Origin of the sequence: Streptomyces panaciradicis (genome assembly GCF_023516615.1) — a bacterium.
GTDB lineage: Bacteria > Actinomycetota > Actinomycetes > Streptomycetales > Streptomycetaceae > Streptomyces > Streptomyces panaciradicis.
The window spans coordinates 1-55,285 of the sequence record NZ_JAMGBF010000037.1 but is presented as its reverse complement, the minus strand read 5'-3'; the positions used below and the strand labels follow the sequence as shown (position 1 = coordinate 55,285).

At 69.1% G+C, this 55,285-nt stretch carries 54 protein-coding genes, 1 tRNA gene and 2 pseudogenes (1 of these 57 cut by a window edge); 27 read left to right on the top strand and 30 right to left on the bottom strand.

Translation table 11 applies throughout. The annotated features are described in order from the left end of the window. Nucleotides 1-314: the 5' portion of a winged helix-turn-helix transcriptional regulator gene (locus M8J74_RS15405; RefSeq protein ID WP_249836935.1), read on the bottom strand. It extends 214 nt beyond the left edge of the window; only the first 314 of its 528 coding nucleotides appear in the window; the start codon lies at nt 312-314; its stop codon lies beyond the left edge, outside the window. Nucleotides 315-382: 68 nt separating this feature from the next. Between M8J74_RS15405 and M8J74_RS15400 the strand changes: the two genes are divergently transcribed. Then, nucleotides 383-1,801 (top strand): MFS transporter, encoded by a 1,419-nt coding sequence (locus M8J74_RS15400; RefSeq protein ID WP_249836934.1) that lies wholly within the window; start codon nt 383-385, stop codon nt 1,799-1,801. A 32-nt stretch (nt 1,802-1,833) separates the two neighbouring features. On the opposite strand, the gene M8J74_RS15395 is transcribed toward M8J74_RS15400, so the two are convergent. Beyond that, nucleotides 1,834-2,619, bottom strand: a complete 786-nt coding sequence (locus M8J74_RS15395) for a class E sortase (protein WP_249836933.1) — start codon at nt 2,617-2,619, stop codon at nt 1,834-1,836. A 251-nt stretch (nt 2,620-2,870) separates the two neighbouring features. Here M8J74_RS15395 and M8J74_RS15390 point away from each other — a divergent pair, with 251 nt between their 5' ends. The 10 genes from M8J74_RS15390 (at nt 2,871) to M8J74_RS15340 (ending at nt 17,564) form a co-directional block, all read left to right on the top strand. After that, nucleotides 2,871-4,343 (top strand): glycoside hydrolase, encoded by a 1,473-nt coding sequence (locus M8J74_RS15390; protein ID WP_058925087.1) that lies wholly within the window; start codon nt 2,871-2,873, stop codon nt 4,341-4,343. Nucleotides 4,344-4,393: 50 nt separating this feature from the next. Next, nucleotides 4,394-5,581: an MFS transporter gene (locus M8J74_RS15385; protein WP_249836932.1), complete on the top strand. Its 1,188-nt coding sequence runs from the start codon at nt 4,394-4,396 to the stop codon at nt 5,579-5,581. A gap of 178 nt (nt 5,582-5,759) precedes the next feature. Further along, a complete protein-coding gene (locus tag M8J74_RS15380) occupies nt 5,760-6,770 on the top strand; it encodes a hypothetical protein (RefSeq protein ID WP_249836931.1) in 1,011 nt (336 codons plus the stop codon). Between the two features lie 545 nt (nt 6,771-7,315). Beyond that, entirely contained in the window at nt 7,316-7,708 is a 393-nt protein-coding gene (locus M8J74_RS15375; protein ID WP_249836999.1) for a very short patch repair endonuclease, read from the top strand. Nucleotides 7,709-7,989: 281 nt separating this feature from the next. Next, the gene (locus tag M8J74_RS15370) at nt 7,990-10,548 is read left to right on the top strand and encodes a Z1 domain-containing protein (RefSeq protein ID WP_249836930.1); all 2,559 of its coding nucleotides are present in this window, start codon (nt 7,990-7,992) and stop codon (nt 10,546-10,548) included. Next, on the top strand, nt 10,545-11,570 hold the full coding sequence (locus M8J74_RS15365; protein ID WP_249836929.1) for a PD-(D/E)XK motif protein: 1,026 nt from the start codon (nt 10,545-10,547) through the stop codon (nt 11,568-11,570). Before M8J74_RS15370 ends, M8J74_RS15365 begins: the two co-directional genes overlap by 4 nt. After that, nucleotides 11,567-13,540: a hypothetical protein gene (locus tag M8J74_RS15360; RefSeq protein ID WP_249836928.1), complete on the top strand. Its 1,974-nt coding sequence runs from the start codon at nt 11,567-11,569 to the stop codon at nt 13,538-13,540. Before M8J74_RS15365 ends, M8J74_RS15360 begins: the two co-directional genes overlap by 4 nt. Before the next feature lie 38 nt (nt 13,541-13,578). After that, nucleotides 13,579-14,433 carry a hypothetical protein gene (locus M8J74_RS15355; protein WP_249836927.1) on the top strand — a complete coding sequence of 285 codons (855 nt, stop codon included), beginning with the start codon at nt 13,579-13,581 and terminating at the stop codon, nt 14,431-14,433. Further along, nucleotides 14,433-16,205 carry a DNA cytosine methyltransferase gene (locus M8J74_RS44830; protein WP_308406051.1) on the top strand — a complete coding sequence of 591 codons (1,773 nt, stop codon included), beginning with the start codon at nt 14,433-14,435 and terminating at the stop codon, nt 16,203-16,205. The genes M8J74_RS15355 and M8J74_RS44830 overlap by 1 nt, the downstream gene beginning before the upstream one ends. 9 nt (nt 16,206-16,214) lie before the next feature. Then, nucleotides 16,215-17,564, top strand: coding sequence for a DNA cytosine methyltransferase (locus M8J74_RS15340; RefSeq protein WP_249836926.1), 1,350 nt, complete (start codon nt 16,215-16,217; stop codon nt 17,562-17,564). Between the two features lie 259 nt (nt 17,565-17,823). Here the strand turns inward: M8J74_RS15340 and M8J74_RS15335 are convergent, their stop codons facing one another. After that, nucleotides 17,824-18,456, bottom strand: a complete 633-nt coding sequence (locus M8J74_RS15335; protein ID WP_249836925.1) for an ATP-binding protein — start codon at nt 18,454-18,456, stop codon at nt 17,824-17,826. 220 nt (nt 18,457-18,676) lie between these two features. On the opposite strand from M8J74_RS15335, the gene M8J74_RS15330 reads away from it, so the two are divergent. The 4 genes from M8J74_RS15330 (at nt 18,677) to M8J74_RS15315 (ending at nt 20,906) form a co-directional block, all read left to right on the top strand. Further along, on the top strand, nt 18,677-19,522 hold the full coding sequence (locus M8J74_RS15330) for a helix-turn-helix domain-containing protein (RefSeq protein WP_249836924.1): 846 nt from the start codon (nt 18,677-18,679) through the stop codon (nt 19,520-19,522). Further along, nucleotides 19,523-19,741, top strand: coding sequence for a DUF397 domain-containing protein (locus M8J74_RS15325; protein WP_249836923.1), 219 nt, complete (start codon nt 19,523-19,525; stop codon nt 19,739-19,741). Nucleotides 19,742-19,899: 158 nt separating this feature from the next. After that, nucleotides 19,900-20,247 carry a DUF1330 domain-containing protein gene (locus M8J74_RS15320; protein ID WP_249836922.1) on the top strand — a complete coding sequence of 116 codons (348 nt, stop codon included), beginning with the start codon at nt 19,900-19,902 and terminating at the stop codon, nt 20,245-20,247. A gap of 155 nt (nt 20,248-20,402) precedes the next feature. Further along, nucleotides 20,403-20,906 carry a GNAT family N-acetyltransferase gene (locus M8J74_RS15315; protein WP_249836921.1) on the top strand — a complete coding sequence of 168 codons (504 nt, stop codon included), beginning with the start codon at nt 20,403-20,405 and terminating at the stop codon, nt 20,904-20,906. A 2-nt stretch (nt 20,907-20,908) separates the two neighbouring features. Here M8J74_RS15315 and M8J74_RS44515 read toward each other — a convergent pair. Continuing rightward, nucleotides 20,909-21,190, bottom strand: a pseudogene (locus tag M8J74_RS44515) (MarR family winged helix-turn-helix transcriptional regulator); the annotation flags it as partial. Between M8J74_RS44515 and M8J74_RS15310 the strand changes: the two are divergent. Beyond that, a pseudogene (locus M8J74_RS15310) lies at nt 21,137-21,859 on the top strand (alpha/beta fold hydrolase); the annotation flags it as partial. The pseudogenes M8J74_RS44515 and M8J74_RS15310 sit on opposite strands and share 54 nt — an antisense overlap. A 12-nt stretch (nt 21,860-21,871) precedes the next feature. Here M8J74_RS15310 and M8J74_RS15305 read toward each other — a convergent pair. After that, entirely contained in the window at nt 21,872-22,327 is a 456-nt protein-coding gene (locus M8J74_RS15305; protein ID WP_249836997.1) for a DUF2267 domain-containing protein, read from the bottom strand. 128 nt (nt 22,328-22,455) lie between these two features. Next, nucleotides 22,456-22,887, bottom strand: coding sequence for an Hsp20/alpha crystallin family protein (locus M8J74_RS15300; RefSeq protein ID WP_249836996.1), 432 nt, complete (start codon nt 22,885-22,887; stop codon nt 22,456-22,458). Between the two features lie 164 nt (nt 22,888-23,051). Here M8J74_RS15300 and M8J74_RS15295 point away from each other — a divergent pair, with 164 nt between their 5' ends. Then, nucleotides 23,052-23,354, top strand: a complete 303-nt coding sequence (locus M8J74_RS15295; protein WP_249836920.1) for a hypothetical protein — start codon at nt 23,052-23,054, stop codon at nt 23,352-23,354. A gap of 110 nt (nt 23,355-23,464) precedes the next feature. On the opposite strand, the gene M8J74_RS15290 is transcribed toward M8J74_RS15295, so the two are convergent. Then, nucleotides 23,465-24,964: an MFS transporter gene (locus tag M8J74_RS15290; RefSeq protein ID WP_249836919.1), complete on the bottom strand. Its 1,500-nt coding sequence runs from the start codon at nt 24,962-24,964 to the stop codon at nt 23,465-23,467. A 78-nt stretch (nt 24,965-25,042) separates the two neighbouring features. Further along, nucleotides 25,043-26,488 (bottom strand): DUF445 domain-containing protein, encoded by a 1,446-nt coding sequence (locus M8J74_RS15285; protein WP_249836918.1) that lies wholly within the window; start codon nt 26,486-26,488, stop codon nt 25,043-25,045. 231 nt (nt 26,489-26,719) lie between these two features. On the opposite strand from M8J74_RS15285, the gene M8J74_RS15280 reads away from it, so the two are divergent. Next, nucleotides 26,720-28,051, top strand: coding sequence for an SGNH/GDSL hydrolase family protein (locus M8J74_RS15280; protein WP_249836917.1), 1,332 nt, complete (start codon nt 26,720-26,722; stop codon nt 28,049-28,051). Nucleotides 28,052-28,072: 21 nt separating this feature from the next. Here M8J74_RS15280 and M8J74_RS15275 read toward each other — a convergent pair whose 3' ends face one another. From M8J74_RS15275 to M8J74_RS15260, 4 genes are read right to left on the bottom strand one after another with little or no spacing between them, the layout of a single operon-like run. Next, nucleotides 28,073-28,897: a DUF1707 SHOCT-like domain-containing protein gene (locus M8J74_RS15275; protein ID WP_249836916.1), complete on the bottom strand. Its 825-nt coding sequence runs from the start codon at nt 28,895-28,897 to the stop codon at nt 28,073-28,075. A gap of 33 nt (nt 28,898-28,930) precedes the next feature. Beyond that, the gene (locus M8J74_RS15270; RefSeq protein ID WP_249836915.1) at nt 28,931-29,920 is read right to left on the bottom strand and encodes an ABC transporter ATP-binding protein; all 990 of its coding nucleotides are present in this window, start codon (nt 29,918-29,920) and stop codon (nt 28,931-28,933) included. Between the two features lie 35 nt (nt 29,921-29,955). After that, nucleotides 29,956-30,825 (bottom strand): ABC transporter permease, encoded by an 870-nt coding sequence (locus tag M8J74_RS15265; protein WP_372500188.1) that lies wholly within the window; start codon nt 30,823-30,825, stop codon nt 29,956-29,958. Continuing rightward, on the bottom strand, nt 30,818-31,618 hold the full coding sequence (locus M8J74_RS15260; protein WP_249836914.1) for an ABC transporter permease: 801 nt from the start codon (nt 31,616-31,618) through the stop codon (nt 30,818-30,820). Before M8J74_RS15260 ends, M8J74_RS15265 begins: the two co-directional genes overlap by 8 nt. 272 nt (nt 31,619-31,890) lie before the next feature. On the opposite strand from M8J74_RS15260, the gene M8J74_RS15255 reads away from it, so the two are divergent. After that, nucleotides 31,891-34,320, top strand: a complete 2,430-nt coding sequence (locus M8J74_RS15255) for a transglycosylase domain-containing protein (RefSeq protein ID WP_249836913.1) — start codon at nt 31,891-31,893, stop codon at nt 34,318-34,320. A gap of 70 nt (nt 34,321-34,390) precedes the next feature. Here M8J74_RS15255 and M8J74_RS15250 read toward each other — a convergent pair whose 3' ends face one another. Beyond that, on the bottom strand, nt 34,391-34,693 hold the full coding sequence (locus tag M8J74_RS15250; protein WP_234490819.1) for a GroES family chaperonin: 303 nt from the start codon (nt 34,691-34,693) through the stop codon (nt 34,391-34,393). Nucleotides 34,694-34,770: 77 nt separating this feature from the next. Then, nucleotides 34,771-35,100 carry a DUF3618 domain-containing protein gene (locus tag M8J74_RS15245; protein WP_249836912.1) on the bottom strand — a complete coding sequence of 110 codons (330 nt, stop codon included), beginning with the start codon at nt 35,098-35,100 and terminating at the stop codon, nt 34,771-34,773. 100 nt (nt 35,101-35,200) lie between these two features. Here M8J74_RS15245 and bcp point away from each other — a divergent pair, with 100 nt between their 5' ends. Further along, the gene (gene bcp, locus M8J74_RS15240; protein ID WP_058925061.1) at nt 35,201-35,668 is read left to right on the top strand and encodes a thioredoxin-dependent thiol peroxidase; all 468 of its coding nucleotides are present in this window, start codon (nt 35,201-35,203) and stop codon (nt 35,666-35,668) included. A 93-nt stretch (nt 35,669-35,761) separates the two neighbouring features. Beyond that, a tRNA-Leu gene (locus M8J74_RS15235) sits at nt 35,762-35,846 on the top strand. A 56-nt stretch (nt 35,847-35,902) separates the two neighbouring features. On the opposite strand, the gene rdgB is transcribed toward M8J74_RS15235, so the two are convergent. The 4 genes from rdgB to M8J74_RS15215 all read right to left on the bottom strand — a co-directional run bounded on the left by rdgB (nt 35,903) and on the right by M8J74_RS15215 (nt 38,200). Next, a complete protein-coding gene (gene rdgB, locus M8J74_RS15230; RefSeq protein ID WP_249836911.1) occupies nt 35,903-36,505 on the bottom strand; it encodes an RdgB/HAM1 family non-canonical purine NTP pyrophosphatase in 603 nt (200 codons plus the stop codon). Nucleotides 36,506-36,539: 34 nt separating this feature from the next. After that, on the bottom strand, nt 36,540-36,974 hold the full coding sequence (locus tag M8J74_RS15225) for a hypothetical protein (RefSeq protein WP_249836910.1): 435 nt from the start codon (nt 36,972-36,974) through the stop codon (nt 36,540-36,542). A 144-nt stretch (nt 36,975-37,118) separates the two neighbouring features. Next, nucleotides 37,119-37,856 (bottom strand): ribonuclease PH, encoded by a 738-nt coding sequence (gene rph / locus M8J74_RS15220; RefSeq protein ID WP_249836909.1) that lies wholly within the window; start codon nt 37,854-37,856, stop codon nt 37,119-37,121. A 110-nt stretch (nt 37,857-37,966) separates the two neighbouring features. Continuing rightward, on the bottom strand, nt 37,967-38,200 hold the full coding sequence (locus M8J74_RS15215; protein ID WP_058925056.1) for a PTS sugar transporter subunit IIB: 234 nt from the start codon (nt 38,198-38,200) through the stop codon (nt 37,967-37,969). Nucleotides 38,201-38,328: 128 nt separating this feature from the next. Between M8J74_RS15215 and M8J74_RS15210 the strand changes: the two genes are divergently transcribed. Together M8J74_RS15210 and M8J74_RS15205 are read left to right on the top strand one after the other, a co-directional pair. After that, entirely contained in the window at nt 38,329-39,621 is a 1,293-nt protein-coding gene (locus tag M8J74_RS15210; RefSeq protein WP_249836908.1) for a PTS transporter subunit EIIC, read from the top strand. Between the two features lie 113 nt (nt 39,622-39,734). Next, nucleotides 39,735-40,985: a PTS transporter subunit EIIC gene (locus M8J74_RS15205; protein ID WP_249836907.1), complete on the top strand. Its 1,251-nt coding sequence runs from the start codon at nt 39,735-39,737 to the stop codon at nt 40,983-40,985. A 66-nt stretch (nt 40,986-41,051) separates the two neighbouring features. Here the strand turns inward: M8J74_RS15205 and M8J74_RS15200 are convergent, their stop codons facing one another. Beyond that, the gene (locus M8J74_RS15200) at nt 41,052-41,804 is read right to left on the bottom strand and encodes an MBL fold metallo-hydrolase (protein WP_249836906.1); all 753 of its coding nucleotides are present in this window, start codon (nt 41,802-41,804) and stop codon (nt 41,052-41,054) included. A 231-nt stretch (nt 41,805-42,035) separates the two neighbouring features. Here M8J74_RS15200 and M8J74_RS15195 point away from each other — a divergent pair, with 231 nt between their 5' ends. Continuing rightward, the gene (locus M8J74_RS15195; RefSeq protein ID WP_249836905.1) at nt 42,036-42,488 is read left to right on the top strand and encodes a type II toxin-antitoxin system PemK/MazF family toxin; all 453 of its coding nucleotides are present in this window, start codon (nt 42,036-42,038) and stop codon (nt 42,486-42,488) included. Nucleotides 42,489-42,495: 7 nt separating this feature from the next. Here the strand turns inward: M8J74_RS15195 and M8J74_RS15190 are convergent, their stop codons facing one another. From M8J74_RS15190 to clpS, 7 genes are all read right to left on the bottom strand, one after another. Then, entirely contained in the window at nt 42,496-43,446 is a 951-nt protein-coding gene (locus M8J74_RS15190) for a PLP-dependent cysteine synthase family protein (protein WP_249836904.1), read from the bottom strand. A gap of 5 nt (nt 43,447-43,451) precedes the next feature. Beyond that, nucleotides 43,452-43,730: a MoaD/ThiS family protein gene (locus M8J74_RS15185; protein ID WP_058925050.1), complete on the bottom strand. Its 279-nt coding sequence runs from the start codon at nt 43,728-43,730 to the stop codon at nt 43,452-43,454. Between the two features lie 112 nt (nt 43,731-43,842). After that, complete coding sequence (locus tag M8J74_RS45015; RefSeq protein WP_343234011.1) at nt 43,843-43,944, bottom strand: putative leader peptide; 102 nt, start codon at nt 43,942-43,944, stop codon at nt 43,843-43,845. A 144-nt stretch (nt 43,945-44,088) separates the two neighbouring features. Continuing rightward, on the bottom strand, nt 44,089-44,511 hold the full coding sequence (locus M8J74_RS15180; RefSeq protein ID WP_249836903.1) for a M67 family metallopeptidase: 423 nt from the start codon (nt 44,509-44,511) through the stop codon (nt 44,089-44,091). 74 nt (nt 44,512-44,585) lie between these two features. Next, nucleotides 44,586-46,016, bottom strand: a complete 1,431-nt coding sequence (locus tag M8J74_RS15175; protein WP_058925048.1) for an amino acid permease — start codon at nt 46,014-46,016, stop codon at nt 44,586-44,588. A 345-nt stretch (nt 46,017-46,361) separates the two neighbouring features. Then, nucleotides 46,362-46,964 (bottom strand): DUF2017 domain-containing protein, encoded by a 603-nt coding sequence (locus tag M8J74_RS15170; protein WP_249836902.1) that lies wholly within the window; start codon nt 46,962-46,964, stop codon nt 46,362-46,364. A gap of 41 nt (nt 46,965-47,005) precedes the next feature. Further along, nucleotides 47,006-47,323 carry an ATP-dependent Clp protease adapter ClpS gene (clpS, locus tag M8J74_RS15165; protein ID WP_249836901.1) on the bottom strand — a complete coding sequence of 106 codons (318 nt, stop codon included), beginning with the start codon at nt 47,321-47,323 and terminating at the stop codon, nt 47,006-47,008. 57 nt (nt 47,324-47,380) lie between these two features. Between clpS and M8J74_RS15160 the strand changes: the two genes are divergently transcribed. Then, complete coding sequence (locus M8J74_RS15160) at nt 47,381-48,730, top strand: nicotinate phosphoribosyltransferase (protein ID WP_249836900.1); 1,350 nt, start codon at nt 47,381-47,383, stop codon at nt 48,728-48,730. Nucleotides 48,731-48,874: 144 nt separating this feature from the next. Continuing rightward, the gene (locus M8J74_RS15155) at nt 48,875-49,465 is read left to right on the top strand and encodes an isochorismatase family protein (RefSeq protein ID WP_058925044.1); all 591 of its coding nucleotides are present in this window, start codon (nt 48,875-48,877) and stop codon (nt 49,463-49,465) included. Between the two features lie 793 nt (nt 49,466-50,258). Here M8J74_RS15155 and M8J74_RS15150 read toward each other — a convergent pair. Next, nucleotides 50,259-50,603, bottom strand: a complete 345-nt coding sequence (locus M8J74_RS15150) for a hypothetical protein (RefSeq protein WP_249836899.1) — start codon at nt 50,601-50,603, stop codon at nt 50,259-50,261. Nucleotides 50,604-50,737: 134 nt separating this feature from the next. Further along, complete coding sequence (locus M8J74_RS15145; RefSeq protein ID WP_249836898.1) at nt 50,738-53,092, bottom strand: immune inhibitor A domain-containing protein; 2,355 nt, start codon at nt 53,090-53,092, stop codon at nt 50,738-50,740. Between the two features lie 334 nt (nt 53,093-53,426). On the opposite strand from M8J74_RS15145, the gene M8J74_RS15140 reads away from it, so the two are divergent. Then, nucleotides 53,427-53,687: a hypothetical protein gene (locus tag M8J74_RS15140; protein WP_249836897.1), complete on the top strand. Its 261-nt coding sequence runs from the start codon at nt 53,427-53,429 to the stop codon at nt 53,685-53,687. Between the two features lie 20 nt (nt 53,688-53,707). On the opposite strand, the gene M8J74_RS15135 is transcribed toward M8J74_RS15140, so the two are convergent. Both M8J74_RS15135 and M8J74_RS15130 read right to left on the bottom strand, forming a co-directional pair. Continuing rightward, nucleotides 53,708-54,418 carry an RDD family protein gene (locus tag M8J74_RS15135; RefSeq protein ID WP_249836896.1) on the bottom strand — a complete coding sequence of 237 codons (711 nt, stop codon included), beginning with the start codon at nt 54,416-54,418 and terminating at the stop codon, nt 53,708-53,710. Between the two features lie 89 nt (nt 54,419-54,507). Then, a partial coding sequence (locus tag M8J74_RS15130; protein ID WP_249836895.1) for an RDD family protein occupies nt 54,508-55,285 on the bottom strand: 778 nt, incomplete at its 5' end.

The window sequence follows — 55,285 nt, the reverse complement described above, 5'->3', positions numbered from 1 at the left end:
AAGTGCTCGCGGCCCCAGCGGCCGAGGGAGCGCAGCGTCGGCCACAGGGCGATGCCGCGCTCGGTGATGACGTACTCGTCGCGCGGGGGTGACTGCTGGTAGCGGCGCTTCTCCAGGATTCCCTCGGCCGTCAGCGTCTGGAGGCGGGCGGCGAGGACCGCGCGGGGGATGCCGAGGTGGACGAGGAAGTCGTTGTAGCGCCGGACGCCGTACAGCGCGTCGCGGACGACGAGCAGGGTCCAGCGCTCGCCGACGATCTCCAGCGCGCGAGCGATGGAGCACTCCTGTGTCGCGTAGTCCTTGCCCAGTGCCATGGCGCCCACTGTAACCATTTCCCACCCATAGGTTCAATGAACGAACCTTCAGTGCTACGGTGCACGGCATGGCTAGGTTCAATGAACGAACTCTCACGCGGTCCGACGCGCCCACCGGGCCGCGGACGACGACACCGGCGCCCTCCGCGGAGGCACCCCCGCACCCGCGCGCCACCCTTGCCGTGACCAGCGCGGCGACGGCCGTCGCCCTGATGACGTACACCGCGCCGATGGTCACGCTCCCCGGCACCGCGGCCGCCCTGCACACCTCGCCGTCCGCCCAGGCCTGGCTCCTCAACGGCACCCCGCTGGGCCTGGCCGCCCTCCTGCTGGTGGCCGGCAGCCTCGCCGACGACTACGGCCGGCGCAGGATCTTCCTGCTGGGCACCCTCGCCCTCGGCCTGACCACCGTCCTCGGTGCGCTGACCTCCTCCACCTGGCAGTTCACGCTCGCTCGCATCGCCCAGGGCGCCGCGAGCGCGGCGATCCTGGCGAGCAGCCTGGGCCTGCTGGTGCACGCCTATCCCAGCCCGCGCGGCCGGCTGCACGCGACCGGTGTGTGGGGAGCCTTCGTCAGCGGCGGGATCGCGGTCGGCCCGCTGGTGGCGGGCGCCCTGCCCGGCTGGCGGGTGGCCTACGGCGTGCTGGGCGCGCTGGCCCTGGCGGTGGCCGCGGCGGGCGTGCGCCCCCTGTCGGAGTCGCGCTCCCCGAGAGGCGGACGACCGGACCTGGCGGGCGCCCTGACGTTCGGGCTGGCACTGGTCTCCCTGGTCGCCGCCCTCACCCTCGGCCGGGACGGCTGGCTGCGCCCGCAGGTGGGCGGCCTGTTGCTGGCGGCCGTCCTGCTGGTGGGCGTCTTCGCCCGGCTGGAGCGCCGTACGACGACCCCCATGATCGACCTCTCGCTGCTCCGCCACCCCCGCTTCCTGGCCTCCTCCGTGAGCGGGCTGTTCACGGGCCTCGCGGTGATCGGCCTGTTCAGCTTCGTGCCGGCGCTGCTCCAGCAGGTGCTCGGGATGTCCGCGCTGGACACCGCCTGGCTGCTGCTGCTCTGGTCGGGCCTGTCCTTCGGGGTGGCCCTGCAGGCCAAGCGGCTGGCGGGCCGGGTCTCCACCCGTTGGCAGCTGGCGGTCGGCTTCGCCCTGCACGCGGTCGGCGTCCTGACCATGCTCGGCGCCATCGGCTCGGGCTCCTGGCACCGGCTGCTGCCCGGCCTGATCGTGGGCGGCATCGGCAGCGGCCTGCTCAACGCCGCGCTGCCCCTGCTCGCGGTGGAGTCGGTGCCGGCGGCCCGCGCCGCCATGGGGTCCGGCGCCCAGCAGACCTTCCGCTACATCGGCTCCTGCGCCGGTGTCGCCCTGACCATCGCGATCGTCACGTCGTCGGGCGGCGGCCCGGGCCACGGCGCGGACATCGCGATGACGGTGTCGGCGGTACTGGCACTGGTGGCGGCGGTGGCCGTGGTGGGGCTGCGAGAGCGGGCGTGAGGGGACCGGGCGGAGGCCGGGTGGGTTGGCTCTCAGCGCGGGCGCACGGCGACCAGCCTGCCCCACACCACCAGGCGGTAGCGGGAGGTGAACTCCGGTGTGCAGGTCGTCAGGGTGATGTAGGAGCCGGGCTCGCTGTACCCGTACCCGGGCCGGACGAGAGAGCGCGGAATCGGCCGCACGACCCCCGAGTCACGGGCCGACGTCTGCGGCAGGGTCCGGTCGACGGCGTACGTGTAGGTCGCGTCGCGCGTCTCCACCTCCACCAGATCCCTCGGCCGCAGCCGATTGATGTACCGGAAGGGCTCGCCATGGGTGTTGCGGTGACCCGCGACCGCGAAGTTGCCCGTCTGGCCCGGCTGTTGGGTGCCGATGTAGTGACCGACGTAGCCCTTGTTCAGGACGTTCTGCTTGCTGACGCCCTCGGCGACCGGGACGCGCAGACCGAGGCGGGGGATGACGAGGACGGCGTAGGCCTGGGACCGGACGGGGCGTGACGACGGGGCCGCGCCGGAGTGCCCGCGGACCCGAGCGCCGCTCCCCGCACGGACCGGCGGGGCCGAGGCGGCCGTACCGGAGCCGTCCTGGTCACCGCTGCCACCGCCTCCACCGGCACCGGCACCCCACTGCCGCTCCAGCGCCTGCACCTTGTGCTCGGCGCCGCGCCGGGCCTCCCGGTTGGTCCACCACAGCTGATGGACGACGAGCAGCAGGAGCACCAGCCCCGCGGTGACGAGGACCTCGCCCCCGGTCCACAGCGCGCGGCGCCGCCGGAGCGACCGCCGCAGATTGCTGTGCTGCACCACGCGAACCCGCATCCGCACGCCTCGCCTCCCGGCCCCGCACCGAGCCGCCCGCACGATAGGCGCAGGGCCTTCAACTCACCAGCGGCAGGCGCCGTTCGACCCTTCGTACACAGGTTTTAGAAAGTGCTGTCGCAACCCTCGACAACCCCGCACGGCACCCCCGATGCTTCGTCGTGGCATGCACGGGACACGCCACCCCGCCGGGTCGCGCGCCGGCTCGGGACCGGCCCGCACACCCCGCCGAACGAAGCGGAGCAGTAGCCATGATCCGACGCAGAACCCTGCTGACAGCGGCCGGCGGAGCCGTCCTGGGCAGCGCCCTCGCCACCGGCACCGCACGCGCCGACGCCACGATCGCCGTCTCCCCCGGCACCTCCTACGGCACCTGGGAGGGCTGGGGCACCTCCCTGGCCTGGTGGGCCAACGTCTTCGGCGGCCGGGACGACTTCGCCGACATCTTCTTCACCACCAAGTCCACGACGTACAACGGCACTTCGCTGCCCGGCCTCGGGATGAACATCGCCCGCTACAACCTGGGCGGATGCAGCTGGAACACCGTGGGCGGCGAGAGCATGGCCGTCTCCCCCAACATCCCCGCCTTCAAGCAGATCGAGGGCTACTGGCAGGACTGGAACAACGAGGACCCCGCCTCCTCGGCCTGGAAGTGGACGGCGGACGCCACCCAGCGCGCGATGCTGACGAAGGCGGTGGCCCGCGGCGCGACCACCGAGCTCTTCGCCAACTCCCCCATGTGGTGGATGTGCCTGAACCACAACCCCTCCGGCGCCTCCGACGGCGGCAACAACCTCCAGTCCTGGAACTACCGGCAGCACGCCTCCCACCTCGCCGCGGTGGCCCTCTACGCCAAGAACAACTGGGGTGTGAACTTCGCGACCGTCGAGGCCTTCAACGAGCCCTCCTCGTCCTGGTGGACGGCCACCGGCACCCAGGAGGGCTGCCACATGGACGCGACGGTCCAGTCGGCCGTACTGCCCTACCTGCGCAGCGAGTTGGACAAGCGGGGCCTGACGGGCACGAGGATCTCGGCGTCCGACGAGACGAGCTACGACCTGGCCCGCACCACCTGGAACTCCTTCTCCGCCACCACCAAGGGCTACGTCAACCGCGTCAACGTCCACGGCTACCAGGGCTCCGGCGGCCGTAGAGACCTGCTCTACACGGACGTGGTGACGACGGCGGGCAAGGCCCTGTGGAACTCGGAGACCGGCGACAACGACGGCACCGGCTACACCCTCGCCTTCAACCTCCTGTACGACTTCCGCTGGCTGCACCCGACCGCCTGGGTCTACTGGCAGGTCATGGACCCCTCCACCAACTGGGCGATGATCGCGTACGACGCGAGCACCCTGCAGGCGGGCGCGGTGCAGACGAAGTACTACACGATGGCCCAGTTCAGCCGGCACATCCGGCCCGGCATGAAGATCCTCGACACGGGCGTGAGCAACGCGGTCGCCGCCTACGACTCCTCGGCCAGGCGCCTGGTGATCGTGGCCCTCAACACCTCCACATCCGCCCAGACGTTCACCTTCGACCTCTCCAAGTTCACGACGGTGACCGGCGGTTCGGGCGGCCTCGTGCCGCGCTGGAACACGGTGACGACGGGCGGCGACCTCTACCGGTCGTACTCCGACACCTACCTCAACGGGAAGTCCGTCGCGGTGTCGGTGGCGGGCAAGGCGGTGCAGACGCTGCAGATCGACGGAGTGACGGTCTGACACGGGACCGCTCCGCCGCGCGGGCGGGGTCCGGTCGCCGGACAACACCGGTGACCGGGTCGCCGCCCGCCCGGCTCCCGGCCGGACTGCTCGCCCTCGCCCTCGGCGGTTTCGGCATCGGGCTGACCGAGTTCGTGATCGCCGGACTGCTGCCCCAGCTGGCCCGCGACCTCGCCGTGTCCGAGGCCGCGGCCGGCCGGCTGATCTCCGGATACGCCCTGACCGTCGCGGTCGGCGCGATCGCGGTGACGGCCGCGACCGCGCGGCTGCCCCGCAAACCGGTCCTGACCGGCCTGGTGGTGCTGTTCGTCGCGGGAAACCTCCTCTCGGCGCTCGCGCCCGACTACCCGGTGATGCTCCTGGGCCGCATGGTCGCCGCCCTCTGCCACGGCACCTTCTTCGGCCTCGGCTCCCTGGTGGCGCGCCGCATGGTCGCACCGGAGCGCGCGTCGCGGGCGGTGGCGGTGATGTTCGCGGGCCTGACGGCGGCGAACGTCCTGGGCGTCCCCTTCGGCGCGCTGATCGGCGACCGCTGGGGCTGGCGGGCGACGTTCTGGGCGATCACCGGGGTCGGCGTCGTGGCGGCGGTGGCGATCGCGGTACTGGTACCGGCGTGGGCGGGCAGACCGGAGCCGGGCGAGGAGGCGCTCATCGCCCTGCCGGCCCAGCTTCGCTCCCTGCGCGCACGCCAGGTGTGGCTGACCCTGACCGCCACGGCCCTCGGCTACGGCGGCATGTTCGGCGCCTTCAGCTACATCGCCTACACCTTCACCGAGGTCACGGGCTTCTCGGACACGGACGTCGCCTGGCTGCTGGTGGTCTACGGCAGCGGGCTGGCCGTCGGCAACATCGTGGGCGGCCGGGCGGCGGACCGCGACCGCGACCGCACCCTGCTGGTGTCCCTGGCCGCGCTCACGGCGACCCTCCTGGCACTGGGCCTGCTGGCCGGCAGCCCGGTGGCGGCCGCAGTCCTCACCTTCCTCCTGGGCGCGGCCGGCTTCGCCCCCGTCCCCGGCCTGATCACCCGCGTCACGGACGCCGCCCACGGAGTGCCGCTCGCGGCCGGCGCCAACGTCTCGGCGTCGAACGTCGGCAACGCGCTGGGCGCGTGGCTGGGCGGGGCGGCGATCAGCGCGGGCCTGGGCTACACGGCACCGCTGTACGTGGGCGCGGCCCTCGTGCTGGCCGGCCTGCTGACGATGGCCCGGGCGGCACGCGAGCCCGTACCGCGCCGCTGAGCCGTCGTGAGGCTGCCCCTCGCCGGCACGCTCCGCGGCTGAGCCGTCGTGAGGCTGGGCCTCGCCGGCACGCTCCGCGGCTGAGCCGTCGTGGACCCGGGCCTCGCCCCCCCGCTGAGCCGTCCCGTGACCAGCACGGACCTCTTCATCGTCAGCGAGGGGCAGTACGGTTTCCCTCATGCGCCCCGACACGCCTGCCGAGAACGTCGACCACACCGCCGAAGCGGCCCGCCTGGAGCGAACCGCCGGCCTGTATCCCGAGGACGCCGAGGCCCTGCTCCTCCAGGCCGCGGCCCACCTGGAACTGTCCGGCGACCGCCCCGCCGCGACCACCCTCTACGACCGCCTGCTCTCCTCCGCGGACGGCCTGGAGAACCCCTATCTGGTACGGGCCCTGAAGGCCTCCAACCTCTGGGAGTACGGCCACGAGGCCGAGGCCAGGGCCATCATCACCGGCATCCGTGTGGCAGCACCCCGCGACCCGGCGCCCTGGGTGATCGTGGCGGAGTCCCTGGAGGCGCACGACGAGCTGGAGGCGGCCCACGAGACGTTCACGGAGGGCGCCCGGCTGCTGCTGACGGACGTGGCGGAGCCCCCGTACTCGACGCACCCGCTGCTCTTCGGCCGCCACCGGGTCCGCCGCATGCTGGGCGTGGCGCACGACGACTGGGACGTCCTGGCCGACACCCTCTCCACCGCACCGGTCCCCCTGGACGAACTGCACGACCCCAAGCGGGTGTGGTCCCTGGGCTCGGACAACCCGGCGGAACTGCAGGCGGAGATCTCCCGCCTGCGCGCGGAGCTCGGCACCTACCGGGAGGCCCTGTCCCGCCCGTTCCCGGTGGCGGTCCTGCACTGGCCGGCGAACGAGCTGGCGGAACTGGTGGCCGCGTACCCGGCCCTGGCCGAGGAGTACCCCTCCCACGAGACCCACCTCGCGACGATAGAGGCCTCGCTGCGGGAGCTGGCGTCCAGCGGCACGCCGAACCTGGGAATCGTCACGGGCACGGTCCCGTCGTACGAGGCCTTCGCCGCCTCGGAAGGCACCTCCCCCTCGGACACGGACCTCCTCCCCCAGTACGCGACCACACTGGCGGCCCGAGGACGCGCCGTGGAGTGGCCGCCGCAGCGGGGGGCGGTGTGCTGGTGCGGGTCGGGGCGGGGGTACGAGGGGTGCCACAGCGCCTAGCAGCGCCACGACGCCCGTACGCCGGAGCACTCCCGCAGGCCGCTGAACGAGCCCGGCGTGCCCCCAAGGGCAGACGCGCCTGCGACCCCGGCCCACCGGACGACCCGCGTCCGCCCATCCGCCCCTGACGCCCACTTTCCCCAGGCCGCCCGCTCGCTTCTCACCCGTGCTGGAGCGGCCTGGGTCAAGGGTGGCCCGGAGGGCCATCGCCGCAGGCGACGCGCAGCGCCCTTGAGGCAGGCCGCGGAGGCACGACACTGCGAAGAAGCGGGCGGCCCTACGGTGACTGCCCAGCGGGGCCGCCCGCCTCCCGACGCCAGGGCCGCACTGCCATTGCGTCCCACGCCGCCACCTCCAAGTCGCCCAGCGCTGCGACGACATGCGGATTGCCGGCGATGCGCCGAACGCCAACGCCTTGGCGGGCGTAGTCATCCTCCTGCCTCGGCGTCCTCCGGATTGGCGCGGGCGCTCCCACACATTGGAGACGCCGGCAGAATGCTCACGTGCCAGATACCGTCCCGTCCTCCCCCTCCGTCTCGGCCCGCATGAGCCGACAAGGTTCACGCGACACAGCACCCGAGGTCGCGGTGCGACGGCTCCTGCATGCTGAAGGCCTGCGGTACCGGGTGAACGTGCCCGTACCAGGGGCCCCGCGCCGCACGATCGACATCGTCTTCGGCAAGCTCAAGATCGCGGTCTTCATGGATGGTTGCTTCTGGCACGGCTGCCCCCAGCACGCGACGCAGCCGAAAGCCAACGCAGAGTGGTGGCGCACCAAGCTCGACAAGAACATGGCACGTGATCGTGAGACAACGGATCACCTACGTGCTGCCGGCTGGACCGTCCTGAGGTTCTGGGAGCACGAGTCCGCTGCAGAGGTGGCTCAGCAGATCGCGGAAACCGTCGCGTCGCGGCGATCGTTTCCCAGGCGGACCTGAAGGCGACCACCGATGCCCGATCCCGGTGACCACGCGCGCCTGGGGCCACGTCGGCCGAGGCACTCATGTACCGCGGATCTACTCACCCACGAGGTGATGATTGATCGTTGTATTGGTTCCCTGTATCCACGTCTATCTCAGCCAATAGTGTGTAGACGTCATATGGCAGTGGCGTGCCGGCGCTCGCCAAGGTGCCTGTGCCCTTCACGGAGCCATCCACTGATTCGGGCAGGCCCGGTGAGTCGACTGGCCGGGTGAGTGGAACGGGGAACGGGCGCCTCATGTCCGATGAATTCGATGGTATGTACGAAACGTTCAAGGCGCTCCTGGAAGGGTTTCCTCCTTCGGAAGCGGTCAAGCGCCTGGAACAGCTCGGTGTCAGTCAGGACATCGTCGAACGGATACGGGAGCGTCACGAGCAGCAGACCATACGCATCAGGGAGATGGACGAACCACACGCGGTGGTCACGGATGGCCGCGACACCTGGTACACAGGCCCTCAGGCCAAGGACAAATGCTGGCCGGCAGTTGTCGACCTGCTTCGCAAGGACGGGTGGCCTCAGGACCCTGCCATCAACAGTCTGGACGACTCCTCCACTCGAGTCGTCTCGCTACTGAATCATCCGAAAGAAAAAGCGTTCTCCACCCGAGGCCTTGTGGTCGGCTATGTGCAGTCCGGCAAGACGACCAACTTCACGTCGGTCATGGCCAAGGCCGCCGACCGCGGATACAAGTTGTTCATCGTCCTCGCAGGCATTCACAACGGTCTGCGCCGCCAGACCCAGGCCCGCCTGGTACAGCAACTTGTTGAGCCCAACCCCTCCATGTGGTCCCAACTCACCGGCCTGGAGAAGGATTTCACCCCGCAGGAGAACCCGGCTTCGTACTTCGGGAAGAGCAACAAGACGCGGGTCCTGTGCGTGGTGAAGAAGAACGCGACGGTGCTGCGCAAACTCGCCCGATGGCTCGAGAAGGCGTCCGACTATCTTGAGGACTGCCCCGCACTGATCATCGACGACGAGGCCGATCAGGCCACAGTGGCGACGAAATCCATCAACCCACTGATTCTTGACATCATGGGTTCCCTACCGAGGTGCGCATATGTCGGGTACACGGCTTCACCATTCGCGAACCTGCTGATCGACCCGAGCGCGAAGGACCTGTACCCCGAGCACTTCGTGGTCAATCTGCCGAAGCCGCATGGTCACTTCGGCACCGAGGTCTTGTTCGGGCGCTACGCGCTCGACGGTGAAGACCCTGAGCAGGTGGACGATGGCCACGACATGATCAGGTCGGTTCCCGAAGAGGACGTACCACTCGTACGCCCCACCACGAAGGCCGACGTCGAAGGCTTCGAGCCCGTCATTACCGACACCCTGCGCCGAGCAATAGAGTACTTCTGGTTGGTCACCGCCGCGAGGCGTGTACGTGGCACAGGCAACCCGCACAGCACGATGCTGATCCACACGAGCGTCAACACCTCCGTTCACAACAGTTTCAAGAGGCCTCTGGAGCACCTGCGCGACAAGGCGGCACGATCCTTGACGGATCCCGGGTTCATAGCCGGCCTCCGTGACCTATGGGAACAGGAGACTGCTCGAGTTCCGGCCGAGGACTTCGAAGAGTCGAAGGTGGCCTTCGACGACCTGGTACCCGAGCTGCGAGGAGTCCTCGACAGCTGCCGCGTCATCATGGACAACTCCAGTAGCGAGGATCGTCTCGACTACGAGAACGGTCCAGTCGTGGCAATCGCCGTGGGCGGCAACACCCTTTCGCGCGGCCTGACACTGGAAGGGCTGTCAGTCAGCTACTTCGTCCGAGCCGTCTCTGCTTACGACACACTCCTCCAGATGGGCCGCTGGTTCGGTTTTCGAGGTGGTTACGCCGATCTGCCCCGTATTTGGATGACCGACGAGTTGGCCGAGTGGTTCCGTCATCTGGCCACCGTTGAGACCGAAATGCGGCGTGACATCGACATCTACATGACCGAGGACGAGACGCCTCTCACCTTCGCCGTGCGTCTGCGGACCCACCCCGCGCTGCGGGTGACTGCGGCAGCCAAGATGCGCGGTGCCGTTCGAGCGGCCGCGTCCTACGGCGGCAAGCGGGTCCAGACCCACTACTTCCACACCAACGCGGATTGGCTGCGCGGCAACACCGACGCTGCGCGTGCTCTTGTGACTGCCTCTCTTGCGAACGCGGTCAGGGTGGAGGATCGCTCCGCAGACGGCCGATATGTCTTCCGTGATGTGCCGCACGACGTGGTGATCTCATTCCTGGAGAAATACAAGTTCCACGAGAAATCTCCGGAGAACGACGCCGATTTGATTGTTGGCTATATTCGGAAGCGAGTATCGGCAGCAGACTCACTCAAGCGATGGAATGTCGCGATCGTCGGCAACCCTCGAGGCAAGGGGGAGGACTACGAGTTCGTCCCCAATGTCGTTGTGGGGCTGAATTCTCGTGCCCGCCTCGCAGTAACCAATCCCGACCATGACTTCGCGGACATCAAGACCCTCATGAGCCGTCGTGATGCTGCAATTGATCTCGACGGCGACACCGGTAAGTTGACCGAAAAAGGCATCATGGACATGCGCCGTGACAAGCTTCCGGACACAGGTCTGCTCGTCCTGTATCCCATCGACAAGGTGTCCGAGCCAAGTCCGTCGAAAAAGCTTCGTGCGCCTCTGAACGCGGAGGACCACGTGATCGGTGTCGGCCTCGTCTTCCCTGAACCGTGGGAAGCGGACAGCACTGTGGAGAACTACATCTCCGCCGACCTGTCCAACGTCAGGATCGAGGACGAGGACTACAGTCCTCTCGACAGCGAGGACGCATGAACAAGGATGCGCTCGGCACGGTCGTCGAGGATCGCTGGACGGCACTCGCTGCCGAGCAGACTACGGGTGAACGAAGCCTGCGTGTCTCGCAGTTGCCTGTCGACAGCAGCAATGGAGCCTTGGCATTGGCCGTCGACCACGATGGACATCGCCACCTGTTGGTACCGATTCACGCTCACCGCAAAGTGCGGCCTGGGCTCGACGGACCCGTGCTCCGCCTGCACAAACGAGCTCTCGAGGACGAGGAGGCCTACCAGACGTACGCCGATCTCGCCTGTCTGCGTACAGACCTCAACGATTTGTTCACGGAGCTGTGTGTGGATGTTTTGGGCGCGGCGCGGGAGCTTCCCGAAAATCCGGTGAAGGCGATGTACCGCGTTCTGGACCGGTGGAAGGCCCTTTTCCGAGCGCACGGAACAGTACTGGGCCCCGACCAACTGGCTGGCATGTACGGCGAGTTGCTCGTACTCCGTCGACTCCTTCAGAAAGACTCCAGCGCGCACCGCCTCTGGCGTGGGCCCGAGAGGCACCGTCATGACTTCACGGCCGGCAAGACCGCCGTCGAAGTCAAGGCGACCACAGCAAGCGAAGGGAGAAGACCACGCATTCACGGACTTGACCAGCTTGAGGCGCCGCAGGGTGGAACTCTCTGTCTGGCATGGTTCCGCCTGCAACGCGCGGCCGGGGACGAGGCGGGTGCCGGTTTCGTGGACTTGATTGAAGAGACACTTCGGCTCTGCGACGACGAACGAACCTTGCTCGACCTCCTCGCGGCGGCCGGATACAACTCTTCGGACGCCGATCACTATCGCGATGTGCGCTTCGTCATCAGCGAGGAGCGTTGGTACAGGGTCGATGCTGATTTCCCCGGGCTGACGACCGAGGAACTCGGCGCAGCCGGTGTGCCTGTCTCGATACTGGATGTCGAATACACCATAGATCTGTCCAGTGAGACTCCCGCCTCGCTCACGTCCGAGGAAGTGGCCCACTTGATCAAGAAAATGATCGAGGAGTCCGTATGACGGCGCCACGCTGGTACTCGCAGCCCTATCCCCCGGAGGGCGCGAGCGCCGCCGAAGGAATCCGCAACCAACTCGGTCGTCCGGAACTCGATCTGCTCACCATCCTGGTGCGCGAGTCTGCTCAGAACAGCTGGGACGCCCGTCTCGTACGGTCCCCTTCGCCGGTGGACTTCCGAATCGACATGTGGACTGTCGGTCCGGCATACATGAGTGCATGGAGAGAACTGCTTCTCAACGGCGCCCCCTCGGGCACGGAGACCTTCCCCCTGTACGACGCTCTGAGGCGCGGCCCGGTCCGGGTTCTGGCCGTCTCGGATCGCGGTACCCGAGGCCTTGGAGGACCGACTCGCGCAGACGATGCCGTGGGCGCCGACCGGGACTTCGTCTCATTCATCCGCAACATAGGCGAACCACGAGACACCGACTTGGGTGGAGGGACTTACGGTTTCGGAAAGGGCATCTTCTATCTGCTGTCCAAGTCCGGCTCCATCCTTGTTCACTCCCGCTGCCGCACGGCTGAAGGAGGCTACGAAACCCGGCTCATCGGCTGCGCTCTCTGGAAGAGCTATGTGGCCGGTAAATCCAGTGAGAGTCGCCGCTACACGGGTCGGCACTGGTGGGGCAATACATCGCGTGCGGTTGTCGAGCCCCTGGTGGGTCGAGAGGCCGAAACGGCAGCTCAGCGTCTGGGTCTCAGACCTTTCGGCGCGGAAGAGACTGGTACGACGGTCCTCGTCATCGAGCCGGACCTTGACGACCTTCCTGCACCCGAGGCAGCCCGCTACCTTGCAGAGACCATCACATGGCACCTCTGGCCGAAGATGATTTCTGTCGACGGTAAACAGGCCGCCATGAGGTTCACCGTGACCTGCGATGGCATCGAGCACTCCGTTCCCGACCCTCGGGAGACACGTCCTCTCAATATGTTCGTCGCCGCCTACGAGTCGATGGCGGGCCCGGACGGCAGAGACTTGCACTGCCTGAAACCCAAGCGGTATCTGGGGCGTCTCGGACTCGTGAAGCGGATCATGCCACCGTTGGAACCGACACGGGCATCGCTCCTGCTCGACATCGAGGATGTCGTCCATCACGTGTGTCTGATGCGGCCGGCAGAGCTTGTTGTCACGTACCACGCCGGTCCGAAGCCCCCAAGCGTTAACCAAGGATACGCGGGAGTCTTCCGGGCCGACGAAGCCATGGACGACACTTATGCGAAGGCCGAACCACCCACGCACGATGCCTGGAACCCACAGTCGCTCGTACGGCCTGAGAGCACATTCGTTCAGACCACCTTCCGTCGAATCCACGATGAGCTGAACAATTTGCTCTCTCTCGGAGGCGGCGCCCGCGCCGGGGCGAGTAACGTCGCTCTGGGCGCGGCCAGTTCACTCTTCTCAGGGCTCGTCGGTGGCGCGTGGGGAATCGGCGGAGCCACGTCCTACGCGAAGCCCGGCGGCACCAGCATGCGCGCCTCGAGGCCCGACGACGCCGAGAATGCGGCACCCCGTTCGTCCACAGGCCGTCCCTTGCCCACACCGTCCACCAAGGGCAAGGCGGCCGGCTTCGGCGAATACGACGGCAACGCCAACTCGTTCCCGCCTTCATCCGGAACAAGCAGTACCGGACCACGTCAACGCCCCCGGGTGCAGTACGTCGGCGAGCCCTATTACGACGACCGCGGCAATGAATCCGTACTCGTCCAGGAGTTCCGGCTGCCTGTTCCCGGACCGCAGCAGGTCCGAATCGATCTGGCCGTCACTCTTCCCGGCACCGGAGGCCGTGAGACGGATCCGCCCATCGGAGCAAGCAAGCCCGTCCTGATCGGATGGGAGGACGGCACCGGCTACCTGCACACATCCGAGTCCTGCGTAATCGACGGCGGTGAATCGGTCTGGCGGGCTCTTGTCAGGCCGGCTCCCGACACCATGACCGAGATCGGTGTCAGGGTCGAGGCGGTGAAGACATCGTGACTCGACGCGTTCTTCCTTATCGCGTCCCCTCCGAGGACGTGGCCACCGCCGAGGCATGGCAACTCGTCACAGCGGACGGCGACATTGAGCTGCCCGAGGCCCTACCGGACTGGGACTACCAGATGGACCTGCACCTCCGCAGGCTCGTCCGGGTCGACCTGGACCGGGCACGTGCCCAAGCAGGTCTGCCAACTGACACAGCACTCGTACTCGCGGCCGTGTGGACGGCCACCGGGTCGAACCTCAGTGGACCGGCTCGCCACATGCGCCTGACCGACCGTGGTACCTGCACCGTGGAACTCGAGTTTCGACTCCCAGGCGCCGATCTGGGCGGGTTGCTCATGCTCGACACCGCACTCGTCCTGGCCGAGCGACGGAACGATGTCCGGCCGTCCTCTCCCAGGCGAGCGGGCTCCGTGTTGTGGAGTGACCGCAAGTTCCTGCGCCTGCAGGGCGACGCGCCACAGTTCCCCATGGCCGTGATCGACTTTGCACTGACGTCCTTCCCTGATCATGCGGCCTGGCACCTGCAGATCAATGGAAGCCTGGAGAGCGCCACGATGGGCTCGCTGCTCCTTCTCGTCAATGCGAAGAACACAGTTACTACCACCGCGTTCGAGAACGCCGCAAAACCACGCCCTGTGGATCGAATCGTGCTCTCTGCCGTCTATGCGGACGCAGCGAGAGTCATGATCGAACACGCGCTCAGCCACGACGACTTCGCGGAAGACTCCGACTTCCCCGTGGGCTCGTTGGGCGCCACCATGCTGAGCCTGTTCGACCAGCTCTTCCCCGGGCAATCGATCGCCGACATCCGTTTGCGCCAACGGCAGTCGCCAGCTCTGTTCGCCTCGGATCTGCAGGCGGCGGTCAAAATCTTCGAGGTGTCCTGATGAGCTTCCTCTACCCCAGGCTGCTGCCCGAGCAGGCAAGACCGCTCTTCGACGAGTACAGGCACCTGACCATCGCCGACCTCACGAGTCGAGTGGCTACTACCCACGGCTCTGCGGTCTTCGTCGCCACCGGTGGTGACCGCATCTCCTCGGCGCAGCTTCAAGAGTTGCGTGTGGGGGTGGTGGACCTAGCCAAACAGGCCGGCTTCCCGGACGAGTCCGATCGGGCCCGCAATGCGGACTTCGACCTTCGGCTCGCCGCTCTGCTGCACTCCGAAATGGGCATGGTGCCGGCCGAGGCGGCCTCACGGGACGTCTGGGCCTTCCTCGCACTCGTGCTGCTTCCGGATGTGGCCTTCTGGCGCTATCCACTGCCACCCAAAGACCGTGTCCTCGGCACCGACCTGACACGGCACGTGTTCGGTCGGATGTGGTGGCGGGCCCAGCTTGTTCGTTCTTCCGAGTCCACTGATCCGTACGGCGCTCTCAAGATTCTCGGTGAGGCTGCGTTCGACCAGATCTACGCCCGCCGAGCGGCGCTCGGCGGTAGTCCGCACATGGTGCGAGCCATTCTCCGCGTCTGGAAAGATCTCGATCTGTCCGGTCTGAACGAGCGTGAGACACTGCGCGACTTCCTCAAGAGGTTGTTGCGGCTCGCCCCTTTCGTACTCTTCGACGGCATCGAGGAGCAGGCACTGGATCAGGAACTACGCGCTGTAGCCGCCGAGTCCGTCAATGCGCAGCGGGCGATGTCGGCTTCTGCGTCATCTGCGGAGCAGACCCCAGTACCCGGGCTCACGCCGCCGGAGACGATCGAGCCGCGTCGGTTTCGCTCGGTGGAAATCTGCGCCGGGGCCGGAGCCCAGGCACTCGGACTGGAACGAGCCGGATTCGACCCCGTCCTGCTCATCGACAACAAAGCCGATGCCTGCTTCACGATTGATCTGAATCGGCCCGAGTGGGACGTGGTCTGTATCGACATCGAACATTTCCACCCCGGCGAGCGCCCCGATATTGTTGGAGTCGATCTGGTCAGCGGTGGACTCCCCAGAGTGAAGTCACCTGCCAGCGTCGGCCGAGCAGAGGATGCGGAGGAGCGTGCTGTCCTCAGAGCCGCCGTAGCACTGGTACGTGCCATCCTCCCCAAGGCAGTGGTCTTGGAAAATGTGCCGGACCTGGTCGAGAACCCGGCCTTCGCGTCCGACCGCGCGTGGATCGAGGCCGAACTCAGGGAGGCCGGTTACAACTGGAGTTGGCGAGTCCTCAACGCCGCCGACTTCGGCGTGCCGCAGAATCGCAGCAGTGGCTTCCTGGTCGCTCTGCAGGCGCCGTACTTCTCCCGCTTCTCCTGGCCCGAGCCGCACGAGGCGCCACCACCGTCCGTAGGCCAAGTTCTCGGACCCTCCATGTCGGCGCACGGATGGCCGGGCGCAGAACGCTGGATCAAAGGCGCCGACCGAATCGCCCCCGCTCTCGTAGGCGGCTCCGATCGTCGCGGAGGGGCCGATCTCGGTCCCACTGGCACCAAGAACGCGTGGGCCACGCTGGGTGTAAATGGCAACAGCCTCGGTGACGAGCCCCCGGGAGAAGACTTTCCGACCGACGGCCTGCCCAAGCTGACAGTCGGACAGGCCTCGTTGATCCAAGCGATCCCCGAGGAATGGAGGTTCGCCGGCGGAAAGACGTCCAGGTACCGTCAGATCGGTCATGCGATGCCACCACCCCTCGCGACTGCCATCGGCCGCTCCATCTCGGCCGCCCTGCGCGGCTAAGATCCCCTCATGAGCACGCCCCGCCCCCTCGCACTCGAGCCCGTCACTGTCCTTGATCTTTTCAGTGGATGCGGCGGCTTCACTCAGGGGTTTCACGAGTTTCGTCCGGAGGGGGCGGAGGACGGCGGACCCGTCTTCCGCAGTGTCGCGGCAGTCGAGCACGATCTCGCTGCGGCGGCCACGTACGCGGTGAACTTCGGGAGCAAATCAGAGAGCGGGCTGCCTCCTGCCCGCGTCCACCTCGAGGACATCGAGGAGTGGAAGCCGACAGAGGAGGCGCTCCATGCCGACGTAGTGGTCGGGGGGCCGCCATGCCAAGGATTTTCCGCCCTTAATCGCCACAAGAAAGGAGCCGAACGCAATCGATTGTGGGAGGAATACGTTCGCATCGTCGCGAAAATCCGCCCGAAAGTTTTCGTCATTGAAAATGTCGATCGATTCCTCAAATCGGACGAATTCCTCAACCTTCTCCGTGAAGTAGAAGAGGGTGGCCGACTGTCCGAATATCGATTGGTCGATCCCCCAGGCCATGAGCCGGGAGAGGCGGAAGAGAAGAAATACAAGCGCTATCTTCTCAACGCAGCCGACTATGGTGCGGTTCAAGCGCGTCGCCGCGCCATTGTGATTGGCGTCCGCAAGGACCTTGCCGATGGGCGCATCATGAAATACCCCACGACGACACATTTCCGTCGTATCAGGCGCGGCAGCGCCGGCCGGGCTCAGCCACTCGACGGAATTGACGCGATGCCCTTGTACTGGCAGGCGGTCGACGAAGTATTCGAAGAATCAGCACAGCTCGCACTGCGAGGCACCGAACTCCCTGACAGCAAAGAATATATTCCCGACGTAGATGCACGCGTCCCCGGGATTTTCACGACTACCGACCTTCACTTCGGCCGCAACCCAGAGCCTCTCTCAATGGCCCGCTATAAAGCCATCCCCGAAGGCGGCAACCGCAAAGACTTGCGCGGCAAGTGGTACACGGTAGACCGCGACGGAGAGATTCGAATCTTTGAAACGTCCAAACCATCCGGCGTGTCGACTCCCGTGAAGTATCTGTCGACCGAGAGCTGGGACAATCACAACACGGGTACGGGTGACGTCATGGGTCGGCTTCGCCTGGGCGAGCCCTCGGTGACCATTCGCACTGAATTCTTCAAGCCCGAAAAGGGTCGTTACCTGCACCCCGTTGCTGCGCGTCCCATCACTCATTACGAGGCCGCTCGGATCCAAGGTTTTCCGCTCGGTTTCCGTTGGTGCGGCTCAAAGACCGACATCGCGCGGCAGATCGGCAATGCGGTACCCATCCCACTCGGTACCGCCATTGCCTCCGTAGTCCACACCTATCTGAGAGGTTGATCCGGTAACGGACTCAATGCCTGGCTGGGCCAGTCGCTGGAAGACTGCCCACCCGCAGTCCAAGTGGGCCAGTCTGCTCGTCCACGCTGGAAGCGAACAACAGGTGACTCGAGAGAGCCGTCATACGCATTCACGTATCCGCAGCGGGACAAGTAGCAGGTCCTGGAGCATGCTCACCAGGAGCCAGGAGTCTTGACAGATCCACATCTGAGTAGCGGCATCATGCCGTCGCCCACACCATCGGCACTGAGACGATCGCCTAAGCGGCTTCCAGCTCAGCTTCGTAGTGCATCTGAGCACGATCGAGAATGTCGTCCGGATCATCTCCCCGAGCAGCGGTCCAGTGAAGCAAATCCGCGATCAGCGCGACGGCCGATTCCTCAAGACCCGTTTCCCGACCGACGCCTCGTAGAGCGAAGGTGTCGCTGATCCTCTGGTAGTTCTCAAGCGCTACGGCAGCTCGTTCAATCCGTTGACAGCCGCGTCCCGCACTGGTCGAGATCTCACACCAGACCGCCTTACCCGCCACGGTCAGCGCCGCACCCCAGTCCACCGCCAGAGCCGCAAGCAGCTGCAGGCCACGGCCACACTCCGCGTCATAGTGCGCAAAGTCCGGAGAGGGCATCACCCGGCTTTTGTCATGCACTTCGAGGCGAAGCCGCTCGCCTCGCCACTCGAGGATCAAGGCAGCTGTCCCACCCTCACCGACGTGCTTCACAACATTGGTCGCCAACTCCGTGACGAGCAGTTCGGCCTCTTCCGTAGCAACGGGGATCCCCCACCGGGTCAGCTGTGTTGCCGCGGCTCTCCGCAACAGCCGCACTTCCGCCGGCACCGCCTCGAAGGGCAACACACAGCGGAGTCGGGGCTCGGTGACTTCAAGGCCAGGCATGACCACTCCTCCCTCCCGCACCGCACACTCAAGTGCCCGCCGTATCCGTACGACTTCGGTGCGTAGCGATCCGTAAACGCGAGGATGCCACAGAGAAGTCTTACTGTGTAACTTCTCACGAGAATCTATCGAGTGAATCGAATGGTGGGCGCCCGTACGCGCTGCCTAGCCTGATGGGGATTTCCGGGCCTGCCCGCCCGACACTTGGCGAAGGAGCCCCATGGCCGAACGAACCACCACCCGGCGCCGTCAACTGGGCGCCATGATGCGCAAGTTGCGTGCCCGCAAGGGGTTGACCCTTGAGGAGGCCGGGCTGCTCGTCGGTGTGTCCAAGGCGACCGTGAGTCGATACGAAACCCAGTCCGGACCGGTCAAGTGGATCGTGGTCGATGCTCTGTGCCGTGAGTACGGAGCAACGGAGGCTGAGCGCAAAGCTGTTGTCGGCCTTGCCAAGGACGCCAAACAGCAGGGTTGGTGGAGTTCATTCGCCGACTCGATTCCCGAGAGCATGAACTTGCTGCTCACACTAGAGGACGAGGCCCTGCGTGAGAGTCACTTCTCCTGCGTCTACGTGCCCGGCCTTCTGCAGACTCGCGCCTACAGCACCGCACTCCAGAAGGCCAATGAGGTGCCCTTGGAGGCGGCGGATATCGAACGGCTGGTCGATATCCGCATGAAGCGGCAGCAAATCCTCACCCGCCCGAAACCCCTGCAGCTTTGGGCGATCCTCGACGAGTCCGTCATCCGCCGCGTGGTCGGATCACCGCAGACGATGAAGGAACAGCTCGGCCGGCTGCTCGAAGCGAACGAGTCGCCGCACACGACGCTTCAAGTACTCCCCTTTTCCAAGGGCGCCCATGCCGCAGCCCTTGGGAGCTTTGTGATCATCGGCGGCACCGAGCCGGCCCTCGACGTGGTGTACGTCGACTTCCACACCGGCTCCCTCTTCCTGGAGAAAGACGAGGAACTGGAGCGATACAGACTTGCGTTCGAGTACCTGCGGGCACAAGCGTTGGACATGGAAGCTTCATCCGCCATGATTGATCACGCCCGCAAGGAGTTGTGAATGTCCGTCGGCTCCCGGACGGCCGCCATACCCGTCTGGTTCAAGTCCTCGTACAGCGGGGGCAATACGACCGAGTGTGTGGAGGCCGCCTTCGACCCGTCCGGAGTGCTCGTGCGGGACTCCAAACAGCCGGAAGGCCAGCACCTCAGGCTGTCAGTGTCGGCATGGGCCAGCTTCTTGGCGGCAGTCTCTGCAAGCAGAGACACGCCAAGCGCGTAGGTAGGGGATATGCGACGCGACCCCCGCGTTCCGGCCCCCGACCCGCCCGCTACCTGCCAGGTAATGGCCTCCCCCCAGGACCACCTGCCACGATCGTCACCGCAAGACGGACACAGCCTGTTAAACCCTCAGAAGCAGGACCGACCCAGGAGGACCCCATGCCCGCCTACGCCATAGCCCATCTCCGTGAGGCCACCCCGCACCCCGAGATCGCCGAGTACATCGAGCGGATCAGTGCGACGTTCGAGCCGTACGGCGGGCGGTTTCTGGTGCATGCCTCGCAGCATGAGGTGAAGGAGGGGAGCTGGCCCGGGCATGTGGTGGTGATCGGGTTTCCGGGGATGGAGGAGGCGCGGGCCTGGTGGGATTCGGCCGCGTACCAGGAGATCGCGCCGCTGCGGTCGCGGCACGTCGTCGGGGACATCATCCTCGTGCCGGGCGTGCCCGAGGGGTACGACCCGGCGACCACCGCGAAGGCGATGCGCGAGGGCATGGCCCAGGAGTAGCGGGCCGTCGCGGTTACCCAATCGGTCTGGCAATGAAGGGAATTAGGGACCTCAGGCGCGCCCAGGATGGGGGTGTGCGGGGCTCCCGCGGGGCCCGGGGCGGGCGACGGCCCGCCTCTGCGGCCTCTCCGCCGACCCCTCCGTACTCTGGCCCCATGCCCGGACACGACACCCCAAGCACCGTCCTTCGTCCCGCGTCCCCCGCCGACGTGCCGGCCGTGGCCGCCATCTGGCGCACCGGATGGCGGGACGGTCATCTGGGGCATGTTCCCGACGAACTGGTCGCCGTCCGCACGCCGGAGTCGTTCACGGCACGGGCCGCCGAGCGGGTCGTGGACACCGTCGTCGCGGTGGCCGGTGGAGAGGTCGCCGGGTTCGTCGTGGTCGTCGGGGACGAGGTCGAGCAGCTGTACGTGGCGGCCGGGCACCGGGGTGCCGGCGTGGCGGGCGCGCTGCTGACGCGGGGCGAGGAGGTCGTACGGGGACGGGGGCACCGTCGGGCGTGGCTCGCGGTCGTCGCCGGGAACGCCCGGGCGCGGCGGTTCTACGAGCGTCAGGGCTGGGTCGACGAGGGGCCGTTCGCGTATGCGGCGGAGGGGCCGGACGGGCCGGTGCCCGTGCCGTGCCACCGGTACGTCAAGCGGCTCGGAGGGACCTGACCTCACACCGCCGGCTCGTTCAGCCGCTGGAGCAGCTTCAGCAGTACCGCCCGCTCCTCCTCCCCCAGCCCGGCGAAGCACTCCTCCAGCACCGCGTCCGCGACCGTGTGCCCCGCCTCCAGCACCCGCTCCCCCGCCCCCGTCAGGTGGTGTTCGATACGGCGTCCCCGGCCCGGACGCCGGTCGACCAGCCCCTGTGCCGTCAGCCGGCCCACGAGTGTCCCGAAGGCCTGTTCGGTCTGGAAGGTGGCGGCGGCCAGCTCGCGGGCGGACGCCCCCGGGGCCCCGCCACCGTCGCCGGACTGGCCCAGCACTTCTCCTCGGCCGGCGCGCCCACCCTGGCCCCCGTCCACCCCGGCTGGGAGGGCACCCCGCGCCCCGACTGGTGCACCGGCATCGACGACCTCGCCCTCTCCTACCTGCACCTCCTGGAGGACAGCGACCTGACCGACATGGTGGTCGTGGGCTCCTCGCTCGGTGGCTGGATCGCCGCCGAGATGGCCGTACGGGACAACGCGGGGCGCATCGGCGGGCTCGTGCTGATCGACGCCGTCGGGATCGACGTCGAGTCCGAACCGATCACCGACTTCTTCGCGCTCGACCCGCGCGCCGCCGCCGAGTACTCCTGGCACGACCCGGACCGCTTCTACGCCGACCCCGCCACCCTGCCCGCCGAGGAACTCGCCCGCCGCCAGGGGAACATGGCCACCATGCGGCTGCTCGCCGGCGACCCCTACATGCACGACCCCAAGCTGATGCGGCGCCTGGGGCGGGTACGGCAGCCCGCGCTGCTGGTGTGGGGGGAGAGCGACCGGATCGTCACGCCGGAGTACGGGGCGGCGTACGCGAAGGCCTTCGGGAACGGGCGGCTGGAGGTCGTGCCCGAGGCCGGCCATCTCCCCCACGTCGAGCAGCCGGACGCCACCTTCGCCCTCATCGACGCCTGGCTGCGCGCCGAGACCGGCTCACTCTCTCCTCGCGAGCTCGGCGCGGCCGAACAACAGGGCGTATCCGCGCGGCAGTTGGACCAGGACGCGGTCGATCAGCCCGGCGTCGGCCTCCTCGACCAGTTCGCCGAGCACGCTCAGTACCGAGCTGACGTCCCAGCGGGCGGTGGCCGGGGTGGCTCCCGGGATGCGGGCGGCCACCGAGTCCACGAACTCGGCGGCGGTCAGCGGGCGGGTGGCGGGTATCTGCGCGGCGAGCACGCGGGCCGCCTCCTCGGGCAGGGCGCGGGCGAGGTCGACCCGCTCGTCTCCGACGACGTGCCCGCCCAGGGCCGACAGCACGACACGGGTGACGCGTTCCGCCTCCGCGCGGGTGGGGTACTGCCCCGACTCCTGGACGCCGTCGATCAGTTGACTCCACCGGACCGCCGTGGTGGTCGTCGGGGTGGGATCCAGGGTCGTCGCCGCACTCATCTGGTGGCTCCTCCTCCGATGCGCTGGGGTGTGCCGCGTCCCGCCGACGGTGCGCGGTCGGCGGGACGCCTCTGGCCGGATGTGGGATGTCGGATGTGGGATGCGGGATGTACGGACTGCTCGCCGGGCTAGTGGCCGATCTCCTTGCGTCCACCGCCGCCGCCCCCGCTGATCTGGATGCGGCGCGGCTTGGCCTGTTCGGCCACGGGGATGCGCAGGGTCAGGACGCCGGCCTCGTACGAGGCGTCGATGCGTTCCGTGTCGAGGGTGTCGCCGAGGAAGAGCTGACGGGTGAAGGTGCCCGTGGGACGCTCGGCGACGATCATCTCCGCACCCTCGGGTGCGGGGTTGCGGCGCTCGGCGCGGACGTTGAGGACGTGGCGCTCGACATCGAGGTCGATCGTCTCGGGGTCGATGCCGGGGAGGTCGAAGTGGACGATGAAGTCGTCCCCGGACCGATAGGCGTCCATCGCCATCGCGGCGGGACGGGCTGCGGTGGAGCCGAGGACCTGCTGCGCGAGACGGTCGAACTCACGGAACGGGTCGGTACGCATGAGCATCACGGGTCACTCCTCTCATCAGGCGCTGAGGTGCGATGCCCTTACGACTTCTTATATAGCTCCGTGGAGGAAACTTGACAAGCCTGGACTCAGGTACGGAGCCTGTGTCGCCGCGGATTAGCCTCGAGGCAGATCGATCGCGTGCGCATCGCCAGGAGGCAGACATGGCCAGGGTTCCCAGCGCGGCAGTGGCCGCTACCGGGCTCGTCGGCGGGTACGGAGTGGCCCGCTGGACGAAGAAGCGGCAGCTGGGCGGGGCCGTCCTGGCCGTCGCCGGCGCCGCGGCCGCTCAGCAGTGGCGGCAGCGGGCGGGCGGGAAGGCGGCCGGGGCGCTGACGGCGGCGTACGTCGCCGCGTTCGCCGGGTCGCATCCGCTGGCCAAGAAGGTGGGTGCCTGGCCGGCCGTGTTCGCAGTGTCGGGAGCGGTGGCGCTGGCGTCGTGGGCGGTGGCGGACCGGAACGCCTGAGCGCAACAGGGGGTGCACGGCCCGGCGCGGCGGGGTGCCGCCGCGCCCACCCGTGCCGCCCCAGGCGGCACGACTGCCCGCGACGGCAGCCCACCGAGCCCTACGCAGCCCTACGCAGTGGCCGGCCGCTCCTGCTCGCGTCCCCGCGTCACCGCCGAAGCCGCCGCGGTCAGCGGCCGGGCGACATCCTCCAGCGAGCGCCGCTCCGCCCGTACCGCCAGCAGAGCCGCCACCAGTCCCGCCGCGCACATCAGCCCGGCGCCGATCTGGAAGGCCAGGACCGTGTCGGCGACCTTGCCCGTGCTCGTCAGGTCGGCGAACAGCAGCGGCCCGCTGATGCCGCCCGCGGCCGTGCCGAGGGCGTAGAAGAACGCGATCGACATCGCGCGGGTCTCCATCGGGAAGATCTCGGACACCGTCAGGTAGGCGCTGGACGCTCCGGCGGACGCGAAGAACAGCACGCCGCACCAGCAGGCCGTCAGCGTGCCGGCGTTCAGCGAGCCCTGGCTGAACAGCCAGGCCGTGAGGAACAGCAGCAGCCCGGAGATCAGGTACGTCGACGAGATCATCACCCGCCGCCCGACGGTGTCGAACAGCCTGCCCAGCAGCAGCGGCCCGCAGAAGTTGCCGATCGCGATGACGGCGAAGTAGTAGCCGGTGTTCCCGGTCGGCACGTCGAAGAACTTCGTCAGGATCGCGCCGAAGCCGAACGTGATCGCGTTGTACAGGAACGCCTGGCCGATGAAGAGCGAGAACCCGAGCACCGACCGCTTCCGGTAGTCGGAGAACAGCGTGCGGGCGATCTCGGTGAACTTCACGTTGCGCCGCTGGTGGATGGTGATCTCACCCTCGGGCCGCTTCAGCGGCTGCCCCTTCTCGGCCTCCACCTGCTCCTCGATCGAGGTGACGATCTCTTCCGCCTCCCGGTCCCTGCCGTGGATCAGCAGCCACCGTGGACTCTCCGGAACGTGCCGTCGTACGAGAAGGATGACGAGCGCGAGCACCGCCCCCAGGGCGAACGTCAGCCGCCAGCCGACGTCCTTGGGCAGGTAGGCGGTGTTCAGGGCGACGATCGACAGCAGCGAACCGCCCACCGCGCCCAGCCAGAAGCTGCCGTTGATGATCAGGTCCACGCGCCCCCGGTACAGCGCCGGGATCAGCTCGTCGATCGCCGAGTTGATGGCCGCGTACTCGCCGCCGATACCGAATCCTGTCAGGAACCGGAAGGCGAAGAACCACCAGTTGGAGAACGACACCGCGGTCAGCGCGGTCGCCGCCAGGTACACGCCCAGCGTGATCATGAACAGTTTCTTGCGGCCCCAGATGTCCGTCAGCCGCCCCCAGAACAGGGCTCCGGCACACGCACCCGCCACATACAGGGCGGCCGCCATGCCGGTGACCTCTCCGGAGGAGATGGGCAGTCCGCTGCCCGATTCGGACAGCCGGCTCGCGATGTTGCCGACGACCGTGACTTCCAGGCCGTCGAGGATCCATACGGTGCCGAGTCCGATGACGATCGTCCAGTGCCAGCGCGACCAGGGCAACCGGTCGAGCCTGGCGGGGATGTCGGTCGTCACGGTGTGGCCGCTCGCGGCCTCCGCGGTGGTCATGGGCTCCCTCCTCAGCGTCCTCTCGCCCTCGAGAGACACTCCGCTCGGGTGCCCGCGCTTTGCCGCCCTAAGCTCGCCTCACGCTCCCAGCGCCCGTGACACGGTGTAGATCAACAGGCCCACCAGGGAACCGACGACCGTGCCGTTGATCCGGATGAACTGCAGGTCACGCCCGATGTGGGCCTCGATCTTGCGGGTGGTGTGCTCGGCGTCCCAGCCGGCCACGGTGTCGGTGATCAGGGAGGTGATCTCCCTGCGGTACGTCGTGACGACGTACACGGCCGCCCCCTCGACCCACCCGTCGACCTTGCCCTGGAGCTTCTCGTCGACGGCCATCCGCGCGCCCAGGGACAGCAGCGAGGCCCGTACCCGCAGGCGCAGTTCGCTGCGCTCGTCCTCGGCGGCGGAGACGATCATCGACCGTACGGCGGTCCAGGCGGAGGCGATGAGGTCCTGCACCTCGCCCCGCCCGAGCACCTCGCCCTTCAGCCGCTCGACCCGCGCGCGGGTGTCCGTGTCGGACTGCAGGTCGGAGGCGAAGTCGGTGAGGAACCGGTCCAGCGCCCCGCGCGCCGGGTGGGAGGGCATGTCCCGCATCTCGGTGACGAACCGCAGGAGTTCCTTGTAGACGCGTTCGCCGACCTTCTTGTCGACGAACCGCGGGGTCCAGCCGGGCGCCCCGCCCTGGACGGCGTCCATGATCTCGGTGTCGTGCCACACCAGCCAGTCGTGGGCCCGCGTGACGACGAGGTCGACGACCCTCTTGTGCCCGCCGTCGGCGACGACCTTCTCCAGCATCTTGCCGATGCCGGGCGCGATCTCCTGCGCGTCGGCCCGCCGGGTGATCGCCTCGCCGACCACCGCCTGGACGTCGGAGTCCCGCAGGACGGTCATCGCGCCGCGCAGGGCGGCCGACAGTTCGGCGGTCACCCGGTCCGCGTGCTCGGGCTCGGCGAGCCACGCGCCGAGCCGGCTGCCGATGCCGACGGCTCGCAGCCGCTGCCGTACGACGTCCTGCGAGAGGAAGTTCTCCCCGACGAACTCCCCCAGGGAGACGCCCAGCTGGTCCTTCTTCGTGGGGATGATCGCGGTGTGCGGGATGGGCAGTCCGAGCGGCCGGCGGAACAGGGCCGTGACCGCGAACCAGTCGGCCATGGCGCCGACCATCCCGGCCTCGGACGCGGCGGCGACATAGCCCGCCCACGCGCCGGCGCCGGAGTTGTCGGCCCATTTGGCGAGGACGTAGATCAGCGCCACGAACAGCAGCAGCCCGGTCGCGGTGAGCTTCATGCGGCGCACCCCGCGCTGCTTCTCCACGTCGGCGGCGCTGAAGGTGTTCATGGCGCGGGCGGCGGATGCGGGGACGCCCCGGGCACCGGCCGCTCCGGCTCGGGCATGCCCGGCCCTGGCCCCGGCGCCGGCCTCGGCCCCGGCGCCCACGACCGGCCTCTCCGCCTCGACCGCCCGGTCTCCCACCCCACGCGCCGCCTTATTTCCCGCTTTGTCCGGGTCCGTACGTTCCATTCACTCCACCCGTTCGTGATCCCCTGCACATATTGTCCCTTCCTGACCGACTCCTGGAACGAATCGAGAGTTCCCGGCGTCTGTGAGGAGGGGGAGTTCGTCGTGAACTCCGGTGGCCCAATGGGGGGTCCTGCCGAGCACCCTCGTCCCAGGCCGCATCGTCCATGCCGCATCATTGGGATGATCACCACGGAGCCTCGGGGCTCCACTGCCCGAGGAGACACGCACCGCATGACCAAGCGTCACGGTTATGCCCTGCTTTCCGCGATCGTGGCCCTCATCGTGGGCCTCTCGACCGCGATCTACGTCGGCGTCACCGCCGACGACGGCACCACCACCAACGCCCTCGCGGGCGGCGGCGTCCCGCGCAACCCGGCCGCCCCCGCCTCCACCGGCACCTGGGTCGGCGCGTGGTCCGCCTCCCCCGGAGGCGCCGAGCCCGGCACCGAGGTCGAGGGCATGGCGGGCCGCTCGGTCCGCAACGTCGTCCACGCGAGCGTCGGGGGTACGAGTGCCCGCATCACGCTCTCCAACCTCTATGGCCAGTCGGCGCTGACCATCACGCACGCCTCCATCGCCGTGGCGGCCGCCTCCGAGACCGCGGCGGCGAACGCAGGGACGATGCGGAGGCTGACGTTCGACGGCGGCACCGCGGTCGTCATACCGGCCGGCGGCCAGGTCCTGAGCGACGCCGTCCGCATCGTCGTCCCGCAGGGGGGCGACATCCTGGTCACCACGTACTCCCCGACCGCGTCCGGCCCGGTCACGTACCACCAGCACGCGCGCCAGATCTCCTACGTCGCCCAGGGCGACCTCACCGAGGACGTGAGCGGCACCGGGTACACCGAGCAGACGCCGTACTGGCGTTACCTCACCGCCCTCGACGTGCTGAGCAACGACGCCGACGGCACCGTGGTCGCCTTCGGCGACTCGCTCACCGACGGCATCACCTCCACGCAGGGCGCCGACCACCGCTGGCCCGACCTCCTCTCCGAGCGGCTGCGCTCGGCGGTCGCCTCCGGCCGGGACGTGCCCCGCTACAGCGTGGTCAACCAGGGCATCAGCGGCAACCAGGTCCTCGCCGACGGCCTGGGCCGCCCGGCCGACAACCAGAGCGGTCTGCTCCGCTTCTCCCGTGACGCGCTGTCCCGGACGAACGTCAAGGTCGTCGTGATCGACCTGGGCGTCAACGACATCCTGCGCAACCCCCGGCTCGCCGACCCGAACAAGATCCTCACCGGCCTGCGCACCCTGGTCCGCCAGGCCCACGCCCGCGGCATCAAGGTCATCGGCGCGACCCTCATGCCCTTCCAGGGCCACCGCGGCTACACGGCGGCCCGGGAGGCGGTACGGCAGCAGGTCAACGCCGAGATCCGCGCGGGCCGTGTCTACGACGCCGTGGTCGACTTCGACCAGGCCCTGAGGGACCCCTACAACCCGCGCCGGCTGCGCTCGGACTACGACTCGGGCGACCACCTGCACCCCAGCGACAAGGGCTACGCCCGCATGGCCCAGACCGTCGACCTGAACCAGCTCAAGGGCGCGGCCCCGGCCCAGCTGTAGCAACCCGCGCCCCGCGACGGCTCAGTACTCGTCGCGGCGGCGCCTCTCGCGGCGCTCCGCGTGGCGCTCGCGCTGCCGTTCGCGGCGCTCCTCGCGCAGTTCGCGCCGGAACTCGCGGTGCTCCTCGAGCATCCGCGTGGGGGCGCCGAGGCCCTCGTCGAGTGCCCGGCCGGACCTGCGCTCCAGACGTTCCTGGCGGCGCTCCTCCTTCAGCCGGCGCCGCTCCTCGCGGGTCAGCTTGCGCTCGACGCCGACGCCGCCCATCAGGGCGAACCCGGTGACGATCACACGGGGGGCGCCCGGCGCGGGGGGCACGCCCTCCTCGGTGTGGTCGAAGCCGCCCATGATCCCGATGCCGCGGACCACGACCTCGACGCCGGGCGGCACGATGACGTTCACCCCGCCCATGATCGTCACGCAGTTGATCTCGACCTGCCGGTCGGCGAAGTTCGCGTCGCGCAGGTCGAGTTCGCCGCCGCCCATCACGGCGAAGCAGTTGAACCGCCTGGGCACGGTCCAGCGGCCCTTGCGTTCGAACCCGGACATCACGGCGACGGCCCAGCTCGACGACCCCTCGCCGCCGACGATCCGCCCCGCCCAACTCCCGCTGTCCGGCTCGTCCTTGACCAGGGACACGGCGGGATGGGCGACCTGTCCGACGGGCAGGTCACGGGTGATCGGCGCCAGCTCGCCGTACGTCCGGGCCTGGTACGTGGCCTCCAGCCGCTCCTCGAACTCCGCCATGTCCAGGCGGCCCTCCGCGAGGGCGTCCCGCAGGACCTCGGCGACTCGTTCACGGTCGGCGTCGGATGCGCGGAGCTCCGGGACTGCGGCGTCATCGGTCATGGACAGCAGCCTACGAGGTCCCCCGGCGGGAGGCTACGACACCGCTTTCTCCGCCTCGTCCTGAGCCGTCCCGCCCGCGTACATCCGGGCGATCACCGCCTCGATGTCGGGCTCCCGCACCGACAGGTCGAGCAGCGGGTACCGCGCCGCGATCCGCGCCACCAGCTCCGCCGCGGACTGCGCCGCCGGGAACGCCAGCCACTGCCGCGGCCCCTCCACCCTGACGACCCGCGCGGGCGCGGCCTCGATCGGCGGCAGTTCCCGCTCCAGGTCGACCACGAGGGTCCGCTCGCTCTCACCCACCTCGTGCAGCCCGGCGAGCGCGCCGTCGTACATCAGGCGCCCGTGGTCGATGACCATCACCCGCGAGCACAGCTGCTCGATGTCCTGCAGGTCGTGCGTGGTCAGCAGCACCGTCGTGCCGCGCTCGGCGTTCAACTCCCGCAGGAAGCCCCGCACCTTGGACTTGGAGATGACATCGAGGCCGATCGTCGGCTCGTCCAGGTAGAGCACCTCGGGGTCGTGCAGCAGCGCCGCCGCGATGTCGCCCCGCATCCGCTGCCCCAGCGACAGCTGCCGCACCGGGACCTCCAACAGCTCGCCCAGCTCCAGCAGTTCGACGCACCGGTCCAGGTTCTCGCGGTAACGGACCTCCGGGATGCGGTACATGCGGTGCGCCAGCCGGTAGGAGTCGATCAGGGGCAGGTCCCACCACAGCGTCGTCCGCTGCCCGAACACCACCCCGATCCGGCGCGCGAGCCGCGTCCGCTCGCGGGACGGGTCGATGCCGGCGACCCGCAGCCGGCCGCCGGACGGGGTCAGGATGCCCGTGAGCATCTTGATCGTCGTCGACTTGCCCGCGCCGTTCGGCCCGATGTACCCGACCATCTCGCCGCGCGCCACGGTGAAGGACAGGGAGTCCACGGCGCGCACCGACCGCCGCTCCCGCCGCAGGAACCCGGTCTTCCTGCGCACGTCGAAGACCTTCTCCACCCGGTCGAGTTCGATGAAGTCGTCGTCCATCAGTCCTCCGCAGCCCTTTCCGTTCTCGCCGGCCCTCAACTGCCCGTGCTCCGGTACGACCTGAGCCCCGCCCGCCACGCCAGCCCCGCCAGCCCCACACACCCCGCGGCCACCAGCGGCGACAGGAACGCCGCCCACTCCGGCAGCCCCAACGGGTAGGGCAGCCCCAGCACATACGTCGCCGGCAGCCAGTTCACGAACGCCAGCGGCAGCACGTACGTCACCCCGCGCAGCAGCTCCGTCGCGAACACCGTCGGCGGGTACTGCAACAGCGTCGTACCGCCGTAGGTGAACGCGTTCTGCACCTCGGCGGCGTCCTGCGCCACGAACTGGAAGGCCGCACCCGCGATGAACACCGCGCAGAAGATCGCACAGCCGCTCACCAGCATCACCGGCATCAACAGCACCCGCAGCGGCGTCCAGTCGATGTCGAGCCGCAGCAGCGCCCAGGTCAGCACCAGCGCCCCCTGACCGGTGCGGCCCAGCCGGCGCAGCGCGAACTGGTCGGCCGCCATCTGCGCGAGCACCGGAGCCGGACGCACCAGCAGGGTGTCCAGCGTGCCGTCCCGCACCCGCCGCCCGAGCCGCTCCATGGAGCCGATCACCATGTCGGCCAGTCCGAACGTGGTGCTGGAGACCCCGTAGAGGAACGCGACCTGCTGCAGCGAGTAGCCGCCGAGCGCGTCGACGCGGGAGAACATCAGCAGGATCGCGACGAAGTCGAGCGCCGTCGTCGCGAAGTTCGTCACCGTCATCAGAACGAAGGACGTGCGGTAGGCCATCGTGGAACGGATCCACATGCCCGCGATCAGGAAGTACGCCCGCACCCCCTCCCGGACCCGGCCGCCGGGAACCTCCTCGGCCGCCCAGCGGGCCCCGGCATCGACCACGTAGCTCTCAGCCACCCTGCACCACCACCCTCCGCGTCGCCGCCGCCTGCACCATCCGCCCGGCCGCCAGCAGCACCACCGCCCACACCGCCTGGAAGGCGTACGTGCCCAGCGGATCGGCCCGGCCGAGGAACACGTCGGCGGGGGCCTGCAGCAGCGACGACCAGGGCAGCGCCCGCACGACCTCGCCCAGCGCGCCCGGGAAGACGTTCAGCGGCAGCAGCATGCCCGAGCAGAACCAGCCCACCAGCCACGCCATCTGGATCACACCGGTGCCGTCCATCAGCCAGAACGCGGTCAGCGCCACCAGATAGCGGATCGCGAAACTGACCAGCATCGCCAGCGCCACGGAGCCCAGGAAGGCCAGCCAGGTGATCACGTCCGCGGGCAGCGCCATGTCGAAGAACAGCGCGCCGAACACGAACGGCACCACCCCGCGCCCCAGCAGCTCGAACCCCGCCCGCCCCAGATCCGTGGCCAGCCACCACAACTGCAGGTCGGCCGGCCGGTACAGGTCGACCGCGACGTCACCGGTGCGGATGCGCTCCATCAGCTCCGTCTCGACGCCCCCGCCGCCGTTGGCCAGGGTCTTGAACAGCGCCTGCCCGATCCACACATAGGTGACCGCCTGCGCCAGGTCGTAGCCCCCGAGATGCGGCCGCTCGTCCCACAGCGCCGTGTACGTGTAGACGAGGATCAGCCCGAACGCGGTGTTGGTGAACACCCCCGCCACCGTCGCCGCCCGATACGTCGCGTATCTTCTGAATCCCCCCGCCGCGACGGCGACGTACAACCGCCCAGCGCCCACACCGCAGCCCTCCTCGGCCCGCCGACACCGAAGCGCAGGAGCCTAGCGGCGGGCCGGCCGGCCCGGCCACCGAATTTCCGGGCCGCGCCGGCCCGATACCTTTCGGCCACGGCCATGCGTGCCGCGATTCGGGGAACTGATCGACGGATGGGACAGTCTTCATCAAAGGAGGCGTGAGTAGCCTCCCTCCACGAAGGCGCCCAAAGCGCGCCAGAGACGTACGAGCCCTTCGGGTCGTACGAGATACCGCACCACAGGAGTCTCCGCACACCATGAGCGACGAGCCGCAGCCGCCCGCCCCGGGCCGGGCCATCACAGAGCCACAGGCGGCCGAGGCGGCGGCCGGGTCCCCCGCCGGACCGGCGGACACCGGGGGCAAGAAGCCCAAGCGGCCCAAGCGGACCGGCTGGCGCCGGCTCCTGCCGACCTGGCGCATGGTCCTGGGCGGCTTCGTCATCGGCGTCCTGCTGCTGGTCGGCCTGTTCTTCCTCGGCTACTCCATGGTGCAGATCCCCACCGCCAACGACCTCGCGACCAAGCAGGCCAACGTCTACCTCTACGCCGACGGCACCCAGCTCGCCCGCGACGGCGAGGTCAACCGGGAGAACGTCACCCTCGCCCAGGTCTCCAAGGAGGCCCAGCACGCCGTCCTGGCCGCCGAGGACCGCGACTTCTACACCGAGTCCGCCGTCGACCCCAAGGCGATGCTGCGCGCGGCCTGGAACACCGCCACCGGCAAGGGCAAGCAGTCCGGCTCCACCATCACCCAGCAGTACGTGAAGAACTACTACCTGGAGCAGGAGCAGACCGTCACCCGCAAGGTGAAGGAGTTCTTCATCTCGATCAAGCTCGACCGCGAGAAGTCCAAGAACGAGATCCTCGAGGGCTACCTCAACACCAGCTACTTCGGCCGCAACGCCTACGGCATCCAGGCCGCCGCCCAGGCCTACTACGGCCAGGACGCCACCGACCTCGACGCGGCCCACGCCGCCTACCTCGCCGCCCTGGTCAACGCGCCCAGCGAGTACGACGTCGTCGCCCACCCCGAGAACAAGGCAGCGGCCGTCGCCCGCTGGAACTACGTCCTCGACGGCATGGTCAAGAAGGGCTGGCTCACCGAGTCGCAGCGGGCCGGCCTGAAGTTCCCCGTGCCGAAGCAGCAGACCGCCTCCACCGGCATGTCCGGCCAGCGCGGCTACGTCGTCCGCGCCATCAAGGAGTACCTGGACAAGAACAACATCGTCGACGAGGACACCCTCGCCCGCGGCGGCTACCGCATCACCACCACCCTGCAGAAGAGCAAGCAGGACGCCTTCGTCAAGGCGGTGAACGACAAGCTGATGTCCAAGCTCGACAAGAAGGGCCGCAAGGCCGACACCTACGTCCGCGCCGGCGGCGCCTCCGTCGACCCCAAGACCGGCAAGGTCGTCGCCATGTACGGCGGCATCGACTACGTCAAGCAGTACACCAACGGCGCCACCCGCGAGGACTTCCAGGTCGGCTCCACCTTCAAGCCCTTCGTGTTCGCCTCCGCCGTCCAGAACCACTCCCAGACGCAGGACGGCGACCTCATCACCCCCAACACCTACTACGACGGCACCAACAAGCGCCCCGTCCAGGGCTGGAACGGCGCCTACGCCCCCGCCAACGAGGACGACGTCTCCTACGGCGACATCACCGTGCGCACCGCCACCGACAAGTCCGTCAACGCCGTGTACGCGCAGATGGCGGTCGACGTCGGCCCGTCGAAGGTCAAGCAGACGGCCATCGGCCTGGGCCTGCCCTCCGACACCCCCGAGCTGTCCGCCTACCCGTCGATCGCGCTGGGCGTGGCCCGGGCCAGCGTCCTCGACATGGCCGAGGCCTACGCGACGCTCGCCAACCACGGCGAGCACGGCACGTACACGATGATCGAGTCGATGACCAAGGACGGCCGGCCCGTCACGCTGCCGAAGGCCGCGACCACGCAGGCGGTCAGCCGCGAGGCCGCCGACACCACGACCTCCGTGCTGCAGAGCGTCGTCGACAACGGCACCGCGACCGCCGCCCAGGCCGCCGGCCGCCCCGCCGCCGGCAAGACCGGCACCGCCGAGAAGGACACCGCCGCCTGGTTCGCCGGCTACACCCCCGACCTCGCCACGGTCGTGGCGGTCATGGGCCAGGACCCGGTGACGGCCGCGCACCAGCCGCTCTACGGCGCCCTCGGCCTGCAGCGCGTCAACGGCGGCGGCCCGCCCACCGAGATCTGGGCGCAGTACACCCGGGACGCGCTGAAGGGGAAGCCCGCCACCGACTTCGACCTCCAGCTCCAGCCGGGCGCCGACGAGCCCCAGGCCCCGCCGACCGACCTCGTGACCCCCGGCACCGGCGGCCAGGACAACGGCGGCACCCCGGGCACCGGCGGCCAGGACACCGGCGGCACCCCCGGCCAGACCACCGGCGGCACGCCCACGACCGGCACGACGGGCACCACCACGGGCGGTGCCACCACGAACGGCGGCACCACCACGGGCGGCACGACCAACGGCGGCACCACGACCGGCGGCACCACCAACGGCGGCACGGACACCGGCACCACCACCGGCGGCACCACGGGCGGCACGGACACCGGCGGGACGACCGGCGGGACGACGGGCGGCACCGACACCGGGGGGACGACCGGCACCACGGCCGGCCCACAGTTCACGGGCCGCAGACAGTAGACCGGCGGGGAGCACGCGAAAAGGGCTGGTGACCGAGGTCACCAGCCCTTTTCGACGCCGCTGCCACGGCTTACAGATACAGCCCCGTGGTGTCCTCCGACCCCTCGAAGCGGTCGGCGGCCACGGCGTGCAGGTCCCGCTCGCGCATCAGCACGTAGGCCACGCCCCGCACCTCCACCTCGGCCCGGTCCTCCGGGTCGAACAGGACACGGTCGCCGGGCTCCACCGTGCGCACGTTCTGGCCGACGGCGACGACCTCGGCCCACGCCAGCCGACGCCCGACCGCGGCGGTGGCGGGGATCAGGATGCCCCCGCCGGAACGACGCTCACCCTCACCGGTCTCCTGCTTGACCAGGACCCGGTCGTGCAGCATCCGGATGGGCAGCTTGTCGTGACTGGTGCTCTGGTCGTTTCTGATGGCGCTCACGTCCCCGAACCTACAGCTCTCGCTCAGCCTTTGCGGCGCCGGGTACCGAGGGCCAGCAGGCCCACCAGGCCGACGGCGACGAGCGCGACCGGCACGATCCGCTCCAGGCGCGGCGCGCCGTCCTCGTCCACGAAGCGGGACCGTACGTCGCTGACGGCCTTGTTCACGCCGACGTAGGCCCGGCCCAGCGTGTGGTCGATATGGGACACGACCTTGGCCTTGGCGTCGCCGACGATCGTCTTGGGGTGCACCCGCACCCCGATCTCGTCGAGGGTCTCGGCCAGCACATCGCGTCGGCGCCTGATGTCCGCCTCGATCTGCGCCGGGGTTCTGGTGTCCGACGTGTCCGCCACGGTTGCGCCTCCGAAGTCAGCCGATGCCTGTTGCTGTTCTGGACAGTCTGTCAGTTCCGTCGTCCGCCGCACTGTCAGGACCCCCGGTTACGCTGGTCCGATGAGCGAGCGACTCCAGCCGGGGGACGTGGCCCCCGACTTCACCCTCCCCGACGCCGACGGCAACGACGTCTCCCTGTCGTCCCACAAGGGCCGCAAGGTCATCGTCTACTTCTACCCTGCGGCCCTCACTCCAGGCTGCACCAAGCAGGCGTGCGACTTCACGGACAACCTCGACCTCCTGGCCGGCGCCGGCTACGACGTCATCGGCATCTCCCCCGACCAGCCGGAGAAGCTGGCGAAGTTCCGCGAGAAGGAGTCCCTGAAGGTCACCCTCCTCGCGGACCCGGAGAAGACGGTCACCGAGGCCTACGGCGCCTACGGCGAGAAGAAGAACTACGGCAAGACCTACATGGGCGTCATCCGCTCCACGATCGTCGTGGACGAACAGGGCAAGGTGGAACGGGCCCTCTACAACGTCCGAGCGACAGGCCACGTAGCAAAGATCATCAAGGACCTGGGCATCTGAGGTCGGTGCGTTCCGCCGGGCGAGCGGCTCCCATCGGGGTGACCGAGGCGAGCCGCCGCCCATCCCTATGCCCGGTACGATGACAGGCGGTTGGCGGCGGTGGCGCAACGGCTGACGCAGCAGGTTTAGGTCCTGTGGCCCTTGATCGGGCTTGAGGGTTCGAATCCCTTCCGCCGCACCGAGAACGGCCTGTGCATCCGGGGCACGATGCGCAGGCCGTCGTCGTACGTGCTCTCAGCTCAGCAGCTCCCGGACCACCGGTACCAGGGCGCGGAACGCCTTTCCTCGGTGGCTGATCGCGTTCTTCTCCTCCGGGGTGAGTTCCGCGCAGGTGCGGGTTTCGCCGTTCGGCTGGAGGATCGGGTCGTAGCCGAAGCCGTTGGTGCCGGTGGGGGCGTGGCGGAGGGTGCCGGGGAGGCGGCCTTCGACCACGCGCTCCCGGCCGTCCGGCAGGGCGAGGGCCGCGGCGCAGGCGAAGTGGGCGGCCCGGTGGGCCTCGTCGATGTCGGACAGCTGGGCGAGGAGGAGGTCCAGGTTGGCCTTGTCGTCGCCGTGCTTGCCGGCCCAGCGGGCGGAGAAGATGCCGGGCGCGCCGCCGAGGACGTCCACGCACAGGCCCGAGTCGTCGGCGACGGCGGGCAGGCCGGTGGCCTGGGCGAGGGCGTGGGCCTTGAGCAGGGCGTTCTCGGCGAAGGTGACGCCGGTCTCCTTGACGTCGGGGATGTCGGGGTAGGCGTCCGCGCCGACGAGGTCGTGGGGCAGGCCGGCGTCGGCGAGGATCGCCCGGAGTTCGGTGATCTTCCCGGCGTTGCGGGTGGCGAGGATCAGGCGGGTCATGGCGACCAGTATCGCGGGCGGTCCGTCGGCTCCGTCAGGTGGTGCAGACCTTGGTCAGTTCGCCGGCCGCGTCGGTGACCGGGCTGACGTCGGGGGTGTTGTCGCCGTTCCTGATGGCGGTGCGGACGTTGTCGACGGCCTTGCCGAGGTCGTCGACCGCCTTGTTGACGTCGGCGTTGTCGGTCTTGTCGCCGATCTTGTCGAGGTTCTTGTCGATGGAGGCGAGGGATTCGTCGAGCTGGGTGGGGTCGTTGGAGGCGTTCTCCACGGCCTGCTGGAGGTCGGTGACGCTGTCGGCGATGGTGTCGGCGGTCTGGACGCAGTCCAGGGCCTTGTCGACGGCGTCGCAGCCGGTGGTGAGGCCGGCCGTGAGGGCGAGGGCCGCCACGGCCGCGAGGGCGGTGGCGATGCCACGGCTGCGGGCACCCCGGTCACGTCGAAGACTGCGGCGGCCTCGGCTGACGGCCATGACTGTGGTCCCTCCCTCTGCGTCGGGCCCCGGTGGCCCCGCACTGGTCGGGCGCACGGCGGTGAGCCGTGCGCCCGCATTCACTGGGACGCCGGGGCGGGCGCCGGGGGTTGCTTCTCCGGCGCCCTTTCCTTGGCGTCCCCTTTACTTTTCGAGGACCGTCTCCAGTGCCTTGCGCTGGAGGGCGGCGAGTTCGTTGCAGCCGGTGACGGCGAGGTCGAGGAGGGCGTTGAGTTCGTCGCGGTCGAAGGGCTCGGCCTCGGCGGTGCCCTGGACCTCGACGAAGCGGCCGTCGCCGGTGCAGACGACGTTCATGTCGGTGTCGGCCCGTACGTCCTCCTCGTAGCGGAGGTCGAGCAGGGGGACGCCGCCGACGATGCCGACGGAGACGGCGGAGACGGTGCCGGTCAGCGGCTGTCGGCCGGCCTTGATCAGCTTCTTGCCCTGGGCCCAGGCGACGGCGTCGGCGAGGGCGACGTAGGCGCCGGTGATGGCGGCGGTGCGGGTGCCGCCGTCGGCCTGGAGGACGTCGCAGTCGAGGACGATGGTGTTCTCGCCGAGCGCCTTGTAGTCGATGACGGCGCGCAGGGAGCGGCCGATGAGCCGGGAGATCTCGTGGGTGCGGCCGCCGATCTTGCCGCGGACGGACTCGCGGTCGCCGCGGGTGTTGGTGGCGCGGGGCAGCATGGCGTACTCCGCGGTGACCCAGCCCTCGCCGCTGCCCTTGCGCCAGCGGGGGACGCCTTCGGTGACGGAGGCGGTGCAGAAGACCTTGGTGTCGCCGAAGGAGACGAGGACGGAGCCCTCGGCGTGCTTGCTCCAGCCGCGTTCGATGGTGATGGGGCGGAGCTGTTCGGGGGTGCGGCCGTCGATTCGTGACATGCCGCTGAGCCTAGCCGCAGGAGCGGAAGCGGAACCCGCGGTACGGCGAAGGCCCCCGTCGGTCGGGACGGGGGCCTTCGGGGCGAACCGGCCGGCGGGCGGCCGGCGGTTCACATCATGTCTTCGATCTCCGCGGCGATCGGGTCGGCGTCGGTGCCGATGACGACCTGGATGGCGGTGCCCATCTTCACGACCCCGTGCGCGCCGGCGGCCTTGAGGGCGGCGTCGTCGACCTTGGCCGCGTCGACGACCTCGGTGCGCAGGCGGGTGATGCAGCCCTCGACCTCTTCGATGTTGTCGATGCCGCCGAGCCCGGCGACGATCTTCTCTGCCTTGCTGGCCATTTCGGTCTCCTCACGCACAGTTGGCCCAACTTCGCGAGCGATTGTGCCGTGTGTACCGAAGGATGACGTCACAGCAAACCCACTCGTCCACGACTGGTCTACACCACACGACAGGCGGTCGCCAACCGATGACCACGAACGCCGAGGTGAGCCCGGGCCGCGCCCGCTGGAACAGGGCGTTTCAGGGGTTGCAGAAGATGGGTCGGAGTCTGCAGCTGCCGATCGCGGTGCTGCCGGCCGCGGGCATCCTCAACCGCCTCGGCCAGCCGGACGTGTTCGGGGCGGACGGGCTGGGGTGGGACAACGTCTCGAAGGTGATGGCGGGCGCGGGCGGGGCGCTGCTCGACGGTTCGCTGGGGCTGCCGCTGCTGTTCTGCGTCGGCGTGGCGATCGGCATGGCGAAGAAGGCGGACGGTTCGACGGCGCTGGCGGCGGTCGCCGGGTTCCTCGTCTACCACAACGTGCTGCTGCAGTTCCCGAGGGACTGCCCGCCTGGTTCGAAGGCGCTGCCCGGTATCGGCTGCCAGGCGACGGCCGACCAGTCGGTGGCGGGGTTCACGTACCAGAACCCGGGGGTGTTCGGCGGCATCGTGCTGGGGCTGCTGGCGGCGTTCTTCTGGCAGCGCTACCACCGCACGAAGCTGGTGGACTGGCTCGGCTTCTTCAACGGCCGCCGGCTGGTGCCGATCATCATGGCGTTCGTGGCGATCGCGTTCGCGGCGCTGTCCCTGTGGGTGTGGCCGCCGATCGGCGACGGTCTGGAGAGTTTCTCCAACTGGCTGAAGGGTCTGGGTTCGTGGGGTGCGGGCGTGTTCGGTGTGGCCAACCGGGCGCTGCTGGTGGTGGGTCTGCACCAGTTCCTGAACGTGCCCATCTGGTTCCAGTTCGGCAGTTACACCAAGCCGGACGGCACGGTGGTGCACGGTGACATCAACATGTTCCTGGCCGGCGACCCGCACGCGGGCCAGTTCACGTCGGGCTTCTTCCCGATCATGATGTTCGCGCTGCCGGCCGCGGCCCTGGCGATCACGCACTGCGCCCGGCCGGAGCGCCGCAAGGAGATCGGCGGCCTGATGCTGTCGGTCGCGCTGACGTCGTTCGTCACGGGCATCACCGAGCCGATCGAGTACTCGTTCCTGTTCATCGCGCCGGGGCTGTACGCGATCCACGCGCTGTTGACGGGTGTGTCGATGGCGGTGACGTGGGGGCTCGGGGTGCACGACGGGTTCAGTTTCTCGGCCGGGCTGATCGACTACATCATCAACTGGAACCTGGCGACGAGGCCTTGGGCGATCGTCCCGATCGGGCTCGGCTTCGCCGCGGTCTACTACGCGATCTTCCGTTTCGCGATCACGAGATTCGATCTCAGGACCCCCGGCAGGGAGCCGGAGGAGGACCACGAGGACGTCACCAGGGCGTAGCCGAACGTAGTACCACAGTCACGGGAATCGCGGGTTCCTTATGCCACCTTCATCGTGCTACAACAGGTCTACACCACTGAGTGGTGTAGACCACCACCCGATGGAGGAAGTCTATGAGCACCGCCACCGCGCCCACGGCGGCCCCCACGAAGAAGTGGGGATCAGGCCTGTTCCAGGGCCTGCAGAAGATCGGTCGCAGTCTGCAGCTCCCGATCGCCGTACTGCCGGCCGCGGGCATCCTGCTGCGCTTCGGCCAGCAGGACATCCACGACAAGCTGCACCTGCCCGACAAGGTCACGGCGGTCTTCGCCACGGCGGGTGGCGCGATCTTCGACAACCTGCCGCTGCTCTTCTGCATCGGTGTGGCGATCGGCTTCGCGAAGAAGTCCGACGGCTCGACGGCCCTCGCGGCGCTCGTCGGCTTCCTGGTCTACAGCAACGTCCTGAAGGCGTTCCCGGTCACCGAGGCGAAGGTCCTCAAGGGCGCGGACATAGCCGCGACCTACAACAACCCCGGTGTGCTCGGCGGCATCATCATGGGCCTGCTGTCCGCGGTGCTCTGGCAGCGCTTCCACCGCACCAAGCTGGTGGACTGGCTCGGCTTCTTCAACGGCCGCCGCCTGGTGCCGATCATCATGGCCTTCGTCGGTCTGGTCATGGGCGTCTTCTTCGGTCTGGTCTGGAAGCCCATCGGTGAGGGCATCTCCAACGTGGGCGAGCAGATCACCGGCCTCGGGGCCTTCGGCGCCGGTCTGTTCGGTCTGATCAACCGCGGGCTCATCCCGATCGGCATGCACCAGTTCGTCAACTCCGTGGCCTGGTTCCAGATCGGTGACTTCAAGAACGCCGCCGGCACCGTCGTCCACGGCGACCTGACCCGCTTCTTCGCCGGTGACCCGACCGCCGGTCAGTTCATGTCCGGCTTCTTCCCGATCATGATGTTCGGTCTGCCGGCCGCCGCGATCGCCATCGCGCACTCCGCCCGCCCCGAGCGCCGCAAGGCCGTGATGGGCATGATGATCTCGCTCGCGCTGACCTCCTTCATGACCGGTGTGACCGAGCCGATCGAGTTCTCGTTCATGTTCATCGCCCCGGTGCTCTACGGCATCCACGCGGTGCTCACCGCCCTGTCGATGGCCGTCACCTGGGCGCTGGGCGTGCACGCGGGCTTCACCTTCTCGGCGGGCGCCATCGACTACGGGCTCAACTGGAGCCTGGCCACCAAGCCGTGGCTGATCATCCCGATCGGCCTCGTCTTCGGCGCGATCTACTACGTCGTCTTCCGCTTCGCCATCTCGAAGTTCAACCTGCCCACCCCGGGCCGGGAGCCCGAGGAGGAGGTCGAGGACCTCACCAAGGCGTAGGCCCCACCCCGGCACGAAGGCCCCCGGAGCTCCACGGCTCCGGGGGCCTTCGTCATGTCGTGGGCGTCAGATGTCGTACGACATCCTCGGCGTCGCCAGCTCCACCGGTCCCGCGTACGCGGCACGCGCGTCGGCCAGGTTGATCTGCGGGTCGGTCCACGGCGGGATGTGGGTCAGCAGCAGGCGCCGGGCGCCCGCCCGGGCCGCCGACTCCCCTGCCTCGCGGCCGTTGAGGTGCAGGTCGGGGATGTTCTCCTTGCCGTGCGTGAAGGCCGCCTCGCACAGGAACAGGTCGGTGTCGCGGGCGAGTTCGTCCAGCACGGAGGTCACGCCCGTGTCGCCGGAGTACGTCAGGGACTTGCCGCCGTGCTCGATCCGGATGCCGTACGCCTCCACCGGATGGGCCACGCGTTCCGTGTGCACCGTGAACGGGCCGATCTCGAACGTGGAGGGCTTGACGGTGTGGAAGTCGAAGACCTCGCTCATGGAGGAGGCGGTGGGGGTGTCCGCGTAGGCGGTGGTCAGGCGGTGTTCGGTGCCTTCGGGGCCGTAGACGGGGATCGGGTCGCAGCGGCCGCCGTCGTGGCGGTAGTAGCGCGCGACGAAGTACGCGCACATGTCGATGCAGTGGTCGGCGTGCAGATGGCTGAGGAAGATCGCGTCGAGGTCGTAGAGACCGCAGTGGCGCTGCAGCTCGCCGAGGGCGCCGTTGCCCATGTCGAGGAGCAGCCGGAAGCCGTCGGCCTCGACGAGGTAGCTCGAGCAGGCCGATTCCGCGGACGGGAACGACCCCGAGCAGCCGACGACGGTGAGCTTCATGAAACAGAAACCTCCGCTGGCTGGAAATCCAGAGAATCCAGAAGATCGGGGACGGGGCGTCGGGGGTCGTGCGGTCCGTCGAGCGTAAGGCGCAAAACCCCTCGTCGCTCCTCCGCCAAGGGCTGTTGTGGGCGAACTCACCTGTGGTGTCACCGGTTCGGCTGGAAGTGGGGCGCGTGAGACACCGGAGAGGGCGCGCGCCGAGCCGCGCGCCCCGGTACCGTCGTCCGCATGGACACGTCCTGGTGGCTGGCGCTCGCGGCGGTGGTACTGCTGGCGCTGGTCGCCACGCTCGTCGACGGCTGGGGGCGCGGCAGGCGCCCAGAGGGGCGGCGGACCCGGCCGCCGGGGCGGCCGGGCGAGCGGGGCCGGCAGCGGCCCAGGCCCGCCGAGATCTGGTGGGCCAACGTCCCCTTCGAGGACGGGCCCGGCAAGAAGGACCGGCCCTGCCTGGTACTGGTGGTGCACGGGGAGCGGGCGACGGTCGCGAAGATCACCAGCAAGTACCACGACGAACGGCCCGGGGTGATCGCGCTGCCCCCGGGCGCGGTGGGCGACCGCCAGGGCCGGGCGAGCTTTTTGGAGACGGACGAGCTGCGCGAGGTGCCGGTGTGGGAGTTCCGGCGCCGGGCCGGTGTGGTGGACCCGGTCCTGTGGGACCAGGTCCGTCACCTCGCGACGTGAGGCGCGCCTACGCCCAGAGCTGTCCCTGGAGCGTCTCGATGGCCTCCTCCGTCGTGGCCGCCGTGTAGACGCCCGTCGACAGGTACTTCCAGCCGCCGTCGGCCACGACGAACACGATGTCGGCGGACTCCCCCGCCTTCAGGGCCTTGTTGCCGACGCCGATGGCCGCGTGCAGGGCCGCGCCCGTGGAGACGCCCGCGAAGATGCCCTCCTGCTGGAGGAGTTCACGGGTGCGGGTGACGGCGTCCGCGGAGCCGACCGAGAAGCGGGTGGTGAGGACGGAGGCGTCGTACAGCTCGGGTACGAAGCCCTCGTCGAGGTTGCGCAGGCCGTACACCAGGTCGTCGTAGCGCGGTTCGGCGGCGACGATCTTGACCTGCGGCTTGTTCTCGCGGAGGTAGCGGCCGACGCCCATCAGGGTGCCCGTCGTGCCGAGGCCGGCGACGAAGTGGGTGATGGAGGGCAGGTCGGCGAGGATCTCGGGGCCGGTGGTGGCGTAGTGCGCGCCGGCGTTGTCGGGGTTGCCGTACTGGTAGAGCATCACCCAGTCGGGGTGCTCGGCGGAGAGCTCCTTGGCGACCCGTACGGCGGTGTTGGAGCCGCCCGCGGCCGGGGAGGGGATGATCTCGGCGCCCCACATGCCGAGCAGATCCCGGCGCTCCTGCGAGGTGTTCTCGGGCATCACGCACACCATGCGGTAGCCCTTGAGCTTGGCGGCCATGGCGAGGGAGATGCCGGTGTTGCCGGAGGTCGGCTCCAGGATCGTGCAGCCGGGGGTGAGCCGCCCCTCCTTCTCCGCCTGCTCGATCATGTGCAGCGCGGGACGGTCCTTGATCGAGCCGGTGGGGTTGCGGTCCTCCAGCTTGGCCCAGATGCGGACGTCCTCGGACGGCGACAGCCGCGGCAGGCACACCAGGGGGGTGTTGCCTACCGCGGCGATCGGGGAGTCGTAGCGCATGGGGATCAGGCCATACCGCCGGCCACGGCCGGCAGGATCGTGACGTTGTCGCCGTCGGTGAGCTTGGTGTTGATGCCGTCGAGGAAGCGGACGTCCTCGTCGTTCAGGTAGACGTTGACGAACCGGCGCAGCTCGCCGCCGTCCACGATGCGGGCCTGGATGCCCGCATGCCGGGTCTCGAGGTCGGCGAAGAGCTCGGCGAGGGTGTCCCCGGTGCCCTCCACCGCCTTCTGACCGTCGGTGTAGGTGCGGAGGATGGTGGGGATGCGGACCTCGATGGCCATGGCTCAGGACTCCTGTCGGAAGTTTTCGGCTGGTCGGTGCGCGCGCGGCAGCGCAGTACTGCGGGGGTGGTGCGGTGAGGCGCCGCGGCCCACGGCCGTACGGCGGCAGGGGTCAGCTCGGACAGAGGGCGCTGTTCAGCCTGCACAGGTCGACGTGCAGCCGCGCCACGAGCAGGGTGCCCGGCGTCTTTTCGCTCACGTCGTGGAAAACCATGCGGTCATCGTATCGATTCCCGGTACCCGACCCGGAGTGTGATCTCACACTCCGGACCCATTCCGACCGGCTGCTGAGACCACCCAGCTCAGACGGACGCCGGTGTCCCCGGTCGGGCAGGGCGCAGGGGGCCTCGGTACGGGCTCAGTATGCCTCGACGACGGTGACCTCCTCCTCGGTCACCTCGCCGTCCACGATCCGGAAGGAGCGGAACTGGAACTCGCCGAGGCCGTCGGTGTCGGCGGTGGAGACCAGGACGTAGTGGGCGCCGGGCTCGTTGGCGTAGGAGATGTCGGTGCGGGAGGGGCGGGCCTCGGTGGCCGTGTGGGAGTGGTAGATGATCACCGGCTCCTCGTCGCGGTCGTCCATCTCGCGGTAGAGCTTGAGCAGGTCGCCGGAGTCGAACTCGTAGAAGGTCGGCGACATGGCCGCGTTGAGCATGGGGATGAAGCGCTCGGGGCGGTCCGATCCGGCCGGCCCGGCGACGACGCCGCACGCCTCGTCGGGGTGGTCCTTGCGCGCGTGGGCGACGATCTGGTCGACGAGGGCCTGGGTGATAGTCAGCATGCCGGCAAGGATAAGCAGAGGGGCCGCCCCGTACCGAAGGGTGGTACGGGGCGGCCCACATGCTGAACGGGAGGTCAGCCGACCTTCTCCAGCTCCGGCTCGCGCCGCTCCGCGATCTGCGGGTTGCGGGCCTTCAGCACGGCCCAGCCGACGCCGAGGGCGGCGGCCCAGCCGGCCATCACGTAGAGGCAGACCCGCGAGTCGGCGTCGTAGGCGATGAGGCCGGTGACGAAGAGCAGGAAGACGATGGCGATCCAGCTGCACACCGCGCCGCCCGGCGCCGGGAAGGCGGAGGCGGGCAGGCGGCCGGCGACGACTTGACGGCGGTAGCGGACGTGGCTGACGAGGATCATCAGCCAGGTCCAGATGCCGGCCGCGGTGGCCACCGAGGTGACGTAGCCGAAGGCCTTCTCCGGGACGACGTAGTTCAGGACGACGCCGATGCCCATGAACAGGACCGAGACCGTGATGCCGAAGGCCGGCGTCCTGGTCGAGGACAGCTTGCGGAAGACCGCCGGGGCCTCACCGTTGTCGGCGAGGGTGCGCAGCATGCGGCCCGTGGAGTACATGCCGGAGTTGCAGGAGGACAGGGCCGCGGTCAGCACGACGAAGTTGACGATGCCGGCGCCGGCCGGGATGCCGATCACCGCGAAAGCCTTCACGAAGGGGCTCACCCCGGCCGCGAAGTCGGTCCACTTCACCACGCACAGGATCACGGTGAGGGCGCCGACGTAGAACAGCGCGATGCGCCAGGGCAGGGTGTTGATCGCCTTGGGCAGGGTCTTCTCGGGGTTCTCGGACTCGCCCGCGGTGACACCGACGAGCTCGACGGCGAGGTAGGCGAACATGACGCCCTGGAGCGTCATCAGGGACGAGCCGATGCCCTTGGGGAAGAAGCCGTCGAACTGCCAGAGGTTGGCGACCGAGGCCGTGTCACCGGCGTTGCTGAAGCCGAGGGTGAGCACGCCGAGGCCGATCACGATCATGCCGATCAGGGCGGTGACCTTGACCATCGAGAACCAGAACTCGAGCTCGCCGAAGACCTTCACCGAGATCAGGTTGACCCCGAAGAGGATCACCAGGAAGACCAGGGCCGTCACCCACTGGGGGACCGCCGGGAACCAGTAGTTGACGTAGATCGCGGCGGCGGTGAGCTCGGCCATGCCGGTGACGACCCACATCAGCCAGTACGTCCAGCCGGTGAAGTAGCCGAAGAACGGGCCGAGGAACTCGCGGGAGTACTCCGCGAAGGAGCCCGAGACCGGGCGGTACAGGAGCAGTTCGCCGAGCGCCCGCATGATGAAGAAGACGATGGCGCCGGCGAGGGCGTACATCAGGATGAGGCTGGGACCGGCCTTGGCGATGTTCGCCCCGGCTCCCAGGAAGAGGCCGACGCCGATGGCGCCGCCGATCGCGATCATCTGGACCTGGCGACTGCCGAGTCCGCGCTCGTACCCCTCTTCGGAGGTCTGCTCCGAGCCTGTGTCGACCTGAGCGGAGGTCATGTGTGTGGTGCGCCTTTCTCCATGCCGACCCGGGCCTCTCGTCGGCCTCGGATCGGGTCTCGATCCCCCCGGACTGAAATGGAGCTGAGCGGGCTCGGGTCCCGCTCGTGCCAGGCCGACGGTCGTCGGCGCTGTGGCGCACCCGGCCGAACATTCGGGTGGTGTTCGCCGGGCGGTCGTGAAGATTTATCACGGCCGCACCGCGGATCACCGGGGGGACTTGTGGCGCATCACACAAGGAGAAGGGAGCAAACAGCGCAGAAAACGGACACACCCGGCCGGACCGGTGACTCGATCGTTATCCGGATTTGAGCGTCCTCTGAGCGAACACGAAACCTGCACATTTCAGGGCAGGAGGGTGTTCACCAGCGTCTCCTGGAGCCCGCCCAGCCACAGATAGGCCATCACCATGGGCTTACGGGGGTCGTCGTCCGGGAGCCGGTAGAGGGCGTCGGTGTCGTCCTCGTCGGTGATCTCCAGCCGGGAGCCGATCGCCAGGCGCAGGTCGTTGAGGGAGCCCAGCCACTGCCGGGACTGCTCGACGGACAGCTCCAGGACCGCTCCGCCGTCGGCGGCCGGGGTGAGTGCGTCGAGGGTGCGCACGACCGTGAGGGCGTTCTCGCGCTTGCCGGACCGCAGGTCGTTCTCGGTGTAGCGGCGGAACTCGGCGGAGTGGGCCTGCCGCTCCCGGGCCTCCTCGGGCGCGGGGGTGCCCTCCGGGTCGCAGTAGGCGTCCGGGAAGAGCCGCTTGAGCACGGGGTCCTTCGGCGGTTCGCTCGGGCCCTCGGCGAAGAGCTCCGCGAGCGGGTCGCCGGAGGCGTCGGCGCCGGGTCCGGGGCCGATGAGCTCCAGCAACTGGACGGCGAGCGACCGGATGATGGAGATCTCGACGTCGTCGAGTGCGACGGCCGCGCCGCCGCCGGGGAGCGGTTCGAAGTGTCCTGGCATGGAGGAGGTTCGCTACTTCCGGTCCTGCGCGCGGGAGGGGGTCATTTCCGGTCCTGCTGGAGGGTGGCCCACAGGCCGTAGCCGTGCATCGCCTGCACGTCGCGTTCCATCTCCTCGCGGGTACCGCTGGAGACGACCGCCCGGCCCTTGTGGTGGACATCGAGCATGAGTTTGGTGGCCTTGTCCTTCGAGTACCCGAAGTACGTCTGGAAGACGTAGGTCACGTAGCTCATGAGGTTGACCGGGTCGTTGTGGACGATCGTGACCCAGGGGACGTCCGGCTCGGGTACGGCGAAGACCTCCTCCGCCGACTCGGTGCGTTCGATCTCTACGGGAGCGGGTGACGTCACAAGGCCCATGCTGCCACGGCCCCGATAAATCGTCACACTGACGCGAAGGGGTGTAGCATGCTCGTCATGAACACAGCGGACCTTGGGCTGCCGGTGGACGTTCCCTCGACGGCGCTCTTCACGGACCAGTACGAGCTCACGATGCTGCAGGCGGCCCTCAAGGCCGGTACCGCCGAACGGAGGTCGGTCTTCGAGGTCTTCACCCGGCGGCTGCCCGAGGGCCGCCGCTACGGCGTCGTCGCCGGCACCGGGCGGGTCCTGGACGCCGTGGAGAACTTCCGCTTCGACGCCGGCGTCCTGGCCTTCCTGCGCGAGAAGGGCATCGTCGACGAGGCGACCCTTCAGTGGCTCGCCGGCTACCGGTTCAGCGGCGACGTGTGGGGCTACCCCGAGGGCGAGGTGTACTTCCCGGGCTCGCCGATCATGCGCGTCGAGGGGTCGTTCGCCGAGTGCGTGCTGCTGGAGACCGTGATCCTGTCGATCCTCAACCACGACTCCGCGATCGCCGCGGCCGCCTCCCGGATGTCCTCGGCGGCGGGCACCCGCCCGCTGATCGAGATGGGCGCCCGCCGCACCCACGAGCTCGCGGCCGTGGCCGCCTCCCGCGCCGCCTACCTCGGCGGCTTCGCCTCCACCTCCGACCTCGCGGCCGGCTTCCGCTACAACATCCCGACCGTCGGCACCTCCGCCCACGCCTTCACCCTGCTCCACGACCACGAGCGGGACGCCTTCCGCGCCCAGGTGGACTCGCTGGGCCGGGGCACGACCCTGCTCGTGGACACCTACGACGTCGCCGAGGCCGTCCGCCTGGCCGTCGAGATCGCCGGGCCGGAGCTCGGCGCCGTGCGCATCGACTCCGGCGACCTGCTGCTGGTCGCGCACCGGGTGCGCCAGCAGCTGGACGAGCTCGGCGCGACCAGCACGAAGATCATCGTGACCTCGGACCTGGACGAGTACGCCATCGCCTCGCTGGCGGCGGCGCCCGTGGACGCGTACGGCGTCGGCACCCAGCTGGTGACCGGGTCCGGGCACCCGACGTGCTCGATGGTCTACAAGCTGGTCGCCCGCGCCGAGTCCGCCGACCCGAAGGCGCCGCTGGTGCCGGTGGCGAAGAAGTCCAGCGGCGGCAAGACGTCCATCGGCGGCCGCAAGTGGGCCGCGCGGCGGCTCGACGCCGACGGGGTCGCGGAGGCCGAGGTCGTCGGCACGGGACTCGTCCCGGCCGAGCTCGCCGACCGGCAGCTGCCGGTGGAGCTGATCAAGGGCGGCGACGTGATCGCCCGCGAGCCGCTGGACGTCGTTCGCGACCGGCATGCGGCCGCGCGGGCCGGCCTGCCGCTGTCGGCCACCCAGCTCTCCCGCGGGGAACCCGTCATTCCGACGGAGTACGTACACGTCCGCTCGGGTAGCCAGTAGCGGGCGCACACCGCACGCGCCCGCGGATACGCCCTGTCGTGCCCCCTCCCCTGCGCCCCCCGAACTCAATAGGCTCGGAAGTTCACCGGCCGGGCCCGCACCCCCCTTCTCTCCCCCCGACCCCATAGTCGAAGGACACCGACCATGCGCCGCGCCTTGATCGTCGTAGACGTGCAGAACGACTTCTGCGAGGGGGGCAGCCTCGCCGTGGCCGGGGGTGCCGACGTGGCCGCCGCCGTCACCGAGCTGATCGGGCAGGCGGCCGGCTCCGGCTACCAGCATGTGGTGGCCACCCGCGACCACCACATCGCGCCCGGCGGCCACTTCGCCGACAACCCCGACTTCGTCCACTCCTGGCCCGCGCACTGCGTCGCCGGCACGGAAGGCGTCGGTTTCCACCCGAACTTCGCGCCCGCCGTCGCCTCCGGCGCCGTCGACGCCGTCTTCGACAAGGGGGCGTACGCGGCGGCCTACAGCGGCTTCGAGGGCGCCGACGAGAACGGCGTGCCGCTGGCCGACTGGCTGCGCGCCCGGGACGTCGTCGAGGTCGACGTGGTCGGCATAGCCACCGACCACTGCGTCCGGGCCACCGCGCTGGACGCGGCCCGCGAGGGTTTCCGCACCCAGGTGCTGCTCGACCTGACGGCCGGCGTCGCCCAGGAGACCACCGACCGCGCCCTGGAGCAGATGCGAGAGGCGGGCGTGGAACTCACCGGCAAGCCGGTGGTCGCGTAGCCGGTCCCCCGGCGGGGGGACCCGAACCGGCACCGCCGGACAGCACGCCGTGGCTGATCACCGTCGCGGCGGGGCGAAGTGCACCGGCGTCCACCTGAGACGCCCGGTCAGGCGCCCCCGCCCCCGAGACGGACGGCCGACCACCCCTGCGCCCCGCCGGTCGCCGCAGCGACCCGGCCAAGGCCAGGACGGCACCGCCGGACGGCGGCGTCGTGACTGGTCGCCGTCGCGGCGGAGCGCAGTGCACCGGCGTAGAGACCGGCCCGAGACGCCCGGTCGAGCGCCCCGCCCCCGGGACGGACGGCCGATGCCCGCTGGGCCCTGCCGGTCGTCGCAGCGACACGGCCGGGGCAGGGACGGCACCGCCGGACGGCGGCGTCGTGACTGGTCGCCGTCGCGGCGGAGCGCAGTGCACCGGCGTAGAGACCGGCCCGAGACGCCCGGTCGAGCGCCCCGCCCCCGGGACGGACGGCCGATGCCCGCTGGGCCCTGCCGGTCGTCGCAGCGACACGGCCGGGGCAGGGACGGCACCGCCGGACGGCGGCGTCGTGACTGGTCGCCGTCGCGGCGGAGCGCAGTGCACCGGCGTAGAGACCGGCCCGAGACGCCCGGTCGAGCGCCCCGCCCCCGGGACGGACGGCCGATGCCCGCTGGGCCCTGCCGGTCGTCGCAGCGACACGGCCGGGGCAGGGACGGCACCGCCGGACGGCGGCGTCGTGACTGGTCGCCGTCGCGGCGGATGCGAAGTGCACCGGCGTCGGGAAGCGGCCTGAGACGCCCGGTCAGGGGTTGGTCATGCCGGGGTCGCCGGTCTGCGGAGGAGGGCCTTGATCGGGTGCCAGAGTTCCTGGACCAGGTCCGGGGCGGGCAGGACACCGTTGTCAGGGGCTGTGCGCCATATCAGGCCGTCGGGGTGGTGCAGGACGGCCGTGATCTCGTCCGGGGTCGGCGGGGCGGCGTTGCCCCGCAGGTAGACCGCCCGCATGCCCAGGTTGCGCAGCCTGGTCAGGGCGCGCGCCCGGTTGCGGGCGTGGACGAGGACACGGACGCAGTCCGTGCCGTCGGCGGTGGGGCTGGGCAGGTTCAGCGCCACCACCACGCTGCCGCTCGGCAGCTTGCAGAAACCTCCTGCGGCCATGCAGGTCACACCCCCGTGCGTGTCGGTGTCGAAGGGACTGTCAATAAGAACGGCACAGCACGCACCTAAACACGATCGGCGGCGACCCGCCAAGGGGTCACCGCCGATACGTCTCTGACCTGCGAAAACTCGAACTACTTCACCGCACGCCCCACCTCGAGCGAGATCGTCGAGCCGTCAAGGGCCTCCCGGACGATCTTGATCTTGGTGTTGGTGTCAGTGACCTTCACGCCCGCGGCCGGGTTCGAGGCGTCGTAGTAGGTGCTCGCGTGGTCGTTGAAGACCGGCACCCCCCACGACCACTTGATCTTGGTCGCGACGTCCGCCTTGTGCAGCGTGATGCCGTCCGTCGGGTACAGGCTGAACGGCGAGTCGTAGGCCTGGATGCGGCCCCGCATCAGCGTGCCGTCGGACCACTTCAGCGGCACCGGGTGCGAGTCGATCGGCAGGATCTGGCCCGTGCCCGGGTGGTCACCGGTGTTGTTGTCCGGCTGGGAGGTGTCCCACTTCCAGATCAACAGGCCGTTCTGGTACGGGTAGTGCTCCACCCAGTCCGGACGGGTCGTCGAGAAGCCGAAGTTGTACGGGCCGACCTTCAGGGTCTTGTCGTACGACACGTACTGGCGGTTCTCGGCGATGTAGTACTGCTTGTAGTCCTTGGTGAAGGACGCGCCGATGCGGGAGAAGCCGCTCGCGGCCCAACCGGCGTCCGCGGACTCGGCGTTGTCGGAGAACACCGCCGCACCGTCGGCCGTGACGGTGATCTCGTCGGCCGCGAAGCCCTTGAGCGCCACACCGCCGTCCGTCTGGTAGCGGAAGCGCAGGTCGATCTTCTTGCCCGCGTAGGCGTCGAGCGAGTACGACAGCTTCTTGTAGCCGTCGACCGTGCCCGTCAGCGCCGGCTTGTCGCTGCCGTCGCGCGGGATGGCCTGGCCGTCCACCGTGCCGTCGAGAGCGGTCCAGTTGGCGCCGCCGTCGGTCGAGACCTCCGCGTACAGGAAGTCGTAGTTCGCCTCGATGTCGTAGTAGCCGTCGAGGGTCAGCGCCGCCGAGGACTTGCCGGTGAGGTCCACCGACCGGGTCAGCGTGTTCTTCAGGTCGTTGCCGCTGCCGCTCCACCACTGGGTCGAGCCCTGCGCCGGGGTGACCACCTCGGTGGTGACCGCCTTGTCGGGCAGCGTGACCACCAGGGCCTGCTTGTTCTTGGTGTTGTACTCGGCGACGCCCAGCTTGTGCTTCGACTTCGTCGCGGCCTTCGCCGTGTCGTAGTTCAGCCAGCCCAGCTGGAGCTTGTCCCAGGCGTTCATGTCGCCCGGCAGGTCGCCGATGGCGTTCTTGCCGGTGCCGAGCCAGGAACCGGAGGACATCAGCGTCCAGAACCCGGTGGAGTTCTCGCCGCCGTTGGTGTCGTACTCGTCCGGCAGGCCGAGGTCGTGGCCGTACTCGTGGGCGTAGACGCCGAGTCCGCCGTTCTCCGGCTGCATCGTGTAGTCGCCGACCCAGACGCCGGTGTCGCCGACCTGGGTGCCGCCGAGCCGGTTGTTCGCGGGGCCGGTGGCGCCGGCGTCCGAGCCGAAGGCGTACCAGCGGTGCGCCCAGATCGCGTCGGTGCCCTGGGCGCCGCCGCCCGCGGACTCGTCCTCGCCGGCGTGCACGATCTGGAAGTGGTCGACGTAGCCGTCGGGCTCGTTGAAGTCGCCGTCGCCGTCGTAGTCGTAGCGGTCCCACTGGTCGTACTGGGCGAGGTCCGCCTTGATGTCGGCGTCGGACTTGCCGGCCGCCTTCTGGCCGGCGACCCAGGAGGTCAGGCCGTCGCGGACCAGGTTCCAGACGCTGGAGCAGGTCGTCGAGCCGCAGGCGTTGTTGCCGTAACGGGCCTCGTTGTAGGGGACCTTGACCCAGTCGGTGACCTCGCCGTCGACCGAGTAGCGGCCCGAGGACTGCTTCTCGTAGTACTTCTTCAGCGACTCGGTGTTCTTGCCGGTGCCGAAGTACAGGTCCTGGAAGTGCTGCTGGTCGTAGTCCGCCTGCCAGGCGGTGGAGTTGTCCTTGGCCCGGTCCGGCTCGGCTATCTGGTTGTGCAGCGGGCCCGCGGTGCCGCCGTAGCGGCTGTCGACCTGGTCGCCGAACTCGACCAGGATCGTGAAGATCTTGTCCGTCTTCTCGCGGCCCAGTTCGACGTACTTGCCGTCGCCCTTCTTGCTCTTGAGCTGGACGACCCGCGAACCGTCGCGGTCCTTGGCCGACGCCTTGCCGGATATGACCTGGTTCAGGGCCTCCTGGCGCTGGGCCTCCTGGGTCTTGGAGAGCGGACCGTCGAGGTCGTGCTCCTTCGTGCTCTGGGCCGCGGCCGGGTCACGGCGGTCCACGGTGGCGGACTTGGCGCTGTCGGCGGCCTGCGCCACGCCGAACGTCGAGAGCGTGGCCGTCGCCGCCGCGAGTGCGACACCGACCGCGCCGGCTCTGAACGTCCATGGTTTAAGAGTCACTTGAGTTCCTCGTGGTCACGGTGGTAAGTCAAGTGACGCAATTTGACTAGAGGATGGTAAGAAAAGACAGACCTTGACTTGAGCAGGACAAGTGCACTATGCGGAGCCGGGGTTCGCTCAGCGGACACCCCGACCGGCGCGTTCGAACGTCCACTTGATGGACGCCATGAATCCGTGCGCCCCCTGTGCACCGGCACTGTTGGTTAGGTCACGCTTACTGTTCGTTCCAGTCGGGCACACACGCGATTAGAGTCGGATGGCGGCACGCCCCGAAACCGGCGGAAAGCCAGGCCGACGCCCCCCGTGGACCCCCACTTCCGAGGACACGATTGCCATGCCTCGTCCGACTGCCGCACAGCTCACCTACGGCTCCTGCACCGTCATCTTCTCGACGCTCGCCATGCTGCTGCTGTCCCAGACGAGTTCGGGGTTGGGGATCGCGGTCATCGCCGTCTCGGCGCTCGCCCTCGGCCTCCTCGTCGCCATGACGGTGCCGCTGCCGAGGACGAAGGTCGTCGCGGTCTCCCGGCCCGCGCCGCAGCAGGCCGAGGAGCCCGTGCCCGCCGTGGCCTCGGGCTCGTCGAAGGCGGCCTGAGCCGGTTTCACCGGCGCCGGTCAGCCGGTGCTGACCACCACCGTCTTCGCCGCCTTGTCGTGCAGGCCCTGCTTGTAGGGCCGGTCGAAGTAGCTCCAGCCGCCACAGATCGCGGTCCAGATGCAGGCGCAGCAGAACGCGAACGGGATCCACAGCACCGCCGCCCGCGCGAGCGAGGTCTGCACCGAGGGCGTGGCGCCGTTGTCGAGGTTCGCCACCCGCATCTTCAGCCACTTCTTGCCGAGCGTCTGCCCGGAGTTGCTGATCATGAAGGTGTCGTAGGCGATGTAGAGCACGGCGGCGATGAGGGACTGGGTGAAGGACTTGCCGACCGCCACGTTGTTGCCGTTGACGGTGTACTCGTGCACGCCGATCGGCCAGGTGACCAGCCAGACGACGATGCCGACGAGGATCAGGTCGATGATCCGGGCCAGCGTGCGCCTGCCGCTGTCGGCGAGCGGGGGCATCCCGGCGAGCGGGTCGCCGGGGTGGGGGCCGCCGCCGTAGGGGTCACCACCGTAGGGCGGCGGCTGCTGCCCCGGAGGCGGCTGCTGACCGTAGGGCGGCTGCTGACCGCCGTGGGGCGGTTGCTGACCGCCATAGGGGGGTTGTTGACCGCCGTACGGCGGCTGCTGACCGCCTGGGGGCGGTTGCTGGCCGGGCGGAGGCTGTTTCCTGAACGGGTCGTCTTCCGGCGGCTGCTGTCCCGAGCCGGGCGGTTCGGTCGTCATGGCCCGAGTGGACCGCGAACCCCCCGGCTCCGCATCCGGCGGACGGCCGTCCGGAGTACCGATTCGCGTACGCCGTACGGCCGACCCCCTCAGCCCGCGACGAACGTACGCGCCGCCTTGTCGTGCCAGCACTGGCGCCACGGCCGGTCGAACAGGCACCACGCCACACCCACGACGCCGATGCCGAGCAGCCCGGGCACGCAGTAGACGAGCCAGCGGCGCAGCGCCCCGCCGAAGGTCGGCGGCTGGTGCGCCTCGATGTCCCGCACCTCCAGGCCGAGCAGCTTCTTGCCGAGCGTGCGGCCCCATTTGGCGGTGGGCAGCGCCTCGTAGAGGACCCCGACGACGAGCAGGACGGCCAGGATGATGCCGAAGTAGACCGAGGTCGTCCCGTCCAGCAGCCAGACGGTGACGGTCCGTCCGCTGAGCTTCGCCTCGTCGATCTTGCCGTTGATGTGGTCGACCGCCTTGGTGCCGAGCGGGACGGCGGCCGCGGCGGTGACGCCGGCGACGACGACCGTGTCCAGCAGCCGGGCGGTGAGCCGCTTGCCCAGGCCCGCCGGGCGGGCGGCGGCCGCGTTCATGGCGGCCTGCTGGAAGATGTCCGCCACCGGCGGCTTCCAGGGCGTGACGGGCTGCTCCTCCTCGGCCCCCGCGAGCCGGTGCACCTGCTGGGCCCAGGAGGCCTGGCCGCCGCCGGGTCCGGCGGCCATCGGGGTGGCGGCGGGCTGGGGGCCGCCGGGCTGGGGCGGCACCGAGACGGAGGGCTGCTGGGAGAGCGCGGCCGGGGCGGCGCCCTGGGCGGCCTGCGCCTGCGCCGCGTGTTCGGCGGCGGCGGCCAGGCCGGCGTTGAACCCGGGAGCACCG

Excerpts from the sequence above, each read along its gene's own strand:
- M8J74_RS15395 (WP_249836933.1), bottom strand. The coding sequence starts at position 2,619 with ATGCGGGTTCGCGTGGTGCAGCACAGCAATCTGCGGCGGTCGCTCCGG.
- M8J74_RS15160 (WP_249836900.1), top strand. The coding sequence starts at position 47,381 with ATGAACACAGCGGACCTTGGGCTGCCGGTGGACGTTCCCTCGACGGCG.
- rph (WP_249836909.1), bottom strand. The coding sequence starts at position 37,856 with ATGTCACGAATCGACGGCCGCACCCCCGAACAGCTCCGCCCCATCACC.
- M8J74_RS15205 (WP_249836907.1), top strand. The coding sequence starts at position 39,735 with ATGAGCACCGCCACCGCGCCCACGGCGGCCCCCACGAAGAAGTGGGGA.
- M8J74_RS15375 (WP_249836999.1), top strand. The coding sequence starts at position 7,316 with ATGAGCCGACAAGGTTCACGCGACACAGCACCCGAGGTCGCGGTGCGA.
- M8J74_RS15300 (WP_249836996.1), bottom strand. The coding sequence starts at position 22,887 with ATGCTCATGCGTACCGACCCGTTCCGTGAGTTCGACCGTCTCGCGCAG.
- M8J74_RS15190 (WP_249836904.1), bottom strand. The coding sequence starts at position 43,446 with ATGCGCTACGACTCCCCGATCGCCGCGGTAGGCAACACCCCCCTGGTG.
- M8J74_RS15170 (WP_249836902.1), bottom strand. The coding sequence starts at position 46,964 with ATGCCAGGACACTTCGAACCGCTCCCCGGCGGCGGCGCGGCCGTCGCA.
- clpS (WP_249836901.1), bottom strand. The coding sequence starts at position 47,323 with ATGGGCCTTGTGACGTCACCCGCTCCCGTAGAGATCGAACGCACCGAG.
- M8J74_RS15360 (WP_249836928.1), top strand. The coding sequence starts at position 11,567 with ATGACGGCGCCACGCTGGTACTCGCAGCCCTATCCCCCGGAGGGCGCG.
- M8J74_RS15140 (WP_249836897.1), top strand. The coding sequence starts at position 53,427 with ATGCCTCGTCCGACTGCCGCACAGCTCACCTACGGCTCCTGCACCGTC.
- M8J74_RS15285 (WP_249836918.1), bottom strand. The coding sequence starts at position 26,488 with ATGGAACGTACGGACCCGGACAAAGCGGGAAATAAGGCGGCGCGTGGG.
- M8J74_RS15340 (WP_249836926.1), top strand. The coding sequence starts at position 16,215 with ATGAGCACGCCCCGCCCCCTCGCACTCGAGCCCGTCACTGTCCTTGAT.
- M8J74_RS15400 (WP_249836934.1), top strand. The coding sequence starts at position 383 with ATGGCTAGGTTCAATGAACGAACTCTCACGCGGTCCGACGCGCCCACC.
- M8J74_RS15335 (WP_249836925.1), bottom strand. The coding sequence starts at position 18,456 with ATGCCTGGCCTTGAAGTCACCGAGCCCCGACTCCGCTGTGTGTTGCCC.
- M8J74_RS44830 (WP_308406051.1), top strand. The coding sequence starts at position 14,433 with ATGAGCTTCCTCTACCCCAGGCTGCTGCCCGAGCAGGCAAGACCGCTC.
- M8J74_RS15325 (WP_249836923.1), top strand. The coding sequence starts at position 19,523 with ATGTCCGTCGGCTCCCGGACGGCCGCCATACCCGTCTGGTTCAAGTCC.
- M8J74_RS15380 (WP_249836931.1), top strand. The coding sequence starts at position 5,760 with ATGCGCCCCGACACGCCTGCCGAGAACGTCGACCACACCGCCGAAGCG.
- M8J74_RS15225 (WP_249836910.1), bottom strand. The coding sequence starts at position 36,974 with ATGGCCGTCAGCCGAGGCCGCCGCAGTCTTCGACGTGACCGGGGTGCC.
- M8J74_RS15215 (WP_058925056.1), bottom strand. The coding sequence starts at position 38,200 with ATGGCCAGCAAGGCAGAGAAGATCGTCGCCGGGCTCGGCGGCATCGAC.
- bcp (WP_058925061.1), top strand. The coding sequence starts at position 35,201 with ATGAGCGAGCGACTCCAGCCGGGGGACGTGGCCCCCGACTTCACCCTC.
- M8J74_RS15195 (WP_249836905.1), top strand. The coding sequence starts at position 42,036 with ATGGACACGTCCTGGTGGCTGGCGCTCGCGGCGGTGGTACTGCTGGCG.
- M8J74_RS15180 (WP_249836903.1), bottom strand. The coding sequence starts at position 44,511 with ATGCTGACTATCACCCAGGCCCTCGTCGACCAGATCGTCGCCCACGCG.
- M8J74_RS45015 (WP_343234011.1), bottom strand. The coding sequence starts at position 43,944 with ATGGTTTTCCACGACGTGAGCGAAAAGACGCCGGGCACCCTGCTCGTG.
- M8J74_RS15305 (WP_249836997.1), bottom strand. The coding sequence starts at position 22,327 with ATGAGTGCGGCGACGACCCTGGATCCCACCCCGACGACCACCACGGCG.
- M8J74_RS15390 (WP_058925087.1), top strand. The coding sequence starts at position 2,871 with ATGATCCGACGCAGAACCCTGCTGACAGCGGCCGGCGGAGCCGTCCTG.
- M8J74_RS15210 (WP_249836908.1), top strand. The coding sequence starts at position 38,329 with ATGACCACGAACGCCGAGGTGAGCCCGGGCCGCGCCCGCTGGAACAGG.
- M8J74_RS15185 (WP_058925050.1), bottom strand. The coding sequence starts at position 43,730 with ATGGCCATCGAGGTCCGCATCCCCACCATCCTCCGCACCTACACCGAC.
- M8J74_RS15150 (WP_249836899.1), bottom strand. The coding sequence starts at position 50,603 with ATGGCCGCAGGAGGTTTCTGCAAGCTGCCGAGCGGCAGCGTGGTGGTG.
- M8J74_RS15155 (WP_058925044.1), top strand. The coding sequence starts at position 48,875 with ATGCGCCGCGCCTTGATCGTCGTAGACGTGCAGAACGACTTCTGCGAG.
- M8J74_RS15295 (WP_249836920.1), top strand. The coding sequence starts at position 23,052 with ATGGCCAGGGTTCCCAGCGCGGCAGTGGCCGCTACCGGGCTCGTCGGC.
- M8J74_RS15290 (WP_249836919.1), bottom strand. The coding sequence starts at position 24,964 with ATGACCACCGCGGAGGCCGCGAGCGGCCACACCGTGACGACCGACATC.
- M8J74_RS15280 (WP_249836917.1), top strand. The coding sequence starts at position 26,720 with ATGACCAAGCGTCACGGTTATGCCCTGCTTTCCGCGATCGTGGCCCTC.
- M8J74_RS15200 (WP_249836906.1), bottom strand. The coding sequence starts at position 41,804 with ATGAAGCTCACCGTCGTCGGCTGCTCGGGGTCGTTCCCGTCCGCGGAA.
- M8J74_RS15320 (WP_249836922.1), top strand. The coding sequence starts at position 19,900 with ATGCCCGCCTACGCCATAGCCCATCTCCGTGAGGCCACCCCGCACCCC.
- rdgB (WP_249836911.1), bottom strand. The coding sequence starts at position 36,505 with ATGACCCGCCTGATCCTCGCCACCCGCAACGCCGGGAAGATCACCGAA.
- M8J74_RS15330 (WP_249836924.1), top strand. The coding sequence starts at position 18,677 with ATGGCCGAACGAACCACCACCCGGCGCCGTCAACTGGGCGCCATGATG.
- M8J74_RS15250 (WP_234490819.1), bottom strand. The coding sequence starts at position 34,693 with ATGCTGCACGACCGGGTCCTGGTCAAGCAGGAGACCGGTGAGGGTGAG.
- M8J74_RS15135 (WP_249836896.1), bottom strand. The coding sequence starts at position 54,418 with ATGACGACCGAACCGCCCGGCTCGGGACAGCAGCCGCCGGAAGACGAC.
- M8J74_RS15365 (WP_249836929.1), top strand. The coding sequence starts at position 10,545 with ATGAACAAGGATGCGCTCGGCACGGTCGTCGAGGATCGCTGGACGGCA.
- M8J74_RS15370 (WP_249836930.1), top strand. The coding sequence starts at position 7,990 with ATGTCCGATGAATTCGATGGTATGTACGAAACGTTCAAGGCGCTCCTG.
- M8J74_RS15315 (WP_249836921.1), top strand. The coding sequence starts at position 20,403 with ATGCCCGGACACGACACCCCAAGCACCGTCCTTCGTCCCGCGTCCCCC.
- M8J74_RS15275 (WP_249836916.1), bottom strand. The coding sequence starts at position 28,897 with ATGACCGATGACGCCGCAGTCCCGGAGCTCCGCGCATCCGACGCCGAC.
- M8J74_RS15270 (WP_249836915.1), bottom strand. The coding sequence starts at position 29,920 with ATGGACGACGACTTCATCGAACTCGACCGGGTGGAGAAGGTCTTCGAC.
- M8J74_RS15175 (WP_058925048.1), bottom strand. The coding sequence starts at position 46,016 with ATGACCTCCGCTCAGGTCGACACAGGCTCGGAGCAGACCTCCGAAGAG.
- M8J74_RS15255 (WP_249836913.1), top strand. The coding sequence starts at position 31,891 with ATGAGCGACGAGCCGCAGCCGCCCGCCCCGGGCCGGGCCATCACAGAG.